50 protein-coding genes and 2 pseudogenes (1 of these 52 running past the window's edge) are annotated in these 55,812 nt (G+C 72.8%); 29 read left to right on the forward strand and 23 right to left on the reverse strand.

Going from position 1 to position 55,812, the window contains the following annotated elements; all coding sequences use genetic code 11:
* Nucleotides 1-254 precede the first annotated feature (254 nt).
* Nucleotides 255-1,100: a TIGR02452 family protein gene (locus ACZ7EG_RS20085; protein ID WP_471080212.1), complete on the forward strand. Its 846-nt coding sequence runs from the start codon at nt 255-257 to the stop codon at nt 1,098-1,100.
* On the opposite strand, the gene ACZ7EG_RS20090 is transcribed toward ACZ7EG_RS20085, so the two are convergent.
* On the reverse strand, nt 1,063-1,509 hold the full coding sequence (locus ACZ7EG_RS20090; protein ID WP_471080215.1) for a type II toxin-antitoxin system PemK/MazF family toxin: 447 nt from the start codon (nt 1,507-1,509) through the stop codon (nt 1,063-1,065). The two genes, ACZ7EG_RS20085 and ACZ7EG_RS20090, sit on opposite strands and share 38 nt — an antisense overlap.
* 288 nt (nt 1,510-1,797) lie before the next feature.
* Here ACZ7EG_RS20090 and ACZ7EG_RS20095 point away from each other — a divergent pair, with 288 nt between their 5' ends.
* Both ACZ7EG_RS20095 and ACZ7EG_RS20100 read left to right on the forward strand, forming a co-directional pair.
* The gene (locus tag ACZ7EG_RS20095) at nt 1,798-2,307 is read left to right on the forward strand and encodes a GNAT family N-acetyltransferase (protein ID WP_471080218.1); all 510 of its coding nucleotides are present in this window, start codon (nt 1,798-1,800) and stop codon (nt 2,305-2,307) included.
* 11 nt (nt 2,308-2,318) lie between these two features.
* Nucleotides 2,319-3,029, forward strand: a complete 711-nt coding sequence (locus tag ACZ7EG_RS20100) for a maleylpyruvate isomerase family mycothiol-dependent enzyme (protein WP_471080221.1) — start codon at nt 2,319-2,321, stop codon at nt 3,027-3,029.
* 85 nt (nt 3,030-3,114) lie between these two features.
* Here the strand turns inward: ACZ7EG_RS20100 and ACZ7EG_RS20105 are convergent, their stop codons facing one another.
* Nucleotides 3,115-3,723: a DJ-1/PfpI family protein gene (locus ACZ7EG_RS20105; RefSeq protein ID WP_471080223.1), complete on the reverse strand. Its 609-nt coding sequence runs from the start codon at nt 3,721-3,723 to the stop codon at nt 3,115-3,117.
* Between the two features lie 127 nt (nt 3,724-3,850).
* Complete coding sequence (locus tag ACZ7EG_RS20110; protein WP_471080226.1) at nt 3,851-5,275, reverse strand: amidase; 1,425 nt, start codon at nt 5,273-5,275, stop codon at nt 3,851-3,853.
* 241 nt (nt 5,276-5,516) lie between these two features.
* Here ACZ7EG_RS20110 and ACZ7EG_RS20115 point away from each other — a divergent pair, with 241 nt between their 5' ends.
* The gene (locus ACZ7EG_RS20115) at nt 5,517-6,905 is read left to right on the forward strand and encodes a glycoside hydrolase family 43 protein (protein ID WP_471080228.1); all 1,389 of its coding nucleotides are present in this window, start codon (nt 5,517-5,519) and stop codon (nt 6,903-6,905) included.
* A 56-nt stretch (nt 6,906-6,961) separates the two neighbouring features.
* Here ACZ7EG_RS20115 and ACZ7EG_RS20120 read toward each other — a convergent pair whose 3' ends face one another.
* Nucleotides 6,962-7,411: a spore-associated protein gene (locus ACZ7EG_RS20120; protein ID WP_471080231.1), complete on the reverse strand. Its 450-nt coding sequence runs from the start codon at nt 7,409-7,411 to the stop codon at nt 6,962-6,964.
* A gap of 348 nt (nt 7,412-7,759) precedes the next feature.
* Here ACZ7EG_RS20120 and ACZ7EG_RS20125 point away from each other — a divergent pair, with 348 nt between their 5' ends.
* The 4 genes and pseudogenes from ACZ7EG_RS20125 to ACZ7EG_RS20140 all read left to right on the forward strand — a co-directional run bounded on the left by ACZ7EG_RS20125 (nt 7,760) and on the right by ACZ7EG_RS20140 (nt 11,769).
* Nucleotides 7,760-8,686 carry an SCO2400 family protein gene (locus ACZ7EG_RS20125; RefSeq protein WP_471080234.1) on the forward strand — a complete coding sequence of 309 codons (927 nt, stop codon included), beginning with the start codon at nt 7,760-7,762 and terminating at the stop codon, nt 8,684-8,686.
* Between the two features lie 48 nt (nt 8,687-8,734).
* Nucleotides 8,735-9,334: pseudogene (locus ACZ7EG_RS20130) on the forward strand (SAM-dependent methyltransferase).
* An 87-nt stretch (nt 9,335-9,421) separates the two neighbouring features.
* Nucleotides 9,422-10,219 (forward strand): serine/threonine protein kinase, encoded by a 798-nt coding sequence (locus tag ACZ7EG_RS20135; protein WP_471080237.1) that lies wholly within the window; start codon nt 9,422-9,424, stop codon nt 10,217-10,219.
* Nucleotides 10,216-11,769 carry a protein kinase domain-containing protein gene (locus tag ACZ7EG_RS20140; RefSeq protein ID WP_471080240.1) on the forward strand — a complete coding sequence of 518 codons (1,554 nt, stop codon included), beginning with the start codon at nt 10,216-10,218 and terminating at the stop codon, nt 11,767-11,769. The genes ACZ7EG_RS20135 and ACZ7EG_RS20140 overlap by 4 nt, the downstream gene beginning before the upstream one ends.
* A gap of 123 nt (nt 11,770-11,892) precedes the next feature.
* Here ACZ7EG_RS20140 and ACZ7EG_RS20145 read toward each other — a convergent pair whose 3' ends face one another.
* Entirely contained in the window at nt 11,893-13,080 is a 1,188-nt protein-coding gene (locus ACZ7EG_RS20145) for a serine hydrolase (protein ID WP_471080243.1), read from the reverse strand.
* 259 nt (nt 13,081-13,339) lie between these two features.
* On the opposite strand from ACZ7EG_RS20145, the gene ACZ7EG_RS20150 reads away from it, so the two are divergent.
* Together ACZ7EG_RS20150 and ACZ7EG_RS20155 are read left to right on the forward strand one after the other, a co-directional pair.
* A complete protein-coding gene (locus ACZ7EG_RS20150) occupies nt 13,340-13,789 on the forward strand; it encodes a hypothetical protein (protein WP_471080246.1) in 450 nt (149 codons plus the stop codon).
* Between the two features lie 105 nt (nt 13,790-13,894).
* Complete coding sequence (locus ACZ7EG_RS20155) at nt 13,895-14,242, forward strand: hypothetical protein (protein ID WP_471080249.1); 348 nt, start codon at nt 13,895-13,897, stop codon at nt 14,240-14,242.
* 70 nt (nt 14,243-14,312) lie between these two features.
* Here ACZ7EG_RS20155 and ACZ7EG_RS20160 read toward each other — a convergent pair whose 3' ends face one another.
* Complete coding sequence (locus tag ACZ7EG_RS20160) at nt 14,313-14,687, reverse strand: peptidase M23 (protein WP_471080252.1); 375 nt, start codon at nt 14,685-14,687, stop codon at nt 14,313-14,315.
* A gap of 319 nt (nt 14,688-15,006) precedes the next feature.
* Here ACZ7EG_RS20160 and ACZ7EG_RS20165 point away from each other — a divergent pair, with 319 nt between their 5' ends.
* On the forward strand, nt 15,007-15,435 hold the full coding sequence (locus tag ACZ7EG_RS20165) for a VOC family protein (RefSeq protein ID WP_471080255.1): 429 nt from the start codon (nt 15,007-15,009) through the stop codon (nt 15,433-15,435).
* Nucleotides 15,436-15,509: 74 nt separating this feature from the next.
* Here ACZ7EG_RS20165 and ACZ7EG_RS20170 read toward each other — a convergent pair whose 3' ends face one another.
* Complete coding sequence (locus tag ACZ7EG_RS20170) at nt 15,510-16,769, reverse strand: MFS transporter (RefSeq protein ID WP_471080258.1); 1,260 nt, start codon at nt 16,767-16,769, stop codon at nt 15,510-15,512.
* Nucleotides 16,770-16,919: 150 nt separating this feature from the next.
* Nucleotides 16,920-17,372 (reverse strand): YbhB/YbcL family Raf kinase inhibitor-like protein, encoded by a 453-nt coding sequence (locus ACZ7EG_RS20175; protein ID WP_389978461.1) that lies wholly within the window; start codon nt 17,370-17,372, stop codon nt 16,920-16,922.
* A gap of 107 nt (nt 17,373-17,479) precedes the next feature.
* Here ACZ7EG_RS20175 and ACZ7EG_RS20180 point away from each other — a divergent pair, with 107 nt between their 5' ends.
* The gene (locus ACZ7EG_RS20180) at nt 17,480-18,499 is read left to right on the forward strand and encodes a sigma-70 family RNA polymerase sigma factor (RefSeq protein ID WP_471080262.1); all 1,020 of its coding nucleotides are present in this window, start codon (nt 17,480-17,482) and stop codon (nt 18,497-18,499) included.
* Between the two features lie 12 nt (nt 18,500-18,511).
* Here ACZ7EG_RS20180 and ACZ7EG_RS20185 read toward each other — a convergent pair whose 3' ends face one another.
* The 4 genes from ACZ7EG_RS20185 to ACZ7EG_RS20200 form a co-directional block, all read right to left on the reverse strand.
* Nucleotides 18,512-19,615 (reverse strand): CapA family protein, encoded by a 1,104-nt coding sequence (locus ACZ7EG_RS20185; RefSeq protein WP_471080265.1) that lies wholly within the window; start codon nt 19,613-19,615, stop codon nt 18,512-18,514.
* Between the two features lie 116 nt (nt 19,616-19,731).
* Entirely contained in the window at nt 19,732-20,187 is a 456-nt protein-coding gene (locus ACZ7EG_RS20190; RefSeq protein WP_471080268.1) for an archease, read from the reverse strand.
* Between the two features lie 56 nt (nt 20,188-20,243).
* The gene (locus tag ACZ7EG_RS20195; RefSeq protein WP_471080271.1) at nt 20,244-20,846 is read right to left on the reverse strand and encodes a DJ-1/PfpI family protein; all 603 of its coding nucleotides are present in this window, start codon (nt 20,844-20,846) and stop codon (nt 20,244-20,246) included.
* Complete coding sequence (locus tag ACZ7EG_RS20200) at nt 20,843-21,850, reverse strand: GlxA family transcriptional regulator (RefSeq protein WP_471080274.1); 1,008 nt, start codon at nt 21,848-21,850, stop codon at nt 20,843-20,845. The genes ACZ7EG_RS20195 and ACZ7EG_RS20200 overlap by 4 nt, the downstream gene beginning before the upstream one ends.
* A gap of 119 nt (nt 21,851-21,969) precedes the next feature.
* Between ACZ7EG_RS20200 and ACZ7EG_RS20205 the strand changes: the two genes are divergently transcribed.
* The 3 genes from ACZ7EG_RS20205 to ACZ7EG_RS20215 all read left to right on the forward strand — a co-directional run bounded on the left by ACZ7EG_RS20205 (nt 21,970) and on the right by ACZ7EG_RS20215 (nt 24,532).
* On the forward strand, nt 21,970-22,629 hold the full coding sequence (locus ACZ7EG_RS20205; protein ID WP_471080278.1) for a dienelactone hydrolase family protein: 660 nt from the start codon (nt 21,970-21,972) through the stop codon (nt 22,627-22,629).
* Nucleotides 22,630-22,824: 195 nt separating this feature from the next.
* Nucleotides 22,825-23,469, forward strand: coding sequence for a phosphoribosyltransferase (locus ACZ7EG_RS20210; protein ID WP_471080281.1), 645 nt, complete (start codon nt 22,825-22,827; stop codon nt 23,467-23,469).
* Nucleotides 23,470-23,554: 85 nt separating this feature from the next.
* Entirely contained in the window at nt 23,555-24,532 is a 978-nt protein-coding gene (locus tag ACZ7EG_RS20215) for a TerC family protein (protein WP_471080284.1), read from the forward strand.
* 21 nt (nt 24,533-24,553) lie between these two features.
* Here the strand turns inward: ACZ7EG_RS20215 and ACZ7EG_RS20220 are convergent, their stop codons facing one another.
* From ACZ7EG_RS20220 to ACZ7EG_RS20230, 3 genes are all read right to left on the reverse strand, one after another.
* Complete coding sequence (locus tag ACZ7EG_RS20220; RefSeq protein ID WP_471080287.1) at nt 24,554-25,744, reverse strand: CaiB/BaiF CoA transferase family protein; 1,191 nt, start codon at nt 25,742-25,744, stop codon at nt 24,554-24,556.
* Nucleotides 25,745-26,074: 330 nt separating this feature from the next.
* Entirely contained in the window at nt 26,075-27,394 is a 1,320-nt protein-coding gene (locus ACZ7EG_RS20225) for a helix-turn-helix domain-containing protein (protein ID WP_471080290.1), read from the reverse strand.
* Nucleotides 27,395-27,636: 242 nt separating this feature from the next.
* Nucleotides 27,637-28,611 carry an alpha/beta hydrolase gene (locus tag ACZ7EG_RS20230; protein ID WP_471080293.1) on the reverse strand — a complete coding sequence of 325 codons (975 nt, stop codon included), beginning with the start codon at nt 28,609-28,611 and terminating at the stop codon, nt 27,637-27,639.
* Nucleotides 28,612-29,346: 735 nt separating this feature from the next.
* Here ACZ7EG_RS20230 and ACZ7EG_RS20235 point away from each other — a divergent pair.
* The 3 genes from ACZ7EG_RS20235 to ACZ7EG_RS20245 all read left to right on the forward strand — a co-directional run bounded on the left by ACZ7EG_RS20235 (nt 29,347) and on the right by ACZ7EG_RS20245 (nt 34,686).
* On the forward strand, nt 29,347-31,836 hold the full coding sequence (locus ACZ7EG_RS20235) for a SpoIIE family protein phosphatase (RefSeq protein ID WP_471080296.1): 2,490 nt from the start codon (nt 29,347-29,349) through the stop codon (nt 31,834-31,836).
* 163 nt (nt 31,837-31,999) lie between these two features.
* Entirely contained in the window at nt 32,000-33,667 is a 1,668-nt protein-coding gene (locus ACZ7EG_RS20240; protein WP_471080299.1) for a serine/threonine-protein kinase, read from the forward strand.
* Nucleotides 33,664-34,686, forward strand: a complete 1,023-nt coding sequence (locus ACZ7EG_RS20245; RefSeq protein ID WP_471080301.1) for a hypothetical protein — start codon at nt 33,664-33,666, stop codon at nt 34,684-34,686. The genes ACZ7EG_RS20240 and ACZ7EG_RS20245 overlap by 4 nt, the downstream gene beginning before the upstream one ends.
* Nucleotides 34,687-34,906: 220 nt before the next feature.
* On the opposite strand, the gene ACZ7EG_RS20250 is transcribed toward ACZ7EG_RS20245, so the two are convergent.
* Nucleotides 34,907-35,485, reverse strand: a complete 579-nt coding sequence (locus ACZ7EG_RS20250) for a TetR/AcrR family transcriptional regulator (RefSeq protein ID WP_471080304.1) — start codon at nt 35,483-35,485, stop codon at nt 34,907-34,909.
* A gap of 238 nt (nt 35,486-35,723) precedes the next feature.
* Here ACZ7EG_RS20250 and ACZ7EG_RS20255 point away from each other — a divergent pair, with 238 nt between their 5' ends.
* From ACZ7EG_RS20255 to ACZ7EG_RS20270, 4 genes are read left to right on the forward strand one after another with little or no spacing between them, the layout of a single operon-like run.
* Nucleotides 35,724-36,269 carry a (2Fe-2S)-binding protein gene (locus ACZ7EG_RS20255; protein ID WP_471080307.1) on the forward strand — a complete coding sequence of 182 codons (546 nt, stop codon included), beginning with the start codon at nt 35,724-35,726 and terminating at the stop codon, nt 36,267-36,269.
* Nucleotides 36,266-37,258 carry an FAD binding domain-containing protein gene (locus ACZ7EG_RS20260; RefSeq protein WP_471080310.1) on the forward strand — a complete coding sequence of 331 codons (993 nt, stop codon included), beginning with the start codon at nt 36,266-36,268 and terminating at the stop codon, nt 37,256-37,258. Before ACZ7EG_RS20255 ends, ACZ7EG_RS20260 begins: the two co-directional genes overlap by 4 nt.
* Nucleotides 37,255-39,366: a xanthine dehydrogenase family protein molybdopterin-binding subunit gene (locus ACZ7EG_RS20265; RefSeq protein WP_471080313.1), complete on the forward strand. Its 2,112-nt coding sequence runs from the start codon at nt 37,255-37,257 to the stop codon at nt 39,364-39,366. Before ACZ7EG_RS20260 ends, ACZ7EG_RS20265 begins: the two co-directional genes overlap by 4 nt.
* A complete protein-coding gene (locus ACZ7EG_RS20270) occupies nt 39,359-40,489 on the forward strand; it encodes an XdhC family protein (RefSeq protein WP_471080316.1) in 1,131 nt (376 codons plus the stop codon). The genes ACZ7EG_RS20265 and ACZ7EG_RS20270 overlap by 8 nt, the downstream gene beginning before the upstream one ends.
* A gap of 291 nt (nt 40,490-40,780) precedes the next feature.
* Here ACZ7EG_RS20270 and ACZ7EG_RS20275 read toward each other — a convergent pair whose 3' ends face one another.
* Nucleotides 40,781-41,344 (reverse strand): NAD(P)H-dependent oxidoreductase, encoded by a 564-nt coding sequence (locus ACZ7EG_RS20275; protein WP_471080319.1) that lies wholly within the window; start codon nt 41,342-41,344, stop codon nt 40,781-40,783.
* A 127-nt stretch (nt 41,345-41,471) separates the two neighbouring features.
* Here ACZ7EG_RS20275 and ACZ7EG_RS20280 point away from each other — a divergent pair, with 127 nt between their 5' ends.
* From ACZ7EG_RS20280 to ACZ7EG_RS20290, 3 genes are all read left to right on the forward strand, one after another.
* Complete coding sequence (locus ACZ7EG_RS20280; RefSeq protein ID WP_471080322.1) at nt 41,472-42,143, forward strand: TetR/AcrR family transcriptional regulator; 672 nt, start codon at nt 41,472-41,474, stop codon at nt 42,141-42,143.
* 79 nt (nt 42,144-42,222) lie between these two features.
* Complete coding sequence (locus ACZ7EG_RS20285; protein ID WP_471080325.1) at nt 42,223-43,272, forward strand: LacI family DNA-binding transcriptional regulator; 1,050 nt, start codon at nt 42,223-42,225, stop codon at nt 43,270-43,272.
* Nucleotides 43,273-43,603: 331 nt separating this feature from the next.
* Nucleotides 43,604-45,040, forward strand: coding sequence for a benzaldehyde dehydrogenase (locus ACZ7EG_RS20290; RefSeq protein WP_471080328.1), 1,437 nt, complete (start codon nt 43,604-43,606; stop codon nt 45,038-45,040).
* An 81-nt stretch (nt 45,041-45,121) separates the two neighbouring features.
* Here ACZ7EG_RS20290 and trxA read toward each other — a convergent pair whose 3' ends face one another.
* Nucleotides 45,122-45,502, reverse strand: a complete 381-nt coding sequence (gene trxA / locus ACZ7EG_RS20295) for a thioredoxin (RefSeq protein WP_053673779.1) — start codon at nt 45,500-45,502, stop codon at nt 45,122-45,124.
* A 119-nt stretch (nt 45,503-45,621) separates the two neighbouring features.
* Here trxA and ACZ7EG_RS20300 point away from each other — a divergent pair, with 119 nt between their 5' ends.
* On the forward strand, nt 45,622-47,052 hold the full coding sequence (locus tag ACZ7EG_RS20300) for a dihydrolipoyl dehydrogenase family protein (protein WP_471080331.1): 1,431 nt from the start codon (nt 45,622-45,624) through the stop codon (nt 47,050-47,052).
* 39 nt (nt 47,053-47,091) lie between these two features.
* Here the strand turns inward: ACZ7EG_RS20300 and ACZ7EG_RS20305 are convergent, their stop codons facing one another.
* On the reverse strand, nt 47,092-48,684 hold the full coding sequence (locus ACZ7EG_RS20305) for an ABC-F family ATP-binding cassette domain-containing protein (RefSeq protein WP_471080334.1): 1,593 nt from the start codon (nt 48,682-48,684) through the stop codon (nt 47,092-47,094).
* 248 nt (nt 48,685-48,932) lie between these two features.
* Entirely contained in the window at nt 48,933-49,577 is a 645-nt protein-coding gene (locus ACZ7EG_RS20310; RefSeq protein ID WP_471080337.1) for a peptide deformylase, read from the reverse strand.
* A 152-nt stretch (nt 49,578-49,729) separates the two neighbouring features.
* Between ACZ7EG_RS20310 and ACZ7EG_RS20315 the strand changes: the two genes are divergently transcribed.
* Nucleotides 49,730-51,133 carry a PepSY-associated TM helix domain-containing protein gene (locus tag ACZ7EG_RS20315; RefSeq protein ID WP_471080340.1) on the forward strand — a complete coding sequence of 468 codons (1,404 nt, stop codon included), beginning with the start codon at nt 49,730-49,732 and terminating at the stop codon, nt 51,131-51,133.
* A gap of 64 nt (nt 51,134-51,197) precedes the next feature.
* On the opposite strand, the gene ACZ7EG_RS20320 is transcribed toward ACZ7EG_RS20315, so the two are convergent.
* The 3 genes and pseudogenes from ACZ7EG_RS20320 to ACZ7EG_RS20330 form a co-directional block, all read right to left on the reverse strand.
* The gene (locus tag ACZ7EG_RS20320) at nt 51,198-51,557 is read right to left on the reverse strand and encodes a tetratricopeptide repeat protein (protein WP_471080343.1); all 360 of its coding nucleotides are present in this window, start codon (nt 51,555-51,557) and stop codon (nt 51,198-51,200) included.
* Nucleotides 51,558-51,621: 64 nt separating this feature from the next.
* Nucleotides 51,622-52,068: a MarR family transcriptional regulator gene (locus ACZ7EG_RS20325; RefSeq protein ID WP_471080346.1), complete on the reverse strand. Its 447-nt coding sequence runs from the start codon at nt 52,066-52,068 to the stop codon at nt 51,622-51,624.
* Nucleotides 52,068-52,286, reverse strand: a pseudogene (locus tag ACZ7EG_RS20330) (MarR family transcriptional regulator); the annotation flags it as partial. The gene ACZ7EG_RS20325 and the pseudogene ACZ7EG_RS20330, both read right to left, overlap by 1 nt.
* Before the next feature lie 56 nt (nt 52,287-52,342).
* On the opposite strand from ACZ7EG_RS20330, the gene ACZ7EG_RS20335 reads away from it, so the two are divergent.
* Both ACZ7EG_RS20335 and ACZ7EG_RS20340 read left to right on the forward strand, forming a co-directional pair.
* On the forward strand, nt 52,343-53,308 hold the full coding sequence (locus tag ACZ7EG_RS20335; RefSeq protein WP_471080349.1) for a pirin family protein: 966 nt from the start codon (nt 52,343-52,345) through the stop codon (nt 53,306-53,308).
* A gap of 567 nt (nt 53,309-53,875) precedes the next feature.
* Nucleotides 53,876-55,812, forward strand: partial view of a hypothetical protein gene (locus ACZ7EG_RS20340; RefSeq protein WP_471080352.1) — the start only. 4,348 nt of this gene lie beyond the right edge of the window; the window shows 1,937 of its 6,285 coding nt (coding positions 1-1,937); it begins with the start codon at nt 53,876-53,878; the stop codon falls past the right edge of the window.

The following is a 55,812-nucleotide window of genomic DNA, read 5'->3' on the forward strand; positions in this document are numbered from 1 at the left end:
CCGGGCACTTCGGCGGCCCGGGCCGGGATCACCCGTCCACCCAAGACGTTCATGCCGCTCGGCACAAGGGGGCGAAGCGGGGCGTTCCCGGTCGGTCATACGGCCCGGCCCGGCGTTTCCAGGGACGTTCCCCGGCGTTCTCCCAAAGCGAAAACCCTGTTGCACCGGGGATGCGGCATCACCCACGATGCCTGCGTGAGCACGACAAGAACGGCCGCGCGGCGCGCGGGCACGGCGCCTACGGGGGTAGCGCCGTGAGCGCGCGTCTGCGCGGTATCGCGCAGCAGACCGAGCAGATCGTCGAGGCCGGCTCCTACCGCGCGCCGGACGGGCGTGAGGTGTCGATCGCGGCGGAAGTGCGGGCGGCCCGCGAGAGCACCCGCCTGTACGGGCCGGAACCGGTGCCGGTGCCCGCCGATCGGGTGACGGGGACACGGACGACGCTGATCGAGGTCACGGGCGAGAGCAGCATGGAGGCCGCCCGCCGGCTCGGCGGGCACGTGGCCGTGTTGAACTTCGCCTCCGCCCGCAACCCCGGCGGCGGCTACCTGAACGGCGCCCAGGCCCAGGAGGAGGCCCTCTGCCGGGCCTCGGCGCTGTACACGTGCCTCCTCGAGGCCCGCGCGTACTACGACCACCACCGGGCCCACCGCGATCCGTTCTACACGGACCGTGTCATCCACTCACCGGCCGTGCCCGTCTTCCGCGACGACCGGGGCGGCCTGCTGGCCGAGCCGTACACCGCGGGCTTCCTGACCTCGCCCGCGCCCAACGCGGGCGTGGTGCTGCGCACCGCCCCGGAACGGGCCGCCGAACTGCCGCGGGCGCTCGCGGTGCGCGCCGAACGCGTCCTGGAGACGGCCGCGGCCCACGGCTACCGCAGCCTCGTCCTGGGCGCCTGGGGCTGCGGAGTGTTCCGCAACGACCCCGCGCAGGTGGCGGAGGCGTTCCGGGCGTTGCTGGGGCCCGGTGGCCGGTTCGCGGGGGTCTTCGGGCACGTGGTGTTCGGGATCCTCGACCGGACGCGGGACCGGGCGGTGCTGGGGGCCTTCGAGAGGACGTTCAGCTCCAGCCGTAGCGCTCCTGCAGCCGGCGCCTGACCCGGTTGAACCGCATGCGGTCCAGGGCGCAGGCCTCCCGGCGCATGCCGTCCTCGTGCAGGCGCAGCACCCGCTCCACCGAGACCCACGAGAACCGGCCTGACCGGTCCCACGGCCCGCTGCCGATCCCCACCCACTCCCGGTCGCCGTCGTGCTCCTTGCTGGACAACTGCACGGCCAGGAAGGTGCCGCCCGCCTCGCGGGCGACCACCAGCACCGGGCGGTCCTTGCCACGCCCGTCGTTCTCCTCGTAGGGCACCCACGTCCACACGATCTCCCCGGGGTCGGGGTCGCCGTCGTGCGCGGGGGAGTACTCCGTCCGTACCCGGCCCACCTCGCGGGGGTCGGCCTGGACGGTGGCGGAGGGGCCGTGACGGCCCGGGACGTTCTCATCGGTAGGCGTGCTCACGGGGGCACCCTAGAGGCTGCCCCCGTGAGCCGCGCGTGAAGGGTCACCCGTCGTCCGTCGGCACCTTCTGCGTCATGCCCGTTGAGCGTTGAAGTGTCGCAACGACGGAGGTCATCATCGAGGCAGCATCGCCAAGTGCGTTGATGCGCCACAAGGCTCTTGCCGGCCCAGCTGCGGACGTGTTCCGCAGCTGGTCCGTCGAGGCGAAGACCACGGTCGGGTTCACGCCGCGCAGAAGGCGCGGAATCGGATGGACACGGCTCGGTACGGGGGCCGATGATCTCCGGCATGATCCGGGCCGCCACTGTGGACGACATCGCGGAGATCCGCGCGATGATCCGTGAACTCGCTGAGTACGAACGGGCTGCGGAGCAGGCCCGAGCGACCGAGGAGCAGCTCCGCGACGCGCTGTTCGGAGAACGTCCCGCTGCTTGCGCACTGATCGCTGAGGACGACGAGACGGGGCAGGCCGTGGGCTATGCCGTGTGGTTCCCCCGCTTCTCGACCTGGACCGGCACGCGCGGCATGCACCTGGAGGACCTCTACGTGCGGTCGCACGCCCGAGGTGGAGGACACGGCAAGGCTCTGCTGGCCTCACTGGCTGCGATCTGCCAACGGAACGGCTACGAGCGCTTCGAGTGGTGGGTCCTGGCCTGGAACGAACCGACGATCGACTTCTACAAGTCGCTCGGCGTGGAGCTGCTGAACGAGTGGACGGTATGCCGGCTGAGCGGTGAACCACTCGAGGACCTCGCTGCCCAGGCTCCGTCAGTCCTCGACCAGACCCGGTCCCTGTAGGACGTCGGGTCATGCAACCTCCTGTCGCAGCTGTGATCGAAGCCCACCGGACACTGGAAAGGCTCGTGGCCGGACTGAGCGATCAGCAGGTCGCCGAGGCATCCGCCCTTCCGGATTGGTCACGCGGCCACGTCCTCGCGCATCTCACCGACAACGCGAGAATGTTCGCCCGTCTCGCGGAACATGCCCTGCGCGGTGAACTCGTAGCGTGCTACGACGGCGGGGTCGACGAGCGCAACGCGATCATCGAAACGACGGCCGGCCGCAGCGCGGCCGAGCACCGCGCGCAACTCGCCGCGCACACGGCCGGGCTGGAGGCATCCTGGGCACGCGCCACCGACGTGGACTGGAGCCGTCCGGTGACGTTCCGCAACGCGAACCTTGCCGCGACCGTCTTCGCTCGCTGGCGCGAGGCATGGATCCACATGGTCGATCTGGAACTCGGCGTGCGGCCGGACGACTGGCCCGAGGACCTGGCCGCACACACCATCGACTTCCTCCTCGGCCGTCTTCCGGCGGGCACACGCGTCCGTGCCGAGGACACGGGCCGCAAGTGGTGCGTCGGCGACGGGCCGCCGGGCACGGTGGTCACCGCAGGCGTGCGCGACCTGGCGGCCTGGCTGGCGGGACGTACGCCCGTCGTGTCACCGGTGGCGGCGCAGGAGCTGCCTGCCCTCGGGCCCTGGCCGCCCCACCCGCCACAGCGCCTGGACCGCCTGTGACCTCGTCACCAGGCAGGGTGTGTGTGGGGCGCGCCGGTCTCGGCCCGAACGCCTGCAAGCGGCCCGAAACGCTGGTTACGAGGCGTCAGCGCAGTGCAACCACGTCCGTGTGGACGGCACGCATGGCCCGCTCGGCAGTCTCCTGGTTCTCGCCGACCGGAGCCACGTAGTCGATGGCGGCGCGCGCGGCCTCCTCGCCGAGCATCCGGGCGATCACCCACGTGGCGAGATACTGGGACGCCAGGCAACCGCCCGCCGTAGCGATGTTCCCCTCGGCGTGGAACGGTGCGTCCAGCACGGTGACGCCGCAGGCTTCGAGACGGGCCCGGCTCTTCATGTCCGTGCAAGCCGGCATGCCCTCCAGCAGCCCGAGCCGGGCGAGCACCAGCGCGCCGGAGCACTGCGCACCGATCAGCTGTCGGGAAGGGTCGAGCAGCAGCTTCGAGATCAGCCGGTCGTCGGCGACCACCTCTTGCGCCTTCACCCCGCTACCGATCAGCACAACGTCGGCTTCGGTCACGAACTCCATCGGGCGCTGCCCGGTCACCTCGACACCGTTCATCGACGTGACCACCGGCGTCGGCGTCGTGATGAAGGCTTCCAAGCCGTCCTTACGGCATCGGTTGATCAACGCGGAAGCGATGAAGCTGTCGAGCTCGTTGAACCCGTCGAAGGTGACCACGGCGACCTGCATCACAACTCCTTCAAGGAAGGCATCAGACGTCCGCAGTGTCCCTGGCACGCCGTTGCCGGTCGAGAGCCGATCAGCGGCTGGTGGCATGCCTGTCGACGCTCTGCGTGGTCGCCCGGCGTACGGTCGCTCAGGCGGCGGAACGTGCCGTGACCGGCGGTGACGGCCACTTCTCGGACCAGCGCAGCTCCGCCTCCAACTGCGCGGCCACCTGCACGAGGAGCGGCTCGCTGTTCGCCGGTCCCAACAACTGCGCGCCGACCGGCAGCCCGTCCGGCGTGAAACCGGCGGGCACGTTGACCCCCGGCCACCCCAGCACGTTCCACGGCCAGGCGTACGGACACGCGGCGATCATCGCCCGGTCGGTGGCGAACCCGCTGAGTTCGAGCAGGGCCCCGATGCGGGGCGGGGGAGCGGCGGTCGTGGGCGCGAGGACGACGTCGTACGAGGTGAAGAACCCGCCGATACGCCGGTGCAGCACGCTCTCCGCGCGCCGGGCCACCCGCAGCGGGGCTCCGCCGAGCAGCCGTCCCAACCGGGCCGCGCCCAGGGTGCGCCGGTCCAGCAACGCCGGGAAGGGCGCCTCGCCCACGCGCTCGGCGATGCCGGCCGTGGCACGCGGCACGAAGGTCAGCCCGATCTGCCCGTACGGCGGGTCCGCCTCCTCGACGATGTGGCCCAGCGCGGCCAGCCGCTCGGCCAGTTCGACCACTCGGGTGCGCACCTCGGGCAGGAGCCGGGCGGGCACGGCCGTGAAGGGCGGTTTGAGGGAGAGCGCGATGCGCAGCCGTCCGGGATCGCGGCCGACGGCCCGGGACACGTCGAGGGCCGGCGGCCGGTGCGGGTCCCGCGGGTGGTTGCCGCTGGCCGCGTCCAGGAGCAGGGCCGCGTCGGCGACCGTGCGGGCCAGGGTGCCGTTGACGGTGATGCCCTGGAAGGACTCGCCGCGCGGCCAGGTCGAGACACGGCCGCGCTGCGGCTTGATCCCGACCAGATGGGTCCAGGCGGCCGGGATCCGCACCGAGCCGGCGCCGTCCGAGCCGAGCGCGGCGGGCACCAGACCGGCACAGACCGCGGCAGCCGACCCGCCCGAGGACCCGCCGGGCGTGTGGTCCGTGCTCCAGGGGTTGCGGGTCGCGCCGAAGGCGGGGCCCTCGGTGAAGGGCCACTGCCCGAATTCGCAGGTGTTGGTCTTGCCGATGATCACTGCTCCGGCGGCACGCAGCCGCCGCACCGCCTCGCCGTCCTCGGCGACCGGCGGGAACTCGCCGCAGCAGCCGAACGCCGTCGGCTCGCCGGCCACGTCCATGTCGTCCTTCACCGCGACGGGTACGCCGAGCAGCGGTTTCCGTGGGCCTTCAGAGGCCAGTTCCCGGTCCGCGGCGTCGGCTTCCGCGAGCGCGGCCTCGGCCCGGACGATCCGGAAGGCGTTCAGGTGTGCCTGGGTCGCCTCGATCCGAGCCAGCGTCCGCTCGACCAGCGCCCGCGCCGTCATCTCGCCTTCGGCCAGCGCACGGGCGGTCTCCGCCAGGCCTTCGCAACGGTCGAGCGTCATACGGACACCTCCGGAAGCGGCTTCTCTACCGAACGGTAACGTCCGGCGGCCGGTGGCGTCATGCCGACGACGGGAGTGGATGTTCACCCACCGGCCGCTTCCTTCTCACTGGGCGCGTCGGCCCCGGTTCAAACCATTGACCGCCCTCCGGCTCGCCCTTACCTTCTGACCCCCCACGTCTGATCGATTTGCCGAACTCGGTTCGGTATATCGAACCTCGGTGTTCAAGGGAGAGCCGCCCGTGACCCCACACCCCGCCCACCCGTCCCGCCGTACGCTGCTGCGCGCCCTGGCCGTCCTGCCCGCCTCGGCGGTCCTGCTCGGTGAGTCCCCCGGGCTCCTCGGCAGCGCCCTGGCCGCCGCACCCCCTAACGGCTCGGCCACCCGCTACACCATCGTGCCGTTCCTCAACAGCGACGACGGCACGGTCAACGTCTACCAGTCGGACGACGCCACCGACTTCCGGCTGCTGCGCTCCGCCGCGTACACCCCGCCCGCGAACCGGATCCGCGACGCCAGTGTCATCAGACACACCGACGGGTTCTACTACCTCGCCTACACGACGCACACCTGGCAGGACCCCAGCACGACCATCGGTTTCGCCCGCAGCTCCGACCGGGTCGCCTGGACCTTCCTCTACGACTACACCGTGCCGATCGCGGGCCTCTCCCGTGCCTGGGCACCCGAGTGGTTCGTCGACAGCGACGGCAGTGTGAGCATCATCGTGTCCTGTTCCACCACCAACGACGAGTGGATCTTCACTCCGTACCTGTTGCGGGCCACCGACTCGGCGCTCACCAAATGGAGTTCACCGGTCCCCCTCTCCGGTATCGGAGCCAACCACATCGACACGTTCATCGTGAGGATCGGCTCGACGTACCACGCCTTCCCGAAGAACGAGACGACGAAGTACATCGAGTACGCCACCGCCTCGAACCTCACCGGCCCGTACACCATCCGCCGGACGGGTGACTGGGCGGGCTGGGGCAGCTACCGCGAGGGCCCGGCCCTGGTGCAGCTCGACAACGGCGGCCGGCGGATGTTCTTCGACGGCTACGGCGACGGGAACTACTACTACAGCGACAGCTACGACACCTTCGCCACCTGGTCGGCGCCGGCCGCTGTGCCCGCGATCTCCGGCACGGCCCGGCACTTCACGGTCGTCAAGGAGACGGTCACGGGCGGCCCGGCCCTGGCCCGGAACGGCACGCGTTCCTTCCGGTCGGCCAACTATCCGACCCGCTACTGGCAGCAGCAGTCCGGGCTGCTCAACCTGCCCGTGGCCAGCGCCTCCAGCACCACCGCCGAGAAGCGGTCCGCCACCTTCACGGTCGTCGCCGGCCTCGCCGACGGCAACGGATACTCCTTCCGGGACGCGGCCGGTGCCTATCTGCGCCACTGGGACTTCCGCGCCCGCTTCGACCCGAACGACGGCACGAGCACCTTCGCCAAGGACGCCACGTTCGTCCTCCGGGCCGGCACGGCGTCGGGCTCCGTCCGCTTCGAGTCGTACAACTACCCGGGCCGCTATCTGCGCCACTACGCCTACGAGCTCCGCGTGGACCGCGCTGACGGCACGGACCGGTTCCGCCAGGACAGCTCGTTCCTGCCGGTGACGGCCTGGGCGTAGGCCGGGCACGGGGAAGCCGGGCCCCACGGTCGCCCGTGGAGCCCGGCCGGAGGGGGTCAGCGGGTGAAGGTGACCCGGTGCTCCTTCAGGGAGCCGCAGTTGGAGCCGAAGACCTGCACGTACGTGTTGGCGATGCCGCCGCCCCAGTCCACGCAGTGGCCCTTGCCGTAGACGTAGGTCGGTCCGGCGTACGACGTGAACAGGCCCTCGTCGTAGTGGCTCTCCTCGGTGTCCGGGACGGAGACCCAGGCCGACATGTTCACGGCCTTGCCCGGGTTGTTGCGGATGGTCGTGACGCAGTTCTGGCCGTTGGAGGCGTTGTAGGTCAGGTAGACGGTCCCCAACGAGCCGACGGTCGCCGAGTTGACCGTCTTGTACCCACTGCCACAGACCTTCTGCGGAGTGGTGTTGGGCGCGGCCGAGGCCGGCGACGCCATGGCGGTCATGGTTCCCGCGGACAGTGCCGCCACGGCGGACGCTGCCAGGACGGAACGGATGAATCGCATATTTCCCCCATGCAACTCTTCGAGGTGGTTGCTCCTGCATGGTGTGACCCGCCGGGTGTCCAAAGGGTTGTGCGTCAGTCGGCAGGAAAATCGGGGGAGTTGAGGGGCGACACGAGTGGAGGGGCGGGCTCCGTGATGGTGGGGGCCGGAGCGTTCCCACGGTGCGACTCGTTCACTCGTGAGTCACTCGGGGCACACGCGAGATCCCGAGGATCTGTGCAGGGGTGTCACACAGACTGCACACCACCCTTTCAAAGTCTCGTTAGCGTTACGGCTCGATCCCACGTGCGAACGGGACCAGGCCGCGGCCGGCGAGCCGCCGGAACAGCCAGATCGGGAACACCACACATGGACTACTGCTCGTCGTGCCGTCGGCACCTCAACGGCGCCTTGGTCTGCCCGGGGTGCGGCGCCTACGCCCCGGACATCGACCCCTCCGTCCTCGGCGACCGTCCCGGCCCGGACCGCGGGTCCGCCACGGACCCGGGCGGGCCGGCCTCCTGGGAGCACCCGGCAGCCCTCGGCGCCTGGCACGAGGGCACCGTGTGGGACGAGACCCCCGCGCGTGCGCAGGACGGCCCCGGCTCGTCCGACGTCCGCGACTCCTCGGGCGCCGACGACCCCTCGGGCGCCGACGCGGCCGATGGTTACGAAGCCCGGCCGGCAGGGCGGGCGGCCCGGCGGCGTCAGCTGGCCCGCTGGAAGAAGAACCAGCGCCGGGCCGTGGTGGCGACGGCCGTCGCGCTCGTCGGAGGCGGTCTGACGGTCGCCGCGATGAACGGCAACGCGAAGCCCGGCGTGCAGGCGTCCGCGACGCCGGAGGACACCACCATGGGCGGCGCCCTCGGAGAGGCGCCGACGATCACCGAACCGACGTCGAGCCGGCAGGACACCCCGCGCTCCGCCTCCACGACCCCGTCGCACGCCGATCGCGCTTCGCGGCACCAGCAGTCCCGGGCCGCCGACCCCCGCACCACGCGGACGAACGCAGCCGCCACGCCCCGCGAGCTCCCGCTGACGACCGCGCCCCGCAAGACCGTCAGGGACACCGTCGGCACGGCCACCGGCAGCGTCGGTTCGTCGGGCTCGTCCGGCTCTTCCGGTTCCACGGCCACCGACCCGACGGCACCCCCGCCCGCCGCGTCCGGGTCGGACGCCCAGCAGCCGACGTCCCCCTCGACACCCCCGCCCGCGGAGACCACTCCGCCCGAGACGTCCCCCTCCGACCCGAAGTCGAAGGAGCTCTGCCTGCTCGTCATCTGCCTCGGCGGCTGAGCCGACGGCCGGTGGCCGTGCGCGGTCGCCCTTCGTGTCGTCGGGCCCATGGCCGACGAGTGCGTCCGGCATCCGCGGCTCGCCGCGGTGTACGACCCGCTCGACCCCGGCCGTCGCGATCTCGATCCGTACCTCGAACGGCGGAGGACACCGGGTCGCGCCGGGTCCTCGACATCGGCTGCGGAACAGGGCAGCTCGCCGCCGGCCTCGCGACGATGACGGGCAGCGTCGCTCAGGAGATCACAGGCCGGAGGACGGTCGGCGGACCCCGCGAGGGATCCGGGCCGCGCCGCGGCCCGGCGGCCTCCTGGTCTTCGAGACGCGGATACCGGCGCGCCGCGCCTGGGAGCAGTGGAACCGCGAGGCCACGTACGGCGTGACAGAAGTGGCGGGCGCCGACGCCGTCGAGTCCTGGGCCGACCTGCTCGACGTGAGCGGACCGCTGGTGACGTTCCGGTGGACCTGTCTGTTCGCCGCGGACGGACAGACGCTGACGTCGGACTCGACGCCGCGCTTTCGCGAGCGGCAGGAAAAAAAGAGGCGGAACTCGCCGCGCAGGGTTACGTCGTGGAGGACATACGTGACGCACCGGACCGGCCGGGCCGGGAGTTCGTGTTCCTCGCGCGAGGCCCCGAAAGCGTCCGCTGACGCGGCCCCGCCGCCTCCGCGGCACGCGAAGACCGCCCGTACAATCCTCGCGACCAAATCGGGGGCGACATCAGCGGAGGAGTCCGCGTGGAAACGATCATCGTGCAGTTGCCCGGTACCGCCCAGTGGGGCGGGGACGAGACGGGCAGGCCCGAACTGATCCACCTGGGGCCGGGGGACATCGCGGACTTCGGACGCGGCGGGGCGGGGGTCCGCATCGTCCTGGCCGACCCCGGGATCTCCCGCCGGGCCGGGCAGTTGGAAGCCGCGGGGGACTACTGGCGGCTGTCCAACTTCAGTCGCAGCGTGTCGTACGTGGTGGAGAACCTGGAGGGGGCCGGCGAGTACCTCACCGTCGCGCCCGGGCGGCTCGGGGCGCCCGTGCCCTTCGAGTTCTCCCGCGTGGTGCTGCCCGCCCTGTCCGGCACCGCCACGTTCAAGGTGTTCGCACCCCAGCACGCCTACCTCGGGGAGCAGTCCGTGCCGGGCGGCGGCGAACAGACCGTCCACCCCTTCGCCCTGGACCCGACGGCGAAGTACTTCCTCGTCCTGGTGGCCCTGTGCGAGCCCCGGTTGCGCGACCCCTCCGACTCGGCGCTGCCCGGCGTCGGTCAGATCGTGGAGCGGCTGCGGCCGCTGGAGTCCTGCCGGGACCTGACGCGCTCCGCCGTCAACTACCACATCGACTACCTCGCCTTCGCCAAACTGCGCCTGGACCTCGGCGAGGAGGCCACGGCCGCGGCCGACGGCGGCCGCACCGGTGTCAAGCGCACCCGGCTCGCGTCCGTCGCCCTGCGCTTCGGCCTGGTCCGTGAGGAGCACCTCGGCCTGCTGCCGCCCCGCGGCGCCGCCCGCCTCACCGACCCGCAGGAGGCAGACGCATGACCACGCCGGAGGAACAGGACGACGAGCTGGAGGCGCCCCGCCCGGCCGGCCTCCCGGAGGGCTTCCGCATCGACGGCTGGGAGGTGGGCGCGGTCATCGGCTCCGGCGGCTGGGGAACCGTCTACGAGGCCCGTACGGTCGCCGACGGCAGTCCCGTCGCGGTGAAGGTGCTCCCGACCGGTGCCCTCGGCCCCGGGCAGCGCGCGGCGCTCGGTGAACTCGTCGCGCGCGAGGTCCGGTTCAGCGCCGAGGCGGACCACCCCCACCTCGTCCGCACCCACGCCGTGTGCACCGTCGAGGCACCGGAAGTGCCCGCCCTGGACGGCGCGATCGCGCTGGTCATGGACCGGGCCGAGGCCAGCCTGCAGGACGTACTGGCCGCCGCGGAGAGCGGCGGGCCGATCGCGGACGCCGACCGCGTCCTGGGCGGAGTCGCCGCCGGACTCGCCCACATGCACGACGCCGGCTGGGTGCACGGCGACCTCAAACCCGCCAACGTCCTGCTGGGCCCGGGCGGTCAGGTGTGGCTGGCGGACTTCGGTCTGGCCGCCGAACTCGACGGCACCCACGCCCACTTGCCGCCACTCGGCACCCTCGACCACCTGCCGCCCGAGTGGTGGTCGCAGCGCACCGGCACCCAGGGCGCCGTCGTCCGGCCCACCGCCGACATCTGGGCCTTCGGCGTTCTCGCCCACCAGGTCCTCACCGGCGGACTCCACCCCTTCCCGGGCGCGACGGCCCGCGCCCGCTCACTCGCCGCCCAGGCCTACGTACGCGGCACCGCATCGCTGCGGCTCGACGCCGGCATCGACGAGGAGATGCGCCGGCTCATCGCCGACTGCCTGGCCCCGGACCACGCCGCCCGCCTCCCGCACACGGCCACCGGTGTCGCCGGCCGGCTCGAGGCCATCACCGGCGGCCCCCACCGCCGTCGAAGACGCATGGCGCCGGCCGTCGCGGCGGGGCTCGTCGTCCTGACCGCCGCCGCGGTCGCCGGGGCGGCCCTGCTCGGGGGAGGAGGCGGCACCCAGGACGACGAGCGCGACCTTGACACCCCCACCGTCTCCGGCACACCCAGCCCGCCGGCCGGTGAGATACCCGAGGATTCCGACGTACCCGAGGCGCTGCGCCCCGTCATCGCCCGCGCGGCCCACCGGTGCACCGACGAGGAGATCACGCCCGCCCTGCTCGCCGCCCTGATCAAGGCGGAGAGCAACTTCGACCCGAAGGCCTCCCGCCCGCAGAGCGAGGAGTACGGCATCGCCATGTGGACGCCGTCGGTGTTCCGCGCCTGGGCGGTGGACGGGGACGGCGACGGCGACAAGGACCACATGTCGCCGCCGGACGCGATCTCCACCATGAGCCTGTACGTGTGCTGGCTCGACCAGCGCTTCAAGCAGGCCGGCCTGCCGAAGAAGGACCTTCCCGCGCTCGTCGCGGCCGGCTACCGCACCAGTGACCGCACGGTCATCGAGGAGCGCGGTGTGCCGGAGCGGGTACGGCCGCACGTGGACAAGGTGATGCGCTACCTCGCCGAGTACGAGCGCTGAGCCGCGCGGACGCGAGCGAGGTGGGGCAGACCAACGCGTGCGGGGAGAGCCGTACGAACGCGAGCGGTGGGCAGGGCCGCAGCCCCGCCCACCGCTCGTCCCCCGTTCCCGTCACGGCTGCGGTCAGCCGCACTCCGGGACGTTCGGCAGCCGGTTGTCCGGCGAGCTGATGTAGATGTTGGAGATGTAGCCGCCGTACTGGGGCAGATAGGCCCACCACTCGTTGGTGTAGGGCGGCACATTGACCACCTCGCCCCGGATCTGGCAGCTGACCAGCACCTCGACCCCGGCGGGGAGCTGCGTCATCCGGTCACCGCCCGTGGCGGTTCCCTTGCGGACGTTGACGAACTCGCCCCACGTGCCGAACCAGGTCCCCGCCGGCCGCACCCCGCCCGGCACGTTCAGCGAGCGGGTCAGCCGGCCGATGTCGGTGTACGCCTTGCCGTACGACGTGCCGGCCTGGTGCAGCGTCAGCACGGCCACGATCGTGCGGTCGTCCGCGCCCACCGTGCCGGTGGTGTGCAGAGCGGGTCGGGTGAGGTCGACGGCCGTGGCGGCGCGGGGAGCGGGGGCGGGTGACTCCGCCCGCGTTCCCGAGGACGTGGTCCGGGGGCCGCAGGTGCCCTTCGCGTACTTCCCGGACCAGCCCTGCTTCACCGCCCACGGTCTGTCGAACGCCCCTGCGATGCCGAAGTGCTGGTCGAAGTGGTCGGTGGCGGAGCAGCGGGTGGAGCGGCGCAGGTTGTCCATGATGAAGTCCCGGACGGGCGCGGGGGCCTTCTCCAGGACGTACCGGTAGATCGCCACCGTGTCCCGGGCGGAGACGGCGGTGTAGCCCCAGAAGCCCTCGTACCCGGGAGGCGGTGGCGCCGTGTCGCGCAGACCGAGTGCGGGCTCGGCGGTCATCCGGTCGATGATCGCCGAGCCGCCGTACGTCGACCAGTAGTGATCCGCGGCGTCGTCGTCGCTGCCGCGCAGCATCGGCTCCAGCCGGGCGCGGTCGGCCGGGGGGATGGTGTAGTCGGGCCCGCGGTCCCACAGGAAGTCGAGCACCAGCAGGAGCTTGACGACCGAGGCGGACCGGAACTGCTTGCTCGCGTCCACCTGTTCGGTGAACGTGCCGGTTCGGCGGTCGTAGACGGCCACGCCGGCGGTGACGCCGGGCGGGATCTGGGCGGCTGCCGCGGTCCGGGCGGTCCCGGCGCCCTCCATCGCCCTGCCGGTCCGGGGCTGTGCCGCAGCACCGCTCGTGAGTGACGCGACCGTGACGACGGCCGCGAGCGCGGCCGCGCCGCGCAGGAGCATGCGCATGGTTGCCCTTCCTGGATCGCCCAGTGGTCCCGAGGGGGCCTTGGCCCGCGGAGCCACGATAGGAGCGGGGGCGGGGCGGGTGGTCCTGACGGATGTCAGGGCTCCGACGGATCGCGGCGACCTGAGGCGCCGACCCTGATAAGTGTCAGGTGCCGGCGGTGCGGTGATGCCCCGTACGGTCACGACAGCGAGCGGCGGCCGGCCGGGGGCCGGTCGCCGCGCACGACCGTTTCACCCGCCGACACACGAAAGAGGGCTCATGAGCCGCCGATCACTCACGACACTGCTGGCCGCGGGGGGCGCTGCCGCGGTGATGGCGCTCCTCCCGACCACCGCCCAGGCCCAGCCGTACTCGGGCGGCAACTACGGACTCTACGGGCAGGAGGGGCAGTACCCCACCACCACGTTCTGCTCGGGATCGTTCCGTCAGATCGGAGCCACCAAGTACGCCGAGGGCATGGCCCTGAAGTACTTCTACTCCGACAAGTGCGGCTCGTTCGCCCGGATCGAGAACTCGCGGCCCGGCTGCGCGGCCGTACTGCAGCGCTCCGACAACAGCACGGGCCGCAACGACGGCTGGGTCTCCGAGACCGTCGACGCCGGCATCAACTACGCCTACACGCAGATGGGCAACAACCTCAACGGCCGTGTCTCGCGCGCCCTGCTCACCTGCGACGGCCACGACCTGGCGAGCACCGGCTGGTACTGAGCCGCACCGCAGGTCACACGGGGGCGGCCGGTACTCCGGTCCGCCCCCTTTCGGCGCACCGCCCGCACACGCCACACCTCGCAGCACGACGAGAAGGAGTCAGCCATGCGCAGAAACATCCGCCGCGCCGCGTGCCTCGCCCTGGCGGGCGCGGCCCTGGTGCTGTCACCCGTCACCGCCAACGCGCGGGAACAGGGGCCCACTTCGGACACCTCCGCCCGGAACGTGCAGTCCCGGGGCGGGTACTTCCTCGGTGACGGCGTCAACATCCGCAGCCGGCCGGTGGACGGCACCGTCCACGGTCAGGGGTACTTCCGCGAGACGTTCACCGCGCACTGCTGGAACAGTGACGGCCACTGGATCTACCTGACGGCCCACCGGGGCAACGTCACCGGCTGGGTCAAGGTCGACTACGTCTACTACACGGACATGGGCCCGATGGGCTACTGCTGACCCTCCACACGCCTGTGGCGGACCACCGTGAGACCGGTGGCCCGCCGCAGGCGTGTGGAGGGGAGGCGCGTCAGCAGTCCGGGACGCCGGCGATCTTCTCGCCGCCCCGGATGTACAGGTTGTTCACCCAGGCGATGTCGCTGCCCGAGAACTCCATGACGGCGGTCCACCAGTTGTTGGTGCCGACCGCCGGGTCGTGCACGGTCTGGCCCTGCTTCTGGCACAGGGCGTCCGCCCACCAGTGGGAACGGACCGCGAGCCGCGGGGAGTCGGTGGTCGGCTGCTGGCGCAGGTTGACGTCGGTGGCCCAGATGTAGACGTCGGTGAGCGTCGGGTCGCCGCCGTTGGCGGTGGCCGGGGCCGCCTGGGCCGTGGTGGCGAGACCACCGACGGCGAGCGCGGTCACGGCGAGGCCCATGGCGGTACGGCTGATCAGTCGCTTCATGTGTCTGTCCCCCGAAGGACGAAGGCGAGAAAGAAGTGCCGGACGTGGTCCTGATCCGGCTCGGACGGCCGCCGGGACGGGCGGCTCGCCGACGTTCAGAACTGTAGGGAGCCCCGTGCCGACGCGGTCCTGACAATTGTCAGGACCGGCTGGGACGGCAGGGACGGGACCACCCCGCCGGGCGGCCCCGAACACGGCCGAAAACAGCTCGACGACCCCGGCCACGGCTGTCTACGATCCACCGCGCGGCATCGCGTGCCGGTCACCGTCCGGGTGAGGCATGGAGGCGCCGCGGAGATGCCCGTGGAGGCATTCAACCGTGTCAGTCGAGTTCAATCACACCATCGTCCTGTCCCGGGACCGGGAGAAGTCCGCTCGTTTCCTCGCCGAGATCCTGGGACTGGAGGTCGGGGCACCGACCGGGGTCTTTCTGCCGGTGACCACCGCCAACGGCGTCACGCTGGACTTCCTCACCATCGACGCCGACATTCCCATGCAGCACTACGCGTTCCTCGTCTCCGAGGACGAGTTCGACCAGGCCCTGGCCCGCCTGGTCGAGGCCCGCATCCCCATCCAGGCCGACCCGCACGGCAATCACCCGCGCCGCATCAACCGCAACGACGGCGGCCGGGGCGTCTACTTCCTCGACCCGGCGGGCCACGGCCTGGAGATCCTCACCCGCCCCTACGGCACGGACCCGGCCTCCGAGCTGAACGGTGTCACGGAGGACGTACCCGGAGCGGTCTGAGCCGGGCACGGTCGGTCCGGGGCGGGGGCGCTGCCGCGTCCGTCCCGGACCGACCGGTGGGCGGGCCACGACGGTCAGCCGCCGTCCGGCTCCGCTGCTACGGCCGCCCGTTCGGGGCCGGCCCCCGGCGTGTGATCACGGCGGGGCAGCAGCAGCGGCGTGAGCAGGAGCAGGGCACCGGCCAGTGCGATGGCCGCCCGGGGACCGGTCCATGCGGCCAGTACGCCCCACAGGGCGGTGGCCGCAGCCGTGGCCGCCTTGCCGGTGGCCGACCAGGCGGCCAGGGTGCGGGTGACCCGGCCGGTGGGGGTGCGGTCGAGACGGTGGGTGGCGAGGACCGGGTTGAACACGCCGCAGCAGGTGATCAGGCCGAGCTCGACCAGCATGACCAGCACCAGACCGGGCGTGCCGGGGCCGGTGAAGGCCAGGCCGATCGACCAGCAGGACCGCAGCACCCCGGCGGTGAGCAGGACCCGGTACCGGCCGTGGCGCGCGACGAGGCGCGGGGCCAGGCGGGAGCCGAGCAGGCCGCCGGTGCAGGGCACCGCGAAGGCGAGGGCGTACTGCCAGGGGGCGAAGTGCAGGTCGTCCACCATCAGGATCAGCAGCGGTGGGGATGCCGCCATGATCAGGGAGTTCACCAGGAGCGAGTTGAAGAAGAGCGGGCGCAGCGCCGGATCGGCCAGGATGTGGCGCCAGCCCTCCAGCAGGTCCCCGGGCCGGGTCACCACGGGTTGCCGCCGCACGGGGCGCTTCTCGGCGTCGCCGATCGCCCGGAGGCCGAGCGCCGAGAGCAGATAGCTCACCGCGTCGGCCACCACCGTCGTCACCGGACCGAACAGGCTGATCGCGGCCCCGCCCAGCGGTGGGCCGACCATGCTGGCGGTCCAGGTCGTCGCCTCGAACCGCCCGTTCGCCACCAGCAGGTCCCGCCGCGGCAGCAGCTCCTTCAGGAACGCTCCGGCCGCCGCGTTGAAGGTGATGTCCGCCGCCGCGACGGCCACCGACACCAGCAGCAACTGGCCGAAGGTGAGCCGGCCGAGCGCGAACGCCACGGGGATGCTCAGCAATAGCGCGCACCGGACCAGGTCCGTCGCCATCATCACGGGCCGTTTGCGGCGGATCTCCACCCATGGCCCGAGAGGCACGGACACCGCCGCGCCGACCGCCGGTCCCACGGCGGCCAGCACCGACACCTGTGCCGGACCCGCGTCCAGCGCCAGGACCGCGATCAAGGCGAACGCGTCGAACGCGAGCCATGTCCCCGCCGTGCTGACCGCGTACGCGCCCCACAGCCACCCGAAACGCCGCCCCAGCGACCGCCCGCCCGCCATACCCGGCGCACTCCCCGCTCCCGTGGACAACCCGGCGTTGTCCGGGAGTCATCCAAGCGAGAGCGGACGGGCCGGGCAAACAACCGCCCGGCGCCCCCGCCACAACCAACCGTTGTGACGCGGCGCCACACGGTGGAAGCAGTGGAGGGCTCAGCGCTGGTACAGCCCCACCAGCGTCCCGTCCGCGAGGCGGCGCTTCTCGACCTCCTCGTGCACCTGGTCCGCGCGCGGGGCGTCGGGCAGGACACACGGCTCGGACAGGGCGTAGAGCCGGAAGAAGTAGTGATGGGCGTCGTCACCCGGCGGCGGATGCGGGCCGCCCCAGCCGTGCTGGCCGTAGCCGTTGACGAGCTCCGTGCCGCCCGGCGGGATCTGCCCGGCCTCGACGCCGTCGCTGTGCGGGTCGATGCCGACCACGACCCAGTGCGCGAAGGTGCCCGACGGGGCGTCGGGGTCCTCGCAGAGCAGGACCAGTTCCGCCGCGTCGTCCGGTACGCCGCTCCAGGTCAGCGGCGGAGAGACGTTGGGGCCCTCGTACGCGTACCGGCGCGCGATGAAGGAATGGTCGTTGAACGCGTTGCTGCTGAGTTCGATGCCGGTCATGGGCCCCGGGGTACCCCCGAGGGCTCCGGGGCACACGGTTCGGGGCCGATTCCCCCGGGTACCCGCCAGGGCGGGCCGGAACGAGACGGGAGAGGGAGGAACCCACGATGTCTCCCCTGGCAGAAGACCCCGCGGCGGACGCCCGGGAGGACCGGCGCGCCCCCGCCCGCACCGCCCGGCTGCGCAGCCGCATCCCCGAGCCGGACGAGGAGCCGGACCTCCTCGGCCAGTACCTCGCGCAGATCTCGGCGACGGCGCTGCTCACGGCGGAGGACGAGGTACGCCTGGCCCGGCGGCTCGAGACCGGCGTGCGGGCGCTGGAGGAGCTCGACCGGGCCGACGCCGGCGAACACGACCTCACGGCGAAGCGGCGCCGGGAACTGGAGGAGGCCGTCCGCGACGGGCAGGCCGCCAAGGATCACATGGTCCGGGCCAACCTCCGGCTCGTGGTGTCGATGGCCAAACGGCACGCCCACCGCGGTCTGCCCCTGCTCGACGTCATCCAGGAGGGCAACCTGGGGCTGATCCGGGCCGTGGAGAAGTTCGACCACACCAAGGGCTTCAAGTTCTCGACGTACGCCACCTGGTGGATCCGCCAGGCGATCGAACGTGGTCTGGCCGCGCACGCGCGCTCCGTCCGGCTGCCGATGCACGTCGTGGAGCAGCTGCAGAAGATCGCCAAGGTAGAGCGGCGGCTGCGGCTCGATCTGGAGCGTGAGCCGAGCATCGAGGAGGTGGCCCGGGAGAGCGGCCTCGCCGAGGACAGGATCGGGTGGCTGCGCCACGTCGGACGGGACGCGGTCAGCCTGGACACCCCGGTCGACGAGAAGGGCGAGACCGTCGTCGGCGACCTCATCGCCGACACCGAGGTCCTCCAGGCCCCGGAGGTGGCCGAGTTCCGGGCGCTCGCCGAGGAACTGCGCGAGGCCGTCGGCACGCTCGCACCGCGCGAGGCCATGATCCTCAGTCTGCGCTACGGGCTGCACGACGGGCACACCCGCACGCTGAACGAGGTAGCGGGACGGGTCGGTCTGACCCGGGAGCGGGTGCGCCAGCTCGAGAAGGAGTCGCTCGCCCGGCTGCGGGAGCCGGAGAGCCGCGAACGGCTGGTGGCGTGGGCGGGCTGACCGCGCGCCACGTCACGCGGCCGGTGCCGCGAGCACCAGCGAACCGTCGGCCGCCTCCCGCACCGCCACCCCGTCGCTGATCCGGTCCAGCGTGGCGCGCAGCCAGGCACGGTCCGCCCCGGACGCGGGCTCCAGCCGCATCCGCCGGGCCCGGAACGGCACCATGCGCAGCCCCGCCAGGCGCCCGCTGTCCGCCTCGACCGACACGAGGAAGGCCAGACGCAGGTCGTCGCGGTACTCCTCGTGACCGGAGATGCCCTCGTAGTCGTCGACGAAGTCGCCGCAGCCGTAGAGGACCAGCCGGTCCCGGTACACCTCCAGCGGGCGCGGATGGTGCGAGGAGTGGCCGTGGACGACGTCGGCTCCACCGTCGATCAGGGCGTGCGCGAAGCGGACCTGCTCCCGGGGCACGCGGTATCCCCAGTTCGAGCCCCAGTGCACGGACACCACGGTGAGGTCGTCGGACCGGCCCAGCCGCCGCACCACGGCTCGGGCCGCGGACGGCGAGAGATCGGGCAGATACGCGACACCCGGCCGGTCCGCCGTCGCCGCCCAGCCGGCCGGGATGCCGCTGGAGTGCGCCCCGAGGGCGAACACCCGCAGACGGCGGCCGTCGGCCAGCGGGACGACGGCGGGTGCGTACGCCTCGTCGGCGTCGCGTCCCGCGCCCGCCGCCGGCAGGCCCGCCCGGGCCAGCGCTTCCAGCGTCTCCAGCAGTCCCCTTCGGCCGAAGTCCAGGACGTGGTTGTTGGCGAGAACGGTCACGTCCGGCCGGACCACGGCGAGGGCCGGCAGGTTCGCCGGGTGCATCCGGTAGTGGATCTCCTTGCCGGGCGCGAACGTATCGGCGCGCGTCACCGAGGTCTCCAGATTCACGATCCGGACGTCCGGAGCGGCCTCGTCCAGCGCCCGCAGCGCCACACCCCACGGCCATGACGCCGCCACCGGCACGGGCACCGGGCCGTGCGCCGCCTCCGCCAGCCGGACGTAGGCCCGGGCGTCCTCGACGTACGCCTCCCGCAGCGCCGGGGCGCCGGGGTGCGCGAGGACCTGGTCGACGCCGCGCCCGAGCATCACGTCACCGCACAGGAACAGCGTCACGACTGCGCCGCCCACCCCTCCACGGTAGGCGCCCCCGGCGCCGGGGTCAGGCGTCGACCCTCACCGCGCAGGAACAGCGTCACGACTGCGCCGCTCACCCCTCCACGGTGGGCGCCCCCCGGCCGCCGGGGTCAGGCGTCGACCCTCACCGCACAGGACCACCCGTACGGATCCGGCCCGATCCGCAGCGTGTCCCAGGCCACCGCCGTCGGGACCGCGCCCGTGATCTCCACGTCGGCGAGGCCGGTGACCGCCAGCCGCACGTCCAGGCCACCGTCGGCCTCGTCGGCCTCCACGTCCACGGGCACCTGGCCGTACGCCTCCAGCCGGAAGATGACCTCGTCCAGCAGCGCGGCGAGCAGGTCGTCATCGCTGGCCTCGGGCAGACGGACCTGGTCCACGGCGGTGGGCCGCACCCGGGAGACGTCCGCGAAGCACTCCACCATCGCCAGGACGGCCTCCGCCAGACAGTGCTCTCTGCACGCCGCCCACGCCTCGATCCGGATGTCGCCGGGACGCGGCACCGCCCGGTGTCCGCACTCGCCCGGCTGCCGCCCTTGCCCGCCGTCGCCCTCGTCACCGCCCATGAACATCGCTTGCCCGAGGCTCGCCCACCCATGCGGCCCCGCGCCGCACGGGCGGATCAGACGGGCGCGTCCGCGAGGTAGGGCGGCGCCGGGTCGTACTGGATGCAGCGCCGCACGGCACGCGCGTGCTCCCGGCCGTGCAACCGCCCGACCAGCCACAACGCACTGTCGATACCGGCGGAGACCCCCTGGCTGGTGATCAGGTTGCCGTCGACCACATAGCGGGCGTCCCGGACCACGGTCACCTCCCCCCGCGCATCCAAGGTGTCCTCCTGGCTCCAGTGCGTGGCCACCCGGCGCCCCCGGGCGGGTCCGGCCGCGTGCAACAGGAACGTGCCGGTGCACACGCCGTGCACCCACGTGGCCCGCTCCGCGGTCTTCCCGATCCAGTCGGTGACCACCGGGTTGTGCAGTTGCGTCTCCCGGGCGCCCAGCCCGCCCGGCACGTGCAGCACGTCCAGCGGCGGATGGTCGTCGAGGGTGTGGTCGGGCAGGACACGCAGACCCTTGTTGCAGCGCACGGGCCCGGGGTGCTCGGAGACGAGCACGGCCGTGTCGGCGCTGTCCCGGAGCCGGGCCGAGACGGTGAAGACCTCCCAGGGCCCCACGAAGTCGAGCTCCTCGGCGTCCTCGAAGACCAGCAGGCCGTAGGTGGTCATGCGGTACGTCCTTCCTCTGTGGGACATGTCCCGGGTCCCGCGGGCTCTGAGGGTCCCGTGGTGGAGCGGAACCGGGCGCGGTAGTCCGACGGCGCGACACCGAGCCGGCGGTGGAACGTGCGGCGCAGGGTCTCGGCGGTGACGAACCCGCAGCGGCGGGCGATGGCATCGACCGGTTCGTCCCCGTCCGTGAGCGCCCGCCGGGCCGCCTCGACGCGCACCCGCTCGACGTACGCCGCCGGGGGCACGCCGAGTTCGGCGGTGAAGCGGCGCTGCAGGTGACGCGGGCTCAGCCCGGCGTGCGCGGCGAGGCCGGCGATGTCGTGCCGGGCACCGGGGTCGGAGTGGATCGCGGTGACGGCGGCCCGCACCGGGTCCGTCGCCGGCTGCCGCGACCACAGCGCCACGCTGAACTGCGACTGGCCCCCCGGGCGGCGCAGGAACAGCACCAGCCGACGGGCCACCTCGTGCGCGGCGTCCCGGCCGAGATCGTCCTCCACCAGGGCGAGCGCCAGATCCATCCCCGCCGTCACTCCGGCCGAGGTCCACACCCGCCCGTCCCGGACGAAGATCGGGTCGCAGTCCACCCGTACCTCGGGATGCTCCCGGGTCAGCTGCTCCGCGCGGGCCCAGTGCGTGGTGACCCGCCGCCCGTCCAGCAGCCCCGCGGCCGCCAGCAGAAAGACACCGCTGCACACCGAGGCCACCCGCCGGGCACCGGCCGCCGCGGCGGCGACCCAGGCGACCAGGTCCGCGTCCTGCCGTGCCCGGTCGACGCCCTGGCCGCCGACCACCACCAGGGTGTCCGTGCCGGCCGGGTCGAGGCCGTCCACGCCGTGCGCGGCCTGAACGACCAGCCCGCTGACCGACCGGACCGGCCCCGCCCTGGTCCCCACGACCTCGCAGGCGTACCCGCCCGCGCTGTGGAACACCTCGTGCGGTCCGGTGAGGTCGAGCGGCTGGAAACCGTCGAAGACGACGAAGACGATGCGGCGATCGGTCACGCCCCTCACGCTCCATCGGCGCGCGGTACGGCGTCAACGACACGCATCCCACAGATCGCGCCATGGGACGCCTGGCCGGGCCTGGGTACCACGGGGAGCGGGGGGAGAGGAGGCTGACGATGATCTCCCGGACGGTCACCCTGCCCGCCGACGGCGTGGGCCTCACCGGCGACCTGACCCTGCCGCGGGACGCCCGCGCGGTCGTGCTCTTCGCGCACGGCAGCGGCAGCTCCCGGCACAGCCCCCGCAACCGCGAGGTCGCCGCCGGTCTGCGCACCGCCGGGCTCGGCACCCTGCTCATCGACCTGCTCACCGAGGACGAGGAACGCCAGGACGCCGTCACCGCCGAACTCCGCTTCGACATCCTCCTGCTGGGCCGCCGGCTGGCGGCCGCACTCGAGTGGCTGGCGCAGGATCCGGACACCTCGGGCCTGCCCGTCGTCCTGTTCGGCGCCAGCACCGGCGCGGGCGCGGCCCTGGTCGCCGCCGCGCAACGCCCCGACCGGGTACGGGCTGTCGTCTCGCGCGGCGGCCGACCCGACCTGGCGGGCGACGCCCTGGCCGCCGTTCGCGTCCCGGTGCTGCTCGTCGTGGGCGGCCGGGACACACACGTTCTGCGGCTCAACGAGGAGGCGGCCCGGCGGCTGCCCGCCCCGCACACCCTCCATGTGGTGCCCGGTGCGACTCACCTGTTCGAGGAACCCGGCGCACTCGACCAGGTCACCGACGTCGCCCGGCGGTGGTGCGACGAGCAGCTGAGGACGGGCACAGGCCGATGACCGCCGGGCCCGGAAGGCGTGCATCGCCCGGAAGGCGTGCATCGCCCGGAAGGCGCGCATCGCCCGGCGGGCGCGGGGGTACGCGGGAGCCGGACCGGACTGGACGGGCCGGGAACCGGACGGGCCGGGAGCCGGACGGGCCGGGAGCCGGACGGGCCGGGGGCCCTTTTCGTGCGGGAAGCAGAGGTGACCGACATGCGGTTCCATGATCGCCGGCAGGCGGGCGGCGAACTGGCCGAAACGCTGCGCACCCGGCGGCGCGCGGGAGACCTGCCCGACCCCCTCGTCCTCGCCCTGCCCCGGGGCGGGGTCGCCGTGGCACACGAGGTGGCCGTCGCGCTGGACGCCCCGCTCGACGTGCTCGTCGTACGGAAGATCGGGGCGCCCCATCAGGAGGAGCTCGGCGTCGGTGCGATGGCCGGGGACGAGGTGCCGCTCCTCGACGAGGACGCATTGCGCTACCTCGGTATCGGCGAGGCCGCCCTCGCCCCCGTCATCGAGCGGGAGCGCGCCGAACTGCGGCGCCGCGAACGGCTGTACCGGCAGGGCCGGCCGGCCCCGGACCTGCGCGGACGGACCGTGATCGTCGTCGACGACGGCCTGGCCACCGGTTCCACGGCCCGTGCCGCGCTGCGCTTCGTACGCCGTCAGGCTCCCGCGCGGGTGCTGCTGGCCGCGCCCGTCTGCTCCCCTGAGGGCGCCGAGTCGATGCGTGCCGAGGCCGACGAGGTGATCTGCCTGCACTGCCCGGCCGCGTTCATGGCCGTGGGTCTGTGGTACGAGAACTTCGACCAGCTGACGGACGAGGACGTGATGGAAGCGCTGCACGTGCAGCTTTGACCCGTTGTTCACCTGGCAGGGGTGGCGGGAACCAGCCACACCGGACAACGATGTCCCCTCCCCACACCTGCATCAGGAGTAACAAGTGAACGTCTCGCCGTCCGTGTGGCTGCTGACCGCGGCCGCCCTGTGCGTGCTCGTCGCCGTCGACTTCTTCGTCGGCCGAAAGCCGCACGACGTGTCCATCAAGGAAGCCGGGACGTGGACGGTGGTGTGGGTCGTCCTGGCCGTGCTGTTCGGCGCGGGGCTGTGGTTCGCCGGTGGGAGCGGGCCCACGGGCGAGTTCTTCGCCGGGTACATCACCGAGAAGTCGCTCAGCGTCGACAACCTCTTCGTGTTCGTCCTGATCATGGGCAAGTTCGCGGTGCCCACGCAGTACCAGCAGCGGGTGCTGATGATCGGCGTCCTGGTGGCCCTGGTGCTGCGGGCGGTGTTCATCGCGGCCGGGGCGGCGATCATCTCCGCCTTCTCCTGGGTCTTCTACCTCTTCGGCGCGTTCCTGATCTGGACCGCCTGGAAGCTGGTCCAGGACGCCCGCAAGCAGGACCACGACGAGGAGTACCAGGAGAACAAGCTGCTGAAGATGGCGGAGCAGCGCTTCGGCGTGGCCGACCGCTATCACGGCACGAAGCTGTTCATCACCGAGAACGGCAAGCGGATCATGACCCCGATGCTGGTCGTGATGCTCGCGATCGGCTCCACCGACGTGCTGTTCGCCCTGGACTCCATCCCGGCCATCTACGGCCTGACGCAGGACCCGTACATCGTGTTCACCGCGAACGCCTTCGCCCTGATGGGCCTGCGCCAGCTGTACTTCCTCATCGGCGGCCTGCTGAAGAGGCTGGTCCACCTCTCCTACGGCCTGTCGATCATCCTCGGCTTCATCGGCGTGAAGCTGGTGCTGCACGCGCTGCACGAGTCGGGTGTCCACGTTCCCGAGATCGGCATCCCGTTCTCGCTGGGCTTCATCGTGCTGGTCCTGGCGGTCACGACGTTCACGAGCCTGCGCGCGTCGAAGCAGCAGGCCGAGGCGTCCGGGGAGCCTGCCGCGGAGTCCCGCTAGGCGGCGGGGGAGGGGCTGCCGTCAGACAACCCCGTCCGCACGCAGCGCCTCCACCTCCTCATCGGTGCGGCCCAGTTCGGCCAGGATCGCCTCGGTGTGCTCGCCCACCGCCGGCACGGGGTCCATGCGCGCGGGCAGGCCCGCGAGGTCGGCGGGCGGCAGCAGGGCCTCCACGGTGGCGCCCGGCACCTCGACCTCGCTCCAGCGGCCGCGAGCGGCCAGCACGGGGTGGTCCAGGAAGGCGGCGACGTCGTTGACCCCGGCGCAGGCGATGCCGATGCGTTCCAGGTCCTTGAGGATCTCGTCGGAGCCGGAGCGGGCGAAACGCTCGGCGACGACGGCGTTGAGCTCCTCGCGGTGGGCGACACGGTCCGAGCCGGTGGCGAACCGCGGATCGTCGGTCAGCTCCGGACGGCCGAGGAACTCGGCGCACAGCGCCACCCATTCCCGCTCGTTCTGGATGGAGAACAGCACGTCCTTGCCGTCGGCGGCGGTGTACGTCCCGTACGGCGCGATGGTGGCGTGCTGGGCGCCCAGGCGCGGGGGCTGGGTGCCGCCGTGCCGGGTGTAGTAGGCGGGCTGGCCCATCCACTCCGCGAGCGCCTCGAACAGCGACACCTCCACGGGGTGGGCCTCGCCGGTGGTGGCGCGGGTGTACAGGGCCGTGAGGACGCCGCTGTAGGCGTACATCCCGGCGGCGATGTCGGCGACGGAGATCCCGGTCCGGGCGGTGCCCTCGGGGGTTCCGGTCAGCGACACCAGCCCGGTCTGGCACTGCACGAGCAGGTCGTAGGCCTTGCGGTCGGCCCAGGGGCCGCTCGTGCCGTAGCCGGAGATCGTGCAGGGGATCAGGCCGGGCCGGCGGCTGGTGACGGTGGCGGCGTCCAGACCGAGCCGGGCGGCGGCGCCCGGGGCGAGGTTCTGCACGAAGACGTCGGCGCCGTCGAGGAGGTCGTGCAGGATCTCGTGACCGCGGGGGTCCTTCAGGTCGAGGGTGAGGGACTCTTTGGAACGGTTGAGCCAGACGAAGTAGCTGGAGTGCCCGTGCACGGTCGTGTCGTACCGGCGGGCGAAGTCGCCGCCGCCTGGCCGTTCCACCTTGATCACCCGGGCCCCGAGGTCGGCGAGCTGCCGGGTGGCGTAGGGCGCGGCCACGGCCTGCTCCAGACTGACCACCGTGACCCCGGCCAGGGGGTACCGCTGCACGCTCATGCCTCAAGCTCCCGAATCGTGTATGGAGGGCGCTCGGACAGTCTGCCGCAGGAGGAGAGCCGGAGGGCGGGCCGCCGACGCGATCCGGATCACGCCGACGGACGGTTTCGGAGGGGGCAGTGTCGCTGACGTGCGGCTTTCACGTCCGGCTTTCCCGCCGCGTGCGGCGGGCCGTGGCCGGTTGCGGCGGATACGGCGGGGCGTATGACGCTCATGGCCGGGCGCGGCGGATACGGCGGGCTCTGCGAGGTCATGGCCGGTTGCGGTGGATACGGAGGGGCGTATGACGCTCATGGCCGACTACGGCGGACACGGCGGGGCCTGCGACGCTCATGGCCGGGCCAGTCGGCGCATCGTGAGGGCGAGTTGCAGGCGGAGCCGTCCCTGCGGCGTGCGTACCGGCCAGCCGAGGAGGTGCTCGGCGTGGGTCAGGCGTTCCTGGAGCGTGGAGTGGTGGACGTTGATCTCGGCGGCGGCCGCCCGCAGGCTCGACGTGGACGCGACCGCGTGCAGAGTGGCGGGCAGCCAGGGGGCGGTCGCGGCGGCGGTCTCCAGGGCACGGACGTCTTCCGGCGGCTCGGAACCCGGCGCGACGAGGTCGGCGAGAAGGGCGATACCGCCCAGCTCGTCGGCGTGGACGACCGAGGGCCCGGGGTCCTGTGGGGTGTCCTCGGCGGTGAACCGCAGGGCGGTGCGGGCCCCGGCCCAGGAGCGGGGCAGCTCGAGCACGGGCACGGCGGGCCCGACACCGAGGCGCCCGGCGGGGAGGCGGGGCTCCGGGGGAGCGGGGTGGAGGTCGGCGGGGGTGGGGTGGAGACCGGCGGGGGACGCGGTCGAGCGGGTCCCGGGACGCGGAGCGGTCGGCACCGGGATGGCGGGTCGAGCTGCGGGAGGGAGTTCACCTGCGCCGTCGCCGGGACCGGGGGCGGTCCGTACGGCTGCCGGGCTCGTGAGGCCGGTCCCGGGCCGGGCGGTGCCTTCCGCGGCCGGATGACCTGCCTGCGGGACGGACCCCGCATCGGCGGGTATCACCCGGGGCCGCCCGTTCAGCGGGGCGAGAGCCCGGGCGTGGGCGGCGAGGTCCAGACCGAGGCGGCGGGCGGCGAGCAGCCGGGCCTGTTCGGGGGCCGTGGCGTCGAGGAGGGTCTCGACCAGCGCCGGATCGTCGGCCGGTGCCCGGCCGCGCGTGCGGTCGAGGACGAGCCGGACGGCACCGGCGGCCCGTTCCAGGATCACGGCGTCGACGACGCTGGGGGCGACCGCCACATGCTGCGCGTCGGCGTTCTCGGGCACGGCCCGGGCGTATCCCGCTTCGAGCCCTTTCGCCGCGGCCCCCCGGGGCCGGGCATCGCCCGCTCCACGCTCCAGCCACAGCACCGCCGCGCTGTCGGGGCTCAGTCGCGCGCAGGGCCAGGCCGGGTCCGGTGGGGCCTCCCCGTCACGGCGGGTGCCGTCGGCCTCCACCCTCACCTGCACACGCCGCTCCGGATCCACCAGCCGCGCCGGGCAGCCGGCCAGCACCGCGGCGCCGCGCACGAGCGCCTCCACCCCCGCCCTGGATTCGGCCAGGCGGTCGAAGTAGGCGATGACCCGGACCGCCGCACCGGCATCCGGGTCGAGGGCGGTCAGCCGCCCGGCCAGCTCTTTCATAGGCCCATGGTGCGGTATGCGGCCGCATTTTCGGTCGGTCGGAGTGCGAGGGCTTCGCCGGACCCGCCGCGCCCGGCGCTGCTCACCCCTGGCAGTCCGAGGCCGTCTTGCGGTCGGTCGACGTCCGAGAGCTTCGCTGGTCCCGCTGCCCCCGCCCCTCACACCCCCTGCAACCTCCGCATGCGGCCGCTCGTGCGGGCAGTCGCGTGCGTGGCTTCACCGGACCCGCCGCCCTCGCCCCCTCACACCCCCAGCAACCTCCGCAGCCAGGCGAGCTGGGCTCCTCGCGCCGCCTGCGACACCGCCGCCTGAGGTGCGAATCCGTCGAAGCCGTGGAAGCCGCCCGGCCACACGTGCAGCTCGGCCACGCCGCCGGCCTGCCAGATGCGCGAGGCATAGGCGACGACCTCGTCGCGGAAGGTCTCCGCCGAGCCCACGTCGAGGAAGGCGGGAGGCAGCCCCGTCAGGTCCTCGGCGCGGGCCGGCGCCGCGTACGCCGGCACGTCGGGGCCGCCGCGGCGCGAGCCGAGCAGCGCGCTCCAGCCGGTCTCGTTGGCGGTGCGGTCCCACACCCCGAGGCCCGCCATCTGATGCGTCGAGGGCGTGTCGTTGCGGTCGTCGAGCATCGGGCACATCAGCACCTGTCCGATCGGCTGAGGTCCCTTGCGGTCCCGGGTGAGCAGGGCCAGGGCCGCGCTCAGCCCGCCGCCGGCGCTCGCGCCCGCGATGACGATCCGCTCGGGGTCCGCGCCGAGTTCGGCGGCGTGGTCCGCCGTCCACAGCAGCCCGGCGTAGACGTCCTCGACCGGCGCGGGGTGCGGATGCTCCGGCGCCAGCCGGTACTCCACGGACACCACGACCGCGTCCAGCACCTGCGCCCACGCCAGCGGGACGTCGACGCCGACCCGGTTGTTCCCGAGGACCATGCCGCCGCCGTGCACGTGGTAGATCACGGGGCGCGGCCCGGCGGTCCCCGGCGCCGCCGGGCGGCAGATCAGCAGGGAGATGTCCGGCTCCCCCTGCGGCCCCGGCACCTGCCGGTCCTCCACATCGAACGCCCCGCCCGACGTCAGGTCCAGCTCGGCCAGCAGCTGGATGCCCGGCCCCTGGCGCACCTCGGCGATCTCGTCGGCGGTCAGCCCTGGGCTGATCACGTCCTTGATCAGCTCCAGGGCGGCGGCGAGTTCGGGGTCGAACGGGGGCGGAACGTGGGTCATGGCGTCTCCTCACGCGAGGTCGCGGCGGCTCGTGCAGCCATGGTCGGGCCGGTGGCCCCGCCCGGGGACGCCGCCGGGCGGCGGAAACTGCCCGCCGTACGGCGGGTGGTGCCACGGGGACGGGCGAGGGGGCCTGGCCGGCCTCCGGGCGAGCGCGGCAGCGACTTCGGGTGCCTGCCGCCGGGCTCGGCGCTCAGGGTAGCGGCCTGCCGAACCCGCGCGGCCGGGAGCGAGCGGCGCCACCAACGGCTCGGTATCTCGCGGGGCTCAGCACCTCACCTGGGCTGAACCGCCTTACAGGACTCTCAGCCACCGCGCAGGGCACGAACACCGGCCTCACGGACTCAGCGACCTCACGGGACTCAGGCCCTCGCGACCACGTCGCCGGGCTCAGCCACCCCTTGGCGGATCAGCCACCTCATGGGACTCAGCAGCCTCGCGGGAACAGCCAGTCCGTCGTGACTGACCGGTCAGTCCGCCGCGGGCTCCGTCGAGCACGGGACTCAGCAGCCTCGCGGGCCCAGCCAGTCCGTCGTGACTGACCGGTCAGTACGCCGCGGACTCCGTGAGCACGGGACTCAGCGGCCTCGCGGAGCCCAGCGGCCTCGCGGAGCCCAGCGGCCTCGCGGAGCCCAGCCGCCTCGCGGGGCCCGCCGCCCGTCCCGGCTATACCCTTTCCTATTACTAAAGGTGATTCATGCGTTTTGGTGGTCATCCGGCAGGGATGAGAATGCGGTGACGAGGGAGCAGACGCCCGGGCTGCCTGGCGCGCACAGCGCGGAGCAGGTCGACGGGCTGCCGTTCCACCCACGCGCTCTCGCCACCGCGCACCGGGTGGCCGGGGCCGCGGCCCTGGCGGCCGGTCTGCTGGGTCTGGTGAGCCTCGTCGGATGGATCACGGGGGCGGATGCTCTGAAGGGAGTGCTCCCCGGCATCGCGGTGGCCGTGAAGGCCAACACGGCCGTGGCTCTCGTGGCGCTGGGCCTTTCCCTGTACTTGGTCGTACGAGGCGGGGCCCGCCCGGGGACGCTCGCTGTCTCCCGCGTGGCGGCTGTCCTGGCCGCCCTGCTCGGCGCGCTCACCCTCGCGGAGTATGCGACCGGGGCGGCTCTGGGGATCGACGAGCTCCTCTTCGCGGACGACACCGTCTACGAGGGAACGGGGCCGCCGGGCCGGATGGCGCCGAACACGACTGCGGCGCTGATGGCCGCGGGGGCGGGTTCCCTGTGCGCCGGCGTGCCCCGGGTTCCCGCCTGGGTGAGTCAGATCCTGGGACTGGCCGTCGGCGCCCTCGGTGTGCTGAGGCTGTACGGGGCCGCCTATGCGGTGCACGAACTGGAGCAGTTCGGCCCCTACTCGGGCATGGCCCTGCACACCGCGGCGGCGCTGGTGCTGTTGGGGACGGCGCTCTTCCTGGCCCGTCCGGGAGAGGGCTGCGCGGGGCTGCTGCTGAATGCGGGGACGACGGGCGCGCTGGGACGATGGCTGTTCGTCACCGTCCTGATCGTGCCGCCGCTGCTGGGCCTGGCCACGCTGGCGGGTGAGGACGAGGGGGTGTTCGGGTCGAGGCTGGGCACCGCGCTGCTCGTCTGCGGCCACGTGGCCGTGTTCACGGCGGTGATCTTCGCGACCCTGGCCGTGGGCCGTCGTGTCGAGGTGGCACACGGCCGACTCGAGTGGCAGGTCCGCCAGAACGCACTGCTGCAGGCCTTCATGGACCACACGCCCGCGGTGGTGTTCATCAAGGATCTGGACGGCCGCTTCCTGGCCGTCAACACGACGTTCGAGCAGAGCTTGAACCTGCGCCGGGAGCAGGTCCTCGGCCGACGGGACGACGACGTCATGCCGTCCGACCTCGCGCGCCAGGCGCGAGCCGCCGACCTCGCGATGCTGGCGGAAGGCAGGCCCGTGCAACGAGAGGAACAACTCGCCCTGCCGGGCGGTCCGCGGGAGGTCCTGTCCACCCTGTTCCCGCTCAAGGACGCCTCCGGCACGCCGTACGCCCTGTGCGGTGTGGTCACCGACATCACCGAGCAGGTCGCGGCGCAGCGCGAGGTCCAACGGTCGCACCGGCGGTTCCTCGCGCTACTGGAGTCCGCTCCCGACGCCACCCTGATCACGGACGGCGGCGGCACCGTCCTCATGGCCAACCCACAGGTGCAACGGTTGTTCGGACGCGTGCCGGGCGACCTCGTCGGCACCGACGTGATCGGCCTGGTGCCCGCCTCCCGGCGCCGGCGGCACGGCGCCCTCCTGCACGCGTACTTCCGCCTGCGGGATCCGAAGCCGACGGTCCTGGACTCGGACCTGTTCGGGCTGCGCGGCGACGGCTCCGAGTTCCCCGTCGAGGTGAGCGTCAGCAGCCTGCGGTCCGAGCAGGAGACCCTGGTGGTCCTGACCGTCCGGGACATCACCGAGCGCAGACGGCTGGAGGCCGAACGCGCCGAGCGGTACGAGCAGCAGCGGCGTATCGCCTACACCCTGCAGCACAGCCTCATGGGGGAGCCGCCCCGTCTGGCGCACCTGCCGTGCGCCTACCGGTACCTGGCGTCCGTCCAGGACCCCGGGGTGGGTGGCGACTGGTTCGACGTCATCCCCCTCGACGAGCGCCGCACGGGCGTCCTCATCGGCGATGTCATGGGACGGGGGCTGGAGGCCGCGGCCGTCATGGGGCAGCTGCGCGCCGCCTCCCATGCCCTGGCCCGCACGGGTGCCACGCCCAGCGGGCTGATGAACGCCCTCGACACGTTCGTCGGCGACCTGGCGGACCAGCTGGTCACCTGCGTCTACCTGGTCCTGGACCAGGGCAGGCACGAGGTCACCCTGTGCTCGGCCGGACACCTGCCCGTCATCGCTCTGCCGCCCGACGGGCCGGCCTGCCGGCTGACCTCACCGGTCGGCGTGCCGCTGGGCGTCAACGACGCGGGACACGGGCTGCCCTTCGAGGAGGCGACCAGGCCGCTGCCGCCGGGCAGCGCCCTCGTGCTCTACACCGACGGGCTGGTCGAAAGACCCGGCACCGACATCGAGGCGCAGGTCGACGTCCTCACCCGCGCCGTCGACATCGCGCTGAAGGGCGCTCCCGTGGACGACCCCGGCACCCTCGACCAGGCGGCGGGCCGCCTGATCACGACCCTCATCGCGGACACGGACACCTCTGACGACGATGTGACGCTGCTCCTGCTCGGTGTGCCCGGCCCGGCAGCGAAGCCGCCCCGCTCCTGAGCGGGCGTCACCGGTTCGCGGCCCTCGGCGGCACGACCGCGCCTCTGTCACGGTCCGGGCACGCCTCGCACATACTTCTGGCCACGCAACCGAAGTGGCCGAAAAATGTGTCTCCGAGCGTGGCCGGCCGCTGGGGAGCGGCCGCCTTGAGGGGGGGCTGGAAATGAACACATGGGCGGTGCCCGGATACACCGAGTCGCTCGAACTCGGCGCAGGGGCCAGCGGCCGGGTCGTCCTCGCCGTGCACGAGGAGACCGGTGTGCCGGTCGCCGTGAAGTACCTCAGCGAGTCGCTGCGCACCCGGCCCGGGTTCGTGCGCGACTTCCGGGCGGAGGCACGGCTGCTCGGCGGGCTGGAGAGCCCTCATGTCGCCGGGCTCTACGAGTACGTGGAGAGCCCGGACGGTGCCGCCATCGTGATGGAGCTGGTCGACGGCGTTGCGTTGCGCACGCTGCTCAGGCGGGAGGGCCCGCTCGCTCCGGAGGCCGCGCTCGTCGTCCTCAAGGGGTCGCTGCTCGGTCTCGCCGACGCGCACCACCTCGGTGTCGTCCACCGCGACTACAAGCCGGAGAACGTCCTGGTCGTGCCGGACGGGTCCTCCAAGCTCGTCGACTTCGGCATCGCCGTGGACGCGGGCACCAGCGCCGGTGTGGCGGGAACCCCCTCCTACATGGCCCCCGAGCAGTGGACCGGCGCACCCGCCTCGCCCGCCTCCGACGTCTACGCGGCCACGGCCACCTTCTTCGAGTGCCTGACCGGGCGCAAGCCGTACGACGGTGACAACCTCGCGGAGCTCGCGCTGCGGCACCTCGACGCGCCCGTCCCCGCCGAGGAGGTCCCCGCCGCGGTGCGGGAGCTGGTCCGGCGCGGTCTGGCCAAGGACCCGGCGGAACGCCCCGCACAGGCCGAGGCGTTCGTCACCGAACTGGAGGCGGTCGCCGGCGCCGCCTACGGCACCGACTGGGAGGAACGCGGCCGGGGAAGGCTCGCCGCGCTGGTGGCCCTGCTGCCCCTGCTCCTTCCCTCGGCCCGCACGGCCCCCCGGAGCACCACGGACACCGCTCGCACGGTGCTGAGCCGGACGCCGGGCCCCGGCCGGGCCCAGCCGTGGCTGCCCGGCCGCCCCGGACTGCTCGTGTCCGCCGCTGCCGTACTGCTCGGTGCCCTCCTGACGTACGGGCTGCCGTACGCCCCCGGGAGCGCGGCGCAGAGGGCGGCGCAGGCTCTGGCCACCACCAGCGCGGGGTCTGGTGCCGGCCCGGCTGCGTCCGCCGCCCCGACCGCCTCCTCCCCGTTCGCCTCCTCCCCGTCCGCCACTCCCACGGCCTCGGCCACCGGGTCGCCGTCCCTCACCGTGTCGGCCTCGGCTCCGGCGACCACCGGCGCCGCCACTCCCACGGCCTCGGCCGCCCCGCCCGGCGGTGAGGAGACAACCGCTCCCGCCGCGACGACCACCGCACCCCCCACCGCGGCGACGCCGACGACCACGGCCCCGCCCACCGGTCCCGCCGTCAAGGACGTCACCGTGACGGGCTTCCGGCAGACAGGCCCCACGACCGCCACGGCGACCCTCGGCATCACCACGGACGGCACCGGCCCGGTCTCCATCACCGTCTCCTGGTTCGCGGGCGACACGGCGGGACAGCCGGGCACGGCCGACGGCGCGTCCCAGACCTTCGAGCGCAGCGGCGCCACCCAGTACACGCTCGGCGTCGACCACACCTTCCTCAACCTCGGCTGCTACTGGACGGTGCAGGTCACCACGACCCCGGCCGCCGCCGACGGCGGCGCCTCGCAGCAACTCCTGACCAGGCGGTGCGACCTGCGATGACCGCACACGACGACGACCGCACGATCGAGCCGACCGACGACGAACGGACAGGGGTGCCGGGTTCCGCCGGTGAACAGACCGCGGTGCTCGGCAGTGCCGGTGAAGAGACCGCGGTGCTCGGCCGGGCCGGTGAAGAGACCGCGGTGCTCGGCCGCGCTGCCGAACAGACCGCGGTGCTCGGCAGTGCCGGTGAACAGACCGCGGTGCTCGGCAGTGCCGGTGAACAGACCGCGGTGCTCGGCAGTGCCGCCGAAGAGACCGCGGTGCTCGGCCGCGCCGGTGAACAGACCGCCGTGCTCGGCCGCGCCGCCGAAGAGACCGCCGTGCTCGGCAGCGTCGGCGAACGGCCCGAGGCGCCGACGTGTCCCGCTCCCGCCGACCGGACCCGGATGCTCGGAGTCGACGCGGAGTACAGCGCCACCGTCCTCGCCAGCCACTGGATCCAGCGGCCCGGAGCCGACGAGACCCTCGCAGAGCAGGCGGCGACGGAGAAGGCGCCTGCCCGGCCGACGTCCCCCGACCGGGTCGAAGGAACCGTGCTGCGTTTTGGCCCGGGTGTGACCGCCGCCGTTCAGCACCGCACCCACCGGACACTCCCCGCCGTCCCGCCGCCTCCGGCGCCCCGGGAGCGACGACTGCGCAGGCACGCCCTGCCCGCGCTGGTGGTGCTCTGCGTCCTCGCGTTCCTCGCCTGGCAGCGCCTCGGGCCGCCCCTGGCGGTGAGCACGGTGACGGTCACGGCCCGGCCGACGTCCCTGGGCTGCGACGGCACCGCGGACCTCGTCGCCCTGGTCACCACCGACGGCCGCCCTGGCACGCTGTCCTACCGCTGGATCCGGAGCGACGGCACCGCCTCGGGCGTGCTGAAGGAAGTGCTGGGCCCGGGACAGCGGAAGGCACGCCTTCACCTGCGCTGGACCTTCCAGGGCACGGGACACCGGGCGGCCCGGGCCGAACTGCGGATCCTCTCCGGGACCCCGCGCACGGTCACCACCGGCTTCACGTACGACTGCCTCTGACCGGTACGCGCCCCGGAGCGGGAGGTCCGAGCTCCTCACGTCAGAGGTCCGGCCCGCCGACGGCCTCGCGCCTCACGGCAGAGGTCCGGCCCGCCGACGGCCTCGCGCCTCACGTCAGAGGTCCGGCCCGCCGACGGCCTCGCGCCTCACGGCAGAGGTCCGGCCCGCCGACGGCCTCGCGCCTCACGGCAGAGGTCCGGCCCCCCGACGGCCTCGCGCCTCACCTCCCGGGTGCCCCCACGCGCAGCCCGTCCATGACGAAATCCAGCAGGCGGGTGGCGCGGGGCTGCCAGTCGGTGCCGGGGGGCAGCGTCCAGAGCCCGCCGATGAGGAGGAAGAGGTCGTCCGCGGTGATCCCCGGGCGGATGGTGCCGGCCTCCTCCGCGGCCCGGAGCAGCAGCTCGGCCGCCTCGGTGACCGGGGCGTGCCCGGGCTTCGCCGGCTGCCCCGGTGCGCTGGTGGCCTGGCGGATCGCGTCGGCCAGGCCCGCCTTGGTCATGGCGAACCGCGCCAGCCGGTCCATCCACTCGCGCAGCGCCCGGTCGGGTTCCCGGCTCTCCAGCAGCGGTGCCGCGGTGTCGGCGACCTGCTGCATCTCGTGCCGGTAGATCTCCAGAACGAGTGCCTCGCGGGTGGGGAAGTGGCGGTAGAAGGTGCCCTGCCCGACGCACGCCTTCTTGGCGATCGCGCTCAGCGGGACGTCCGCCGAACGTGTCAGTTCCTTCAGCGCCACTTCCAGGATGCGCTCGCGGTTGCGCTGCGCGTCCGAGCGCAGGGGGGCGTCCTTCTTCTGCCGCACTCGTACTCCTCGCGGGCCGCGGCCGAAACCTGACCTTGCTAAGCGGACAACTGTCCATTACTTTTCCCGAGTAGCGGACAACTGTCCGCTTGTTCCATCGTATCGGCGGGCCACCCGAGCGGACAGCCCGTGCCGACACCCCGCCCGGGCAGGCCCCGCATCCCGCCCGGGCGCGCACCGGCACCACCACCCGTAGCACCCCGCCCCCTTACCCGGCGATGTGAGAGAGAAGGCTTCCATGCCCCCATCGACGTCCAGCGACCTCACCCTGTCCGTCAACGGCGAGAAGTACGCGCTGACCGTCGACCACCGCACCACCCTGCTCGACGCCCTGCGCGAACGACTCGACATGACGGGCACCAAGAAGGGCTGCGACCAGGGCCAGTGCGGTGCCTGCACGGTCCTGCTCGACGGCCGCCGCAGCCTGGCCTGCCTCCAGCTCGCCGTGGCCGCCGAGGGGCGCGAGGTCACCACCATCGAAGGCGTGGCCGAGGGCGAGCGACTGCACCCTGTGCAGCAGGCGTTCCTCGACCTGGACGGCTTCCAGTGCGGCTACTGCACGCCGGGCCAGATCTGCTCGGCCATCGCCGTGATCGAGGAGCACGCGGCCGGCTGGCCGAGCGCGGTCACCGGCGACCTCCGGCCCGAGGCGGGACCACCGCCGCTGACCCCGGAGGAGATCCGCGAACGCATGAGCGGCAACCTGTGCCGCTGCGGCGCCTACGTGTCGATCGTCCAGGCCGTGGCCCGGGCCGCCGAGGAGACCAAGGGAGCGGCGGCATGAGGGAGTTCGGCTACCAGCGGGCGTACGACGTCTCCGGCGCCGTGGCGCTGCTCGACGGCGACGGGGAGGCCCGATTCCTGGGCGGCGGCACCAACCTCGTCGACCTGATGAAGACCGGCGTCGAACGGCCCGCCCGGCTCGTGGACGTACGCGAACTGCCCCTGAACCGCGTCGAACCGGCCGAGGACGGCGGGCTGCGCATCGGGGCGACCGTCACCAACAGCGACCTGGCCGCCCACCCCGAGGTCCGGCGCCGCTACCCGGCCCTGGCGCAGGCGGTGCTGGCCGGAGCCTCCGGGCAGCTGCGCAACATGGCCACCGTCGGCGGCAACCTGCTCCAGCGCACCCGCTGCGGCTACTTCGCCGACGTCGACTCCCCCTGCAACAAGCGCGACCCCGGCAGCGGCTGCCCCGCGATCGCGGGCGAGCATCACAATCACGCCGTCCTGGGCGCCTCCGACCACTGCGTGGCCACCCACCCCTCCGACATGGGCGTGGCACTGGCCGCCCTCGACGCGAGCGTGTCGTACGAGACGGCCGCCGGAGCAGGCGAGTTGGCGCTCGCCGACTTCTACCTTCCGGTGGGGGAGACCCCGCATCTGGAGACCGCCCTGCCGCCGGGCGCGCTCATCACCGGCGTCACCCTCCCCGCCACCGCCACAGCGGCCAACTCCCGCTATCGCAAGGTGCGCGAGCGGGCCTCGTACGCCTTCGCCATCGGCTCCGTCGCCGCCGCACTCGACGTCCGTGACGGGCGGGTCCACGACGTGCGCCTGGCGTTCGGCGCGGTCGCCTCCCGCCCCTGGCGCGCTCGCACGGCCGAACGCGTCCTGACCGGCGGCCCGGCCGACGCGGAGCACTTCGCCGCCGCCGCGGATGCCGAACTGGCGGCCGCCCGGCCCCTGCCCCACAACGGATACAAGGTGACCCTGATGCGCAACCTCGTCGTGGCCGTGCTGAGCGAACTTGCCGAGGAGACCGCCCGATGACCACCGCCACCCAGGGCAACGCCGGCACCGCGCACACCCGCGTCGAAGGCCGCGACAAGGTCACCGGCGCGGCCCGCTACGCCGGCGAGATCCCCTTCGCGAACCTCGCCCACGGCTGGCTGGTGCTGTCGACCGTGGCCCGCGGCCGCGTCCGCGCCCTGGACACCGACGCCGTGCTCGCGATGCCCGGCGTCCTCACCGTCCTCCACCACGGCAACGCCCCGCGCGTCGACACCGCCTTCACCGGCATGATGGGCGTCGCGCCGGACCCGAGCACCGGCCTCTTCCAGCACGACCGGGTGCCCCACATGGGCTGGCCGGTGGCCCTGGTCGTCGCCGAGACGTCCGAGCAGGCCCGGGAGGCCGCCGGGGCCCTGGTGGTGCACTACGACCGGGAGCCGCACGACGTCGCGTTCTCCGCGCGGCGCGAGTCCGAGGCCTACCCGCTCGACGGGCACATGCCGGCCGTGGTGGAGAAGGGCGACCTGGAGGCCGAACTGGCGGCGTCCGCCGTGGTGGTGGACGCGGAGTACACCACTCCCGAGGAGCACCACAACCCGATGGAGCCGCACGCGGCGGCGGCCCGGTGGGAGAACGGCCGACTGGAGGTCGTCGACTCCGACCAGGGCACCGGCTGGGTCGCCGGCGAGCTGGCGAACCTCTTCTCCCTCGACCCGGCCTCCGTACGGGTCCGCTCCGAGCACGTCGGCGGCGGCTTCGGCAGCAAGGGCACCCGGGCGCACCAGGTGGCCGCCGTGATGGCCGCGACCGTGCTGCAGCGCCCCGTACGGGTCGTCCTGACCCGCCGGCAGATGTTCTCCCTCGCCGGCCACCGCAGCCCCACCGCCCAGCGTGTCAGGCTCGGCGCCGACGCGGACGGGCGGCTGCGCGCCCTGGAGCACCGGTCCCTGAACCAGACCTCGACCGTGTACGACTTCGTCGAGCCGAGCGCCGCGGCGAGCCGCTCGATGTACGCCGCAGACGCCCACCACACCGCCATCCGGCTCGTGAAGCTCGACGTCCCCACCCCGACCTGGATGCGCGCCCCGGGCGAGGCGTCCGGCTCGTTCGCGCTGGAGTCGGCGCTCGACGAGCTTGCCGAGCGATGCGGCGTCGACCCCATCGAACTGCGGGTCCGCAACGAGCCCGCGGTCGGCCCGGTGTCCGGGCTGCCGTTCGGCAGCCGCAACCTGATCGCCTGCTTCCGGGAAGGCGCCCGCAGGTTCGGCTGGGACGGGCGGGACCCGCGGCCCGGCCTGCGCCGGGAGGGACGCTGGCTGCTCGGCACGGGTACCGCGGCGGCCTCCTTCCCCACGATGGCGATGCCGTCCACGGCGGCCGTGACCGCGCAGGCGGACGGGACCTTCACGGTGCGGGTCAACGCCGCGGACATCGGCACCGGCGCGAGGACCGCGCTCACCCTGATCGCCGCGGACGCCCTGGGGGTGCCCGCGGACCGGGTCCGGGTGCGGATCGGGGACAGCGATCTCGGTCCCGCGATGATCGCCGGCGGTTCGGCGGGCACCCGCTCCTGGGGCTGGGCCGTCATGGCAGCCGCCGAGGAACTGCGCGGGAGTCTCGTGCCCGGTGCAGGCATCCCGCCGGAGGGCGTCACCGTACGGTCGGACACGGCCGAGGCCGTCGGCGCCCTCTCCCGGAAGGAACGGCACTCCTTCGGCGCGCAGTTCGCCGAGGTCGCCGTCGACCCCGCCACCGGGGAGATCCGCGTCCGCCGCATGCTGGGCATCTTCGCGGCCGGCCGGATCGTGAACCCGCTCACCGCACGCAACCAGTTCGTCGGCGGGATGACCTGGGGCATCTCCATGGCCCTGCACGAGGAAGCCGTCCGCGACCGGGCGAGCGGCGGCCTCTACGGCGCCGACCTCGCCGGCTATCACGTCGCCGCGCACGCCGACGTGCCGCACATCGAGGCCGACTGGGTCGACGACCCCGACCCGGACGACCCGGTGGGCATCAAGGGCATCGGCGAGGTCGGCATCGTGGGCGCGGCCGCGGCGGTCGCCAACGCGGTGTGGCACGCGACCGGCGTACGCCACCGGAACCTGCCGATCCGGCCGGACCGCGTGCTGGCGGGCGGCGATGCTTGATCTCGCAGGGCCCCTGCACGGGTGGATCGAGGAGGGCCGGGACTTCGCCGTCGCCACGGTGGTCGCCGTCGGCGGCAGCGTCCCGCGCCCTCCCGGCGCCGCACTCGCCGTGCGCGCCGACGGCACGGCCGTCGGCTCGGTCTCCGGGGGCTGCGTGGAAGGGGCGGTGTACGACCTGTGCCTCCAGGCCCTCCAGGACGGCGAGACCGTGGTGGAGCGGTTCGGCTACAGCGACGAGGACGCGTTCGCGGTGGGACTGACCTGCGGCGGGACGATCGACGTCATGATCACGCCGTTCCTGGGCGGCCGTCCGGCCGAGACGGCCGCCCTGGCAGCCGCCGCCCGGGAGGAACCCGTGGCCCTGGCCCGGGTGGCCCGCGGCCCGTCCGGCCTCCTCGGCCGGGCCCTGCTGGTCCGTCCCGACGGCTCGTACGCCGGCGGTCTCGGCGGGGCCCCGGACCTGGACCGCGCGGCGCTCGGCCGGGCCCGCGCCCTGCTCGCCGCCGGGCGCACCGGCACGGTGGAACTCTCCGAGGACGGGTCGCACTGCCCCGGCGGTCTCTCGCTGCTCGTCGAGTCGGCCGCACCTGCGCCCCGCATGATCGTCTTCGGTGCGATCGACTTCGCTGCGGCCCTGACACGGGCGGGAAAGTTCCTCGGCTACCACGTCACCGTGTGCGACGCCCGCCCCGTCTTCGCGACCCGGGCCCGCTTCCCCGAGGCCGACGAGATCGTCGTCGACTGGCCCGACCGTTACCTGCGGCGCACGAAGACCGACGGGCGCACGGTGCTGTGCGTGCTGACCCACGACGCGAAATTCGACATCCCCCTGCTGACGGAGGCGCTGCGGCTGCCTGTCGCCTACGTCGGCGCCATGGGCTCCCGCCGCACGCACGAGGACCGCGAACGGCGGCTGCGGGACGCGGGCGTGAGCGAGCGTGAGCTGGCCCGGCTGCGGTCTCCGATCGGCCTGGACCTGGGGGCTCGTACGCCCGAGGAGACCGCCGTGTCGATCGCGGCCGAGATCATCGCGGTACGGCACGGCGGCACGGGGGAACCGCTCACCGGCTCGGGCCGGCCGATCCACCGCCCTCAGCGCGAGCCGCAGTCCCAGCCGGTCTGAGCGTGAGCCGCAGTCCCAGCCGGTCTGAGCGTGAGCCGCAGTCCCAGCCGGTCTGAGCGTGAGCCGCAGTCCCAGCCGGTCTGAGCGTGAGCCGCAGCCCCAGCCCGTCTGAGCGCGAGTGGCGGCGTCAGCCCGCCTGGACGACTGCCGCCGACGTGCCGGAGGGGCCGGGGCCGTTTCCGGCCGCGGCCCCTCTGGCGGCGTCAGCCGGCTTGGACGACTGCCGCCGGCGTGCCGGAGGGGCCGGGGCCGTTTCCGGCCGCGGCCCCTCCACGGGCGCGAGGTGCGGCGTCAGGCCGCGGCGGGCTCCGAGGCGTGACCGTGCAGACGGGCGATGACCTCGGTCAGCTGCTCGGCGACCTCGGCGTCGTCGGCCGGGTGCGTCTCGGCGAAGCGGGTCATCGAGCCGGGGATGGACAGCTTGACGTCCTCCAGGACCTTGCCGCCGGCCACGCCCACGGACTTGCGGGTCTCGTCGTGCGCCCAGACACCGCCGTACTGGCCGAACGCGGTGCCGACCACGGCGACCGGCTTGCCGCTGAGGGCACCGGCACCGTACGGGCGGGACAGCCAGTCGATGGCGTTCTTCAGCACGGCCGGGATGGTGCCGTTGTACTCGGGGGTGAAAAGGATCAGGCCATCGGCGGCGTTCGCGGCCTCACGCAGCCGTGCGGCGGCCGCCGGGACGTTACCCTCCACGTCGATGTCCTCGTTGTAGAAGGGGATCTCGGCCAGACCCTCGAACAGGTCCACCTCGGCACCTTCGGGGGCGAGCTTGACGGACGCCTCGGCGAGCTGGCGGTTGTGCGAACCGGCGCGGAGGCTGCCGACGAGGGCGAGGATACGAACGGACATGCTGACTCCCACATCTGAGGTGCTGCTCTGAGGCACTGACGACGATCCGGACTGGGGTCCGTTTAACGTTCTAGCATCCTAACCGGACCGCGGTCCAGTTTTGTTCCCGATGCTTTACGCTGGCTTCATGTCCGCCGCCCCGCCCCCCTTCCCGACGCCCCAGGAGCCCGTCGGCCACCCCGAGCTGCTTCAGCTGGGCACCTCCCTGGAGGGCGACGAGCCGTGCCTGCGGGCCGACGCCGCGCGCAACCGCGCCCGGCTGCTGGAGGCCGCCGGGCGGCTGGTGGCGGAGCGCGGCGCGGAGGCCGTCACGATGGAGGCCGTGGCCGCCGAGGCCTGTGTCGGCAAGGGCACGGTCTTCCGCAGGTTCGGCGACCGTACCGGCCTGCTGACGGCGCTGCTCGACCACTCCGAGAAGAAGTTCCAGGCCGCCTTCCTCGGTGGCCCGCCGCCGCTCGGACCCGGCGCGCCACCCGTGGAGCGGCTGCGGGCGTTCGGCTGCGCGATGGTGCGCCGCTCCGTCGACGACCTGGATCTGCAGCTGGCGGCCGAGCCCGGCGCGAACCGCCGCTTCGTCACCCCCGCCCGCCGCGTGCTGCGGCACCACATCGAGATGCTGCTGCGCCAGGCCGTCCCCGACGCGGACTGCGATCTCCTCTCCCACACGCTGATGGGCCAGCTGGACCCGGCCCTGATCCACCACCTGACCAGGCAGCGCGGGATCCCCCTGGCCCGGCTGGAGGCCGCGTGGGTCGACCTGGTCGACCGGGTCACGGGCGCGGGCACCGCCTGCCGATAGGCGCCCGCGGTACCTCGTGAGCGCTCACGGGTTTCTCACAACTCCCCCGCCGGAAGGGCGCATTGGGGCTTCTGCCAAGATGCCGTACGTCATGGTGCAGATACCGAAAACGCCCGCGCCCCCGTCCCCCGCACCGTCGCGCTCCGTGCCCACGAGCGCCGATGTGGCCCGCCTGGCCGGCGTCTCGCGCGCGACCGTCTCCTACGTCCTCAACAACACCAGCGCCGTACGGATCAGCGAACCCACCCGCCGCCGCGTGCACGAGGCCGCGAAGGAACTCGGGTACGTACCCCATGCCGCGGCCCGCAGTCTGCGCGCCGGGCACAGCCGCATGGTTCTGATCCCCGCGCCGACCTTTCCCGTCGGCCCCCTCTACAGCCGGTTCCTCGCCGACCTCCAGGGATCGCTCGCCGCCCTGGACTACACGGTCGTGCAGCACGGCACCGGCGGCCCGCACGGCGACGAAGCCGCCCGCACCTGGGCCGAGTTGCGGCCCGTGGCCGTGCTCGTGCCCGGCTCCGAGCTCGGCCCGCGCGGGGTGGCGGTGCTCAAGCGCTCGGGCGCGCGGGCGGTGGTCACCCTCGGCCCCGAGACCATCGAGGGTGCGCACGCGCTGCTCATGGACCACGACGTCGTCGGTCACAGCGCGGGCGCCCACCTCTACGACCGCGGCAGACGCCGGATCGGCGTCGTCGTCCCGCAGGAGCCCGGCCTCGAGGCGTTCTCGGCACCCCGCCTCGACGGCGTGCGCCAGTCGGTGCGCGGCACGGACGCCACGGTGACCGAACTGCCCCTCGCCTACGACGAGCAGGCCGCGGCGCGCCTCGCCGCCCGCTGGCGGTCGCTGGGCCTGGACGCGGTGTTCACCTACAACGACGAGTACGCGATGCTGCTGATGCGGGCCCTGCTGGACGAGGGCCTCCGCATCCCCGAGGACACGGCCGTGATCGGGGCCGACGACCTGATGCTCGGGCGACTGCTGCGGCCCCGGCTCAGCACGGTCCGGCTGCGGCTGCCGTCCGGGCGTGAACTCGCCGAGCTGGTCGACCGAGCGGTGCGCAATCCCGCCACCGAGCCCGAGGCGCACAAGGTGCTGGGGGCGACGGTGCTGCACCGCGAATCGAGCTGACCCGGCCGGGCGTGACGTTCCGCAGATGTCACCCCCTGAAGGGCAATCGCGGATCGCCAACCACCAACCGCCAACCACCAACCGCCAACCACCGATCGCCAACCACCAACCGCCGATCGGCAGACGGCAATCGACAGGAGGTCCGGTCTGCGTGCGCGGCACGGCTAGGATGTTGCATGCTCAACAAAACGGGGACGCGTTCCTGCGCGGGCCGCGGCACGGACCGCCGCGCCCGCTCGGCGCGTTCCGCCATGTGACCGCCGAACCGGCCGCGCACGCACGGGAGCTCCGCTGGCCCGTCAGCCGGTGACCGATCGATCGGAGAGCCGTCATGCCGTTGCTCGACACGAAAACCTGGCAGCCCCGCAGCCTCGCGGGGCCCGGGTACACCGTCACCGAGCCCGCCACCGGCCAAGCCCTCGGCACTCTCGCCCTCGCCGGCCCCGAGGACGTCGAAGCCGCCGCCGGGCGGGCCGCCACCGCCCAGACCGCGTGGGCACGCACCCCGCACTTCGCCCGCGCCGCCGTGCTCCGCAAGGCCGGCGACCTGTTCACCGCACACGCCGCCGAACTGCGCGAATGGCTCGTCCGCGAATCGGGGTCCGTCCCCGGCAAGGCCGACTTCGAGCTGCACGTCGCAGCCCAGGAGTGCTACGAGGCCGCCGCGCTCGCCTCCCGCCCGGCCGGGCAGGTGCTGCCGAGCGAGGCGCCGCGCCTGTCGTACACCCGCCGCGTCCCGGCCGGTGTGGTCGGCGTGATCTCGCCGTTCAACGCCCCCCTGATCCTGTCCATCCGCTCCGTCGCACCGGCCCTGGCGCTGGGCAACGCGGTCCTGCTGAAGCCGGACCCGCGCACGGCCGTCTGCGGCGGGCTGTCCCTCGCCGCGGTCTTCGCCGCCGCGGGCCTGCCGGAGGACCTGCTGCACGTGCTGCCCGGAGGTCCGGACGCCGGACAGGCCCTGGTCGCCGACCCGCGCGTGCCGATCATCTCCTTCACCGGCTCCACCGCCGCCGGACGGGCCGTGGGCGAGGCCGCCGGCCGTCACCTCAAGCGGGCCCACCTGGAACTGGGCGGCAACTCGGCCATGATCGTGCTGGAGGACGCCGATCTCGACGCGGTGATATCCACGGCCGCCTGGGGCTCGTTCTTCCACCAGGGCCAGATCTGCATGACCACCGGACGCCATCTGGTGCACGCGTCCCTCTACGACGAGTACGTCGAGCGGCTGGCCGCCAAGGCGGACTCCCTCGCCGTCGGCGACCCGCATCGGGGGCAGGTCCACCTCGGTCCCATCATCGACTCGGGCCAGCTCGCCAAGATCAGCGGCCTGGTCGAGGCCAGCACGGCCGCCGGCGCGAAGCTCGCCGCCGGCGGCACCCACGACAGGCTCTTCTACCGGCCGACGGTCCTCGCCCACGTCGACGACCGCACCCCCGCCTACACGGAGGAGGTCTTCGGACCGGTGGCGCCCGTCCGTTCCTTCAGCACCACCGACGAGGCGGCGGCCCTGGCCGCGCAGAGCCCCTACGGCCTCTCCCTGGGCATCGTCACCAGGGACCCGGCCCGCGGGCTCGACCTCGCCGAGCGCATCCCCACCGGCATCGTCCACATCAACGACCAGACCGTGAACGACGAGGCCGTGGCGCCCTTCGGCGGCGTCGCCGCCTCCGGCACCGGCGCACGCTTCGGCGGCGAGGCCAACCTGGAGGCCTTCACCGAACTGCGCTGGACGACGGTACGCGGAGACGTCGCCCCGTACCCCTTCTAGAGCCCCGCACCCCGTGCGGGAAGGGGCCGGTGCAGGAGGGGCCGGTGCGGGAGGGCCCGGTCGTCCGGGCCCCCGCCCGGGTCACTCGGCCGGCTGCTGGGCCTGCTGCTCGGCGACCGCCTTGCGGACCTCGTCCATGTCGAGGTTGCGGGCCTGTCCGATGACGTCCGTGAGGGCGGCCTCGGGCAGGGCGCCCGGCTGCGCGAACACGGCGACCTGGTCACGGACGATCATCAGCGTGGGGATGGACTGGATACCGAAGGCCGCGGCCAGCTCGGGCTGCGCCTCGGTGTCCACCTTGCCGAACACCAGGTCCGGGTTCTCCCCGGCCGCCTTCTCGTACACCGGGGCGAACTGCTTGCACGGCCCGCACCAGTCTGCCCAGAAGTCGATCAGGACGAACTCGTTGTCCGTGACCGTCTGGTCGAAGTTCTCCTTGGTGAGCTCCACGGTGCTGCTCATGGCGTAAATCCCTCTTCCTGGTGTGGGGTCAAGCCGTCGGCACAACACGGCCGACCGGACACGTATTCCGCGCCCCTACCCATGTGGCCAGTGCGCACACCACCCACCAGACTGACCCCATGACGGAAACGGAAACCAACGCGTACGACGTCGTGGTGCTCGGGGCCGGGCCCGTGGGGGAGAACGTGGCCGACCGCACCCGCGCCGCCGGACTGACCACCGCGGTCGTGGAGAGCGAGCTGGTCGGCGGCGAGTGCTCCTACTGGGCGTGCATGCCCAGCAAGGCCCTGCTGCGGCCGGTCATCGCCCGTGCGGACGCCCGCCGCGTGCCGGGCCTGCGCCAGTCGGTCCAGGGGCCCCTCGACGCGGCCGCGGTCCTCGGCCACCGGGACTACTACACCTCGAACTGGAAGGACGACGGTCAGGTCGGGTGGCTCGACTCCATCGGCGCCGACCTGTACCGCGGCCACGGGCGACTCACCGGCCCCCGCACCGTGACGGTCACCGGCTCCGACGGCGGCGAGCGCGTCCTGACCGCCCGGCACGCCGTCGCCGTCTGCACCGGCAGCCGCGCCGCGCTGCCCGGCCTGCCCGGGCTCGACGCCGTACAGCCGTGGACCAGCCGGGAGGCCACCAGCTCCAAGACGGTGCCCGGCCGGCTGATCGTGATCGGCGGCGGCGTGGTAGCCACCGAGATGGCCACGGTGTGGCAGGCCCTCGGCTCGGAGGTCACCCTGCTGGTCCGCGGCAAGGGCCTGCTGCCCCGGATGGAGCCCTTCGCCGGGGAACTGATCGCCGAGGCGCTCACGGAGGCCGGCGCGGACGTCCGTACGGGCACGTCCGTGGAGTCGGTGACCCGGGAGAACGGGACGGTCGTGGCCGTCACCGGCACGGGCGACCGCATCGAGGCCGACGAGATCCTCTTCGCCACCGGCCGCGCCCCGCGCACCGACGACATCGGGCTGGAGTCGATCGGCCTCGACCCCGGCTCCTGGCTGCCGGTCGACGACAGCCTCCGCGTGCTGGGCCACGACTGGCTGTACGCGGTCGGCGACGTGAACCACCGTGCCCTCCTCACCCACCAGGGCAAGTACCAGGCCCGCATCGCGGGCGCCGCCATCGCCGCACGCGTCACGGGGGAGCCGCTCGTCGTCGAGCCCTGGGGCGCCCACGCCGCGACGGCCGACCACGCGGCCGTCCCCCAGGTCGTCTTCACCGACCCGGAGGCGGCGGCCGTGGGCCTGTCCCTGGCCGAGGCGGAACAGGCCGGTCACCGGGTGAAGGCCGTCGACGTCGACCTGTCCACCGTCGCCGGGGCCGGCCTGTACGCCGACGGCTATCAGGGCCGCGCCCGCATGGTCGTCGACCTCGATGAAGGGATCCTGCGCGGCGTCACCCTCGTCGGCCCCGGCGTGGGCGAACTCATCCACTCCGCGACCATCGCGGTCGCCGGCCAGGTCCCGATCCGCCGACTGTGGCACGCCGTCCCGTCCTACCCGACGATCAGTGAGGTGTGGCTGCGGCTGCTGGAGGCGTACCGGGACTCCTGACCCGCGGACCGGTCGGCGCCCGAGCGGCGCCGACCGGGATCACGCGTGCGCGGGCACCACCAGCTCCCGGTAGTCGTCGTCCCACAGATCCTCCTCGGCCTCCGGAAGCAGCAGCACCCGGTCCGGCCGCAGCGCGTCGACGGCGCCCTCGTCGTGCGTGACCATGACGATCGCGCCCGGGTAGGTGCCCACCGCGGCCAGGACCTCGGCTCGGGAGGCCGGGTCCAGGTTGTTGGTGGGCTCGTCGAGGAGCAGGACGTTCGCGCCCGAGTGCACCAGACCTGCCAGGGCGAGCCGGGTCTTCTCGCCGCCGGACAGGACGCGGACCGGCTTGCCGGCGTCGTCGCCGGTGAACAGGAATGCGCCCAGGACCCGGCGGACCTCCCCGTCGGAGAGGTGCGGCGCGGCGCCGGCCAGGTGCTCACGGACCGTCGACTCCGGGTCCAGGGTGTCGTGTTCCTGCGCGAAGTAGCCCAGGCGCAGACCGTGCCCGTGGACCACCCGGCCGCCGTCGGGCCTGTCCTGCCCGGCGAGTATGCGCAACAGGGTGGTCTTTCCGGCGCCGTTGGGACCGAGCACCACCAGCCGGCTGCCCCGGTCGACGGCCAGGTCGACGCCGCTCAGGACCTGCTGAGCGCCGTACGACCTGGTCAGGCTCACCGCGCCGAGCGGGATGCGGCCGCAGGGCGCCGGCTCGGGGAGCCGGATCCTGGCCGTCTTCTCGGTGCGCCGGGCCGGTTCGAGGTCGGCGAGCAGCCGGTCCGCACGACGCGCCATGTTCCGCGCGGCCACCGCGGTCGACACCCGGGCCCGCATCTTGCCGGCCTGGGCGTGCAGCGCCGCCGCCTTGCGCTCGGCGTTCGCCCGCTCGCGCGCCCGGCGCCGTTCGTCGGACTCCCGCTGCGCCAGGTAGGTGTCCCAGCCGGTGTTGTGGACGTCGAGCGCGGCCCGCCCCGGGTCCAGGTGGAAGACCCGGTTCACGGTGCCGGCCAGCAGTGACGTGTCGTGGCTGATCATCACCAGGCCGCCCTGATGGCTCGTCAGGAACGTGCGCAGCCAGGCGATCGAGGCCGCGTCGAGGTGGTTCGTCGGCTCGTCCAGCAGCAGGGTGCCGTGCCCGGCGAACAGGATGCGGGCCAGCTCCACGCGCCGGCGCTGACCGCCCGACAGCGCGCTGAGCCGCCGCTCCATGAGCTCCGCCGGCAGCCCGAGCCCGGCGGCGACCCGGGCGGCCTCAGCCTCGGCCGCGTAACCCCCGCGGGCCTGGAACTCGGCCTCGGCCCGCACATAGGCGTTCATCGACCGGTCCGTGCCGTCGGCCATCGCGGCCTCGGCGCTCCGCAGCGCCCGCACGGCCAGGTCCAGGCCGCGCGCGGACAGGATCCGGTCGGTGACGGTGACCGACTGGTCGGCGGCGCGGGAGTCCTGGGGGAGATGCCCGACTCCGGCCGCGCGAACGACCGAGCCGACGGCGGGCCGCAGTTCGCCCGCCAGGGTGTTCAACAGGGTCGTCTTTCCGGCGCCGTTGCGGCCGATCAGGCCGATGCGGTCGCCGGGGGCGACGTGGAAGGAGACGCCGGACAGCAGCAGACGCGCGCCCACGCGCACGTCGACGTCACGAACGGTGATCATGAGAAAACGCTCCGAACAGGCAAGAGGACACACGGGTGGCGTGGGAGTGGGTCCTCGGCTAGGAAATTCGGGGCGTGGACATGCGGCCACGGTAACGGAGGCACCGCGCCGGGCGCCTGCGAATTTCGGCCGGACGGCTTGGCCTATCCGGCGGGTGGAAGCCGAGCGGCCGGACGCCATGCGTTCGCCACGGCAGCTCGAAGCCCAGCGGCCGGACGGCTCTGCTCGCGGCAGCCCGGGCTCGCTCGCTACGGCAGCTCGAAGCCCAGCGCCCGCGCCGCCTCCTGCGGTGTCGGCTGGCCCCAGCGTTCCGCCATCGCCTGGTTGGACGACAGCGAACGCGACTCGGCGCGGTCCAGGTAGAGGACGCCGTCGAGGTGGTCCGTCTCGTGCTGCACGATGCGCGCCGGCCAGCCCGTGAACACCTCGTCCAGCGCCCGTCCGTGCTCGTCCTGCCCGGTCAGCCGCACCTCGGCGGGCCGCGCCACCACCGCCTGCCAGCCCGGGACGCTCAGGCAGCCCTCGAAGAACGCGGCCCGCGCGCCCCCGACCGGCTCGTAGGAGGGGTTGACCAGCACGCGGAACGGCTGCGGCACCCGCCCGCGCGAGAGCCGCACCTCCTCCGGCACCGGCGCCGGATCCTCGATCACCGCGATCCTGAGCTCCACGCCGACCTGCGGCGCCGCCAGGCCGACCCCGGGCGCCGCCCGCATGGTGACCCGCAGGGCCTCGACGAACCGGGCCAGCAGGGCGGGCTCCAGCTGACCGTCGTACGGCTCCGCGCCCTGCCGCAGCACCGGATCGCCGGCCGCGACGATGGTCAACGGGAGTCCCTCGTCAAGGAGTTGCCCGACCCGCTCGGCCAGGGGTGCGCGATCGTTCGGTGTTCCCATTGCGTCAGGATGGCACGGCGTCCCCCACCTCTGCGTGACGCACATCACACGTGTTTCCCGGGAACTGAACGCCCCGCCACCCCGACTACTGCACCGCAACGGCCACCGCCCACACCGCAACGGCCATGAAGACGTCCCCGGAGAAGCCGCCGATGACCACCGCTCCCTCGACCACCACGGACGAGGCCCCGCAACCAGCCGCCCCGGCCCCGTCGAAGAGCAGCTGGGCCTCCCTGCGCCCGCTGATCCTCCGCCTGCACTTCTATGCCGGGGTGCTGGTGGCGCCGTTCCTCCTCGTCGCCGCCGTCACCGGACTGCTGTACGCCGGCTCGTTCCAAGCCGAGAAGCTCGTGTACGACCACGAACTGACCGTCCCCGTGGGCGAGAAGAAGCTGCCGATCAGCGAGCAGGTGGCCGCAGCCCGCAAGGCCCACCCCGAGGGCACCGTCTCGGCCGTGCGCCCCTCGCCCGAGGACGACGCGACGACCAGGGTGATGCTGTCCGGCGTCCCGGGCGTCGGTGAGGGCCACGCGCTCGCCGTGTTCGTCGACCCGTACACCGCAAAGGTGCGCGGCTCCCTCGAACAGTACGGCTCTACGGGCGCGCTGCCGCTGCGCACCTGGATCGACGAGTTCCACCGGGACCTGCACCTGGGGGAGCCGGGACGGCTCTACAGCGAGCTGGCGGCGAGCTGGCTGTGGGTGATCTCGGCGGGCGGGCTGGTCCTGTGGTTCTCCCGTCGCCGCGCCCTGCGCAAGGTGCGGGGGGCGAAGGGCCGGCGCCGCACCCTCGGGCTGCACGGCACGGTCGGCGTATGGGCGGCGATCGGGTTCTTCTTCCTCTCGGCGACCGGCCTGACCTGGTCCGCCTACGCCGGGGCCACCATCGACGAGCTGCGGACCTCACTCGGCCAGGCCACCCCGTCGGTGTCGGCGGCCGCCGGCGGTGAGCACTCCGGACACGGCTCCGCCGCCGGGCAGGCGGGCGACGCCGCGCACGGCGTGGGCCTGGACAAGGTCCTGTCGGCGGCGCGGGCCGAAGGACTGGGCGACCCGGTGGAGATCGTGCCGCCGGCCGACGCGACCTCGGCGTACGTCGTGAAGCAGGTGCAGCGCGGCTGGCCCACGAAGCAGGACGCCGTCGCGATCGACCCGGCGAACGGTGAGGTCACCGACGTGCTCAGGTTCGCGGACCACCCGGTGCTCGCGAAACTCACCCGGTGGGGCATCGACCTGCACACCGGCGTCCTGTTCGGCCTGGCCAACCAGATCGCCCTGATGCTGCTCGCGCTCTCCCTGATCCTGCTGATCGTCTGGGGCTACCGCATGTGGTGGCAGCGCGGCCGGGGCACCGCCTTCGGGCGTCCGATCCCGCGCGGTGCCTGGCAGCAGGTCCCGCCGCAGATCCTCGTACCACTGCTGGCGGGCGTCGCCGTACTCGGGTACTTCCTCCCCCTGTTCGGCATCCCGCTGGCGGCCTTCCTCGCCGTCGACATCCTGCTGGGGGAGATCGCCCACCGGCGGGGACGGCGGTCGTACGGGGCGCCGGCCGCATAGCAGCGCTCCGGCACACGGATGCCCGGCTCCGCGCGGAGCCGGGCATCCTCATGTGCGGCGCGGGTCAGCGCTGTTCGAAGTCACCCGCGAGCGCCGAGGCGATCCGCAGGTGCGACTCCGCCTCCTCGTGCCGGTTCTGGCGCTGCAGCGTGCGGCCGAGCATCAGCCGCGCGTAGTGCTCGACGGGGTCCCGCTCGACGATCGTCCGCAACTCGTCCTCGGCGCGGCGCAGTTGCGCCGAGTGGTAGTAGGAGCGCGCCAGGAGCAGCCGGGGCCCGGTCTGCTCGGGCACCTCCTCGACCAGCCCGACCAGGACGCGCGCGGCCGCGGCGTAGTCCTTGGCGTCGAAGAACAGCTGCGCGCGCTCCCAGCGCTCGGCCGGAGTTCCGTGGGCGTAGTACGTCGTGTCCTGGGTCGTGTTCACTCGTGGCCTCCTTCGAGGCCGACAACCGAACCCGTTGGTTCAATATTCCACTACACCGTCGGGCTCAGCGGCGCAGTGCCGTCAGCTCAGCACCGGCCCGCTCGGTGATCAGGCTCAGCACCCGGCCCGTGACGGCCAGGTCCTCCGCGGGGATGCCGCCGTAGATCCGGGCGGTGATGGGTGCCGTCTCGCCCGAGGTGGTGGCGTACAGCTCCCGCCCGGCGTCCGTGATCCGCACGTCCGACGTCCCGTCCGGGGTCAGCAACCCCGTGGCGATCAGCTCGTCGAGCACGCCGTGCACCTCCGACGCGTCGATCTTCAGCGCGCCGGTGACACCGTCGACGAGCTGGACGCGCCCGACCGGGCCGTCGGCGAGGGCGGTGAGCCGGAGGGTGACGGACTGCTGGAAGGTGATGCCGTGGCGGGCCGGCACGTTCTCCAGGAGAGCCCGACCGGCGTAGTGGGCCAGGGCGATGACGCGGGGGTCGACGAGGGGTGTGGTGGTGGCCATGACTGCTCCGTCTCGTGCTCGCTGAAGGGATCGAGGGGGGCGTCGAGCAAGGTCGTCAGCTCGCGCGTGAACTCCCGGGTGCGTGCGCTGTCGAGGCCGCCGAGCGGGGCGAGGAGCTGCTGGAGGAGCCCGTGGACGACCTCGATCGCCCGCCGGGTGACCTCGCGGCTCTGCTCTGTGAGGGCGAGCTGCACCGCGCGCGGGTCGCGCGGGTCCCTCCACTGCCCGAACGTGACGCTGACGCAAGCCCGTGCGCCGGACTAGGTTGTGCGCCATGAGCAATCTTGAGCGCGAAGCGGCCCCCTCGCTGTGCGGCGGCCGTGGCTTCGTGGTGGCGGAGCCGGTGCGTGAACTCCTCAGCCCTCGCAAGGTGAAGCTGGGCGAGTCCAGCGAGGTCCGCCGGCTGCTGCCCAACCTCGGCCGCCGCATGGTCGGGGCCTGGTGCTTCGTCGACCACTACGGTCCCGACGACATCGCCGACGAGCCCGGCATGCAGGTCCCGCCGCACCCTCACATGGGTCTGCAGACGGTGAGCTGGCTGCACGAGGGGGAGGTGCTGCACCGCGACTCCACCGGCAGCCTCCAGACGATCCGCCCGCGCGAACTGGGACTGATGACCTCCGGCCGGGCCATCAGCCACTCCGAGGAGAGCCCGCGCTCGCACGCCCGCTTCCTGCACGGCGCGCAGTTGTGGGTCGCGCTCCCCGACGGCCACCGCCACACCGACCCGCGCTTCGAGCACCACGCCGACCTGCCGGTCATCACGGCGCCCGGCGTCACGGCCACGCTGATCCTCGGCGACCTCGACGGCGCGACGTCACCCGGCACGGCGTACACCCCGATCGTCGGCGCCGACCTGACCCTGACCCGAGGCACGGACGTACGCCTCCCCCTGGAACCGGACTTCGAGTACGCCGTCCTGTCCATGTCCGGCGAGGCCCACGTCGACGGCGTCCCCGTCCTGCCCGGCTCCATGCTCTACCTCGGCTGCGGCCGCAGCGAGTTGCCCCTGCGGGCGGAGTCGGACGCGGGCCTGATGCTTCTGGGCGGCGAACCGTTCGAGGAGGAACTGATCATGTTCTGGAACTGGATCGGGCGATCTCAAGAGGAGATCGTACAGGCCCGTCAGGACTGGATGGAAGGCTCCCGGTTCGGGGAGGTGAAGGGGTACGACGGGGCTCCGCTGCCCGCCCCGGAACTGCCGCCGGTGCCGTTGAAACCGCGGGGAAGGGTGCGCTGACCTGCGGAAAAACTGAGCGTTGGTGGCTGCTAATTGGCGGGCTTCCGGGTAATTCTTACTGGCTTCTGCCTGCCCGCCAGAAGGCATCCGAACAGCCGGCTGGCGCAGGTCGGTGCGGTTGGCGATTCCACGGTGTGGCTGTCTTTGGGCGGCTGTGGCAGGACACTTGCTGACCTGATGCTGACTTTGCTGACGCCTCGTCAGGGTGGGATGAGAGGCCCTCTTCCCAGCTTCAGCGCTTGCGTAGGCGTTTGCAGGTTCGGTGGTGACCGGACTAATGCTGACCTGGCTGGCGTTGAGTCAGGCGTTGCGGAACGGCACCGCGGCTCACGCTGCCGCCTTGTGGAGATTCCACATGCTTCCGGTGTCACCGCCAACTGGCCACCTACCTGCGGTGTCACGGCGCAGCCGACTGAGCTTGGGGTTGGCGGCACGTGGCGGCCGCACCCGCGTTGCCCGACTCCGGAAGGGGTGGGTAATGTGTGTGCGCTTATACCGTCTTGGTCTGCTGTGATGTGAGGAGAGCTTTGCCCCGGTCCGTCGCTGTGGGGGATGCCGGGAGTGGGCATGTCTGACACCGATCTACTGCGTGCCAGTCGGGACGGTGATCAGTTCCACTATCACTGGGCGGCTCGTCAGGCGCTGAAACTGCTGCTTCCCGACGCCGATCTGACCGCGATCGCTGTCGAGGGGGTGTCGCCCGAAGACACCCAGGGCGAAGACGGCGAGGACGTAATCGATATCGCCGAGTACTACGGTGCGACCGGCCTTCACGAGGCCAGCCGTGTGGTGTACCGGCAGCTGAAGCACTCGACCGTACGGGCCACGGAGGAGTGGTCTGTGTCGGGTCTCTCGAAGACGGTCAAGGGGTTCGCGGAAAAGTTCAGGCAGATCCGCCAGGAGTCGCCGGGGCTCGAAGAGAAGGTGACCTTCCAGTTCCTTTCCAATCGACCGGTCCGTGAGTCGGTGCTCCGAGCGATCGGCATCCTGGCAGCCGGCGGAGAGGCCGGTGAGTATGCGCACGATGTCAAGTACCTCAGGCAGTACGCGAACTTCCCTGGTGACGCAGACGGTGAGGCCGCGTTCTTCAGCCGCCTGGAGGTGGATGCCACGGCTCCGGGCCTGTTGCGGCTCGAAGGGCTGTTCCGGCTGGACTTGACTGGGCTTCTTCCCGGTGCTCCCGATGTGCAACCTCTTCTGCTGAAGGAGATGATCACCAGACGCGCGACCTCCCTCGAAGCGAACCACGTCGTCGAACGCTCCACCGTGCTTGCCGCTCTCGGAGTCCCACCGGAGCACGTGCTGCCTGCTCCCAACCTCATCGAAGAGCCCGGGCACGTCATCGTGACTGAGCAAACTCGCGCGATCGTCGACGACATCGTCGGACTCGCCGGGCGGCCCGTCGTTGTTCACGCGGCCGGTGGTGTTGGCAAGTCGGTGCTCACGACACAGATCGAACGGAACCTGCCTTCCGGCTCGGTCACTCTCGTCTACGACTGCTTTGGAAACGGTGGCTACCGGCGTTCCAGTTCACCGCGCCATCAACATCGGCAGGGCTTGGTGCAGTTGGCGAACGAGCTTGCTGCGCATGCCCTTTGCGACCCGCTCATCCCGGTCGGCACAGCTCAGCCGACCGACTACGCGAAGGCGTTCATGGCCAGGGTCCGGAGCGCTGCGGCGGCTGTCAGGGCCTCTGCTCCAGGGGCGCTCCTGGTCCTTGTCGTGGACGCGGCCGACAACGCGGCGCTGATCGCGAAGGACGGCGGGGAGCGGACCTTCGTCACGGGTGTGCTGCGGGAGACCTTGCCGGACAATGTGCGGCTCGTGATGCTGTGCCGCACCGAACGCATCGATCTGCTGGAACCGCCGCCGAGCGTCCACAGAATCGAGCTTGAGGGGTTCGACGTCGCCGAGTCCAGGCAGCACTTGGAGTCAGTGTTCGGTCCGGTCACCGAGGCGCAGGCGGCAGAGTTCCATCGGCGCACCGGCGGCAACCCCCGGCTCCAGTTCCTCGTTCTGAGCACGGCCTCGGACCTCGAGTCCTGTCTGGTCTCTCTCGGTGAGGGGAGGCGTCATCCTGAGGGCTCCCTGTTCGACGAACTCCTCCAGGGCATGGTGGACCAGTGCAAGGACGCCAACCACCTGAGTACGGAGATCGACCGGCTGTGCGAGGCCATGGCCGCACTCCGACCGAGGATTCCCGTCAAGGTTCTGACCGAGCTGTGCAGAGTACCGGCCGCCCTCGTGCACAGCTTTGCGGCCGACCTCGGAGGCCCGCTCCTCGTCGACGGTGACACCCTGCAATTCCGTGACGAACCGACTGAGACCTGGTTCCGGACGAACTACCGTCCGACCGGCGACTCCCTGATCGACTTCATCAACCGACTGACCCCGCTCGCCGTCAATGAACCGTACGTGGCTGCCAGCTTGCCCCAACTGCTCTGGGAGGCCGGTCAGGTCGACACCCTTGTTGAACTGGCTATGACCGGCCGAGCCCTCCCCGA

Source organism: Streptomyces sp. NPDC037100 (assembly GCF_055606225.1).

Coding starts and splice junctions, on each gene's coding strand:
- ACZ7EG_RS20095 (WP_471080218.1), top strand. CDS start 1,798: ATGATCCGGGCCGCCACTGTGGACGACATCGCGGAGATCCGCGCGATG.
- ACZ7EG_RS20100 (WP_471080221.1), top strand. CDS start 2,319: ATGCAACCTCCTGTCGCAGCTGTGATCGAAGCCCACCGGACACTGGAA.
- ACZ7EG_RS20105 (WP_471080223.1), bottom strand. CDS start 3,723: ATGCAGGTCGCCGTGGTCACCTTCGACGGGTTCAACGAGCTCGACAGC.
- ACZ7EG_RS20110 (WP_471080226.1), bottom strand. CDS start 5,275: ATGACGCTCGACCGTTGCGAAGGCCTGGCGGAGACCGCCCGTGCGCTG.
- ACZ7EG_RS20120 (WP_471080231.1), bottom strand. CDS start 7,411: ATGCGATTCATCCGTTCCGTCCTGGCAGCGTCCGCCGTGGCGGCACTG.
- ACZ7EG_RS20125 (WP_471080234.1), top strand. CDS start 7,760: ATGGACTACTGCTCGTCGTGCCGTCGGCACCTCAACGGCGCCTTGGTC.
- ACZ7EG_RS20140 (WP_471080240.1), top strand. CDS start 10,216: ATGACCACGCCGGAGGAACAGGACGACGAGCTGGAGGCGCCCCGCCCG.
- ACZ7EG_RS20145 (WP_471080243.1), bottom strand. CDS start 13,080: ATGCGCATGCTCCTGCGCGGCGCGGCCGCGCTCGCGGCCGTCGTCACG.
- ACZ7EG_RS20150 (WP_471080246.1), top strand. CDS start 13,340: ATGAGCCGCCGATCACTCACGACACTGCTGGCCGCGGGGGGCGCTGCC.
- ACZ7EG_RS20155 (WP_471080249.1), top strand. CDS start 13,895: ATGCGCAGAAACATCCGCCGCGCCGCGTGCCTCGCCCTGGCGGGCGCG.
- ACZ7EG_RS20160 (WP_471080252.1), bottom strand. CDS start 14,687: ATGAAGCGACTGATCAGCCGTACCGCCATGGGCCTCGCCGTGACCGCG.
- ACZ7EG_RS20170 (WP_471080258.1), bottom strand. CDS start 16,769: ATGGCGGGCGGGCGGTCGCTGGGGCGGCGTTTCGGGTGGCTGTGGGGC.
- ACZ7EG_RS20175 (WP_389978461.1), bottom strand. CDS start 17,372: ATGACCGGCATCGAACTCAGCAGCAACGCGTTCAACGACCATTCCTTC.
- ACZ7EG_RS20180 (WP_471080262.1), top strand. CDS start 17,480: ATGTCTCCCCTGGCAGAAGACCCCGCGGCGGACGCCCGGGAGGACCGG.
- ACZ7EG_RS20190 (WP_471080268.1), bottom strand. CDS start 20,187: ATGGGCGGTGACGAGGGCGACGGCGGGCAAGGGCGGCAGCCGGGCGAG.
- ACZ7EG_RS20195 (WP_471080271.1), bottom strand. CDS start 20,846: ATGACCACCTACGGCCTGCTGGTCTTCGAGGACGCCGAGGAGCTCGAC.
- ACZ7EG_RS20205 (WP_471080278.1), top strand. CDS start 21,970: ATGATCTCCCGGACGGTCACCCTGCCCGCCGACGGCGTGGGCCTCACC.
- ACZ7EG_RS20210 (WP_471080281.1), top strand. CDS start 22,825: ATGCGGTTCCATGATCGCCGGCAGGCGGGCGGCGAACTGGCCGAAACG.
- ACZ7EG_RS20220 (WP_471080287.1), bottom strand. CDS start 25,744: ATGAGCGTGCAGCGGTACCCCCTGGCCGGGGTCACGGTGGTCAGTCTG.
- ACZ7EG_RS20225 (WP_471080290.1), bottom strand. CDS start 27,394: ATGAAAGAGCTGGCCGGGCGGCTGACCGCCCTCGACCCGGATGCCGGT.
- ACZ7EG_RS20230 (WP_471080293.1), bottom strand. CDS start 28,611: ATGACCCACGTTCCGCCCCCGTTCGACCCCGAACTCGCCGCCGCCCTG.
- ACZ7EG_RS20240 (WP_471080299.1), top strand. CDS start 32,000: ATGAACACATGGGCGGTGCCCGGATACACCGAGTCGCTCGAACTCGGC.
- ACZ7EG_RS20245 (WP_471080301.1), top strand. CDS start 33,664: ATGACCGCACACGACGACGACCGCACGATCGAGCCGACCGACGACGAA.
- ACZ7EG_RS20255 (WP_471080307.1), top strand. CDS start 35,724: ATGCCCCCATCGACGTCCAGCGACCTCACCCTGTCCGTCAACGGCGAG.
- ACZ7EG_RS20260 (WP_471080310.1), top strand. CDS start 36,266: ATGAGGGAGTTCGGCTACCAGCGGGCGTACGACGTCTCCGGCGCCGTG.
- ACZ7EG_RS20265 (WP_471080313.1), top strand. CDS start 37,255: ATGACCACCGCCACCCAGGGCAACGCCGGCACCGCGCACACCCGCGTC.
- ACZ7EG_RS20270 (WP_471080316.1), top strand. CDS start 39,359: ATGCTTGATCTCGCAGGGCCCCTGCACGGGTGGATCGAGGAGGGCCGG.
- ACZ7EG_RS20275 (WP_471080319.1), bottom strand. CDS start 41,344: ATGTCCGTTCGTATCCTCGCCCTCGTCGGCAGCCTCCGCGCCGGTTCG.
- ACZ7EG_RS20280 (WP_471080322.1), top strand. CDS start 41,472: ATGTCCGCCGCCCCGCCCCCCTTCCCGACGCCCCAGGAGCCCGTCGGC.
- ACZ7EG_RS20285 (WP_471080325.1), top strand. CDS start 42,223: ATGCCGTACGTCATGGTGCAGATACCGAAAACGCCCGCGCCCCCGTCC.
- ACZ7EG_RS20290 (WP_471080328.1), top strand. CDS start 43,604: ATGCCGTTGCTCGACACGAAAACCTGGCAGCCCCGCAGCCTCGCGGGG.
- trxA (WP_053673779.1), bottom strand. CDS start 45,502: ATGAGCAGCACCGTGGAGCTCACCAAGGAGAACTTCGACCAGACGGTC.
- ACZ7EG_RS20300 (WP_471080331.1), top strand. CDS start 45,622: ATGACGGAAACGGAAACCAACGCGTACGACGTCGTGGTGCTCGGGGCC.
- ACZ7EG_RS20305 (WP_471080334.1), bottom strand. CDS start 48,684: ATGATCACCGTTCGTGACGTCGACGTGCGCGTGGGCGCGCGTCTGCTG.
- ACZ7EG_RS20310 (WP_471080337.1), bottom strand. CDS start 49,577: ATGGGAACACCGAACGATCGCGCACCCCTGGCCGAGCGGGTCGGGCAA.
- ACZ7EG_RS20315 (WP_471080340.1), top strand. CDS start 49,730: ATGACCACCGCTCCCTCGACCACCACGGACGAGGCCCCGCAACCAGCC.
- ACZ7EG_RS20325 (WP_471080346.1), bottom strand. CDS start 52,068: ATGGCCACCACCACACCCCTCGTCGACCCCCGCGTCATCGCCCTGGCC.
- ACZ7EG_RS20335 (WP_471080349.1), top strand. CDS start 52,343: ATGAGCAATCTTGAGCGCGAAGCGGCCCCCTCGCTGTGCGGCGGCCGT.